At 70.7% G+C, this 55,434-nt stretch carries 51 protein-coding genes, 2 tRNA genes and 1 pseudogene (1 of these 54 only partly in view); 21 read left to right on the top strand and 33 right to left on the bottom strand.

Going from position 1 to position 55,434, the window contains the following annotated elements; translation table 11 throughout:
- On the bottom strand, positions 1-2,041 hold the 5' portion of the coding sequence (locus tag IM725_RS03520; RefSeq protein ID WP_193779190.1) for a heavy metal translocating P-type ATPase. 248 nt of this gene lie to the left of the window's left edge; only the first 2,041 of its 2,289 coding nucleotides appear in the window; it begins with the start codon at positions 2,039-2,041; its stop codon lies beyond the left edge, outside the window.
- Positions 2,042-2,143: 102 nt separating this feature from the next.
- Here IM725_RS03520 and IM725_RS03515 point away from each other — a divergent pair, with 102 nt between their 5' ends.
- The 3 genes from IM725_RS03515 to IM725_RS03505 are packed head-to-tail and all read left to right on the top strand — an operon-like array spanning position 2,144 to position 4,039.
- Entirely contained in the window at positions 2,144-2,587 is a 444-nt protein-coding gene (locus IM725_RS03515) for a universal stress protein (protein ID WP_193779189.1), read from the top strand.
- 16 nt (positions 2,588-2,603) lie between these two features.
- Positions 2,604-3,026 carry a universal stress protein gene (locus IM725_RS03510; protein WP_193779188.1) on the top strand — a complete coding sequence of 141 codons (423 nt, stop codon included), beginning with the start codon at positions 2,604-2,606 and terminating at the stop codon, positions 3,024-3,026.
- A gap of 11 nt (positions 3,027-3,037) precedes the next feature.
- The gene (locus IM725_RS03505; protein WP_193779187.1) at positions 3,038-4,039 is read left to right on the top strand and encodes a zinc-dependent alcohol dehydrogenase family protein; all 1,002 of its coding nucleotides are present in this window, start codon (positions 3,038-3,040) and stop codon (positions 4,037-4,039) included.
- 6 nt (positions 4,040-4,045) lie between these two features.
- On the opposite strand, the gene dnaB is transcribed toward IM725_RS03505, so the two are convergent.
- The 10 genes from dnaB to ppsA form a co-directional block, all read right to left on the bottom strand.
- A complete protein-coding gene (gene dnaB, locus IM725_RS03500) occupies positions 4,046-5,449 on the bottom strand; it encodes a replicative DNA helicase (RefSeq protein WP_193779186.1) in 1,404 nt (467 codons plus the stop codon).
- A 163-nt stretch (positions 5,450-5,612) separates the two neighbouring features.
- Positions 5,613-6,065 (bottom strand): 50S ribosomal protein L9, encoded by a 453-nt coding sequence (gene rplI, locus IM725_RS03495; RefSeq protein WP_193779185.1) that lies wholly within the window; start codon positions 6,063-6,065, stop codon positions 5,613-5,615.
- A 10-nt stretch (positions 6,066-6,075) separates the two neighbouring features.
- Positions 6,076-6,357, bottom strand: coding sequence for a 30S ribosomal protein S18 (gene rpsR, locus IM725_RS03490; protein ID WP_193779184.1), 282 nt, complete (start codon positions 6,355-6,357; stop codon positions 6,076-6,078).
- 9 nt (positions 6,358-6,366) lie between these two features.
- On the bottom strand, positions 6,367-6,660 hold the full coding sequence (priB, locus tag IM725_RS03485) for a primosomal replication protein N (protein WP_193779183.1): 294 nt from the start codon (positions 6,658-6,660) through the stop codon (positions 6,367-6,369).
- A 24-nt stretch (positions 6,661-6,684) separates the two neighbouring features.
- Entirely contained in the window at positions 6,685-7,053 is a 369-nt protein-coding gene (gene rpsF, locus IM725_RS03480; RefSeq protein ID WP_193779182.1) for a 30S ribosomal protein S6, read from the bottom strand.
- A gap of 158 nt (positions 7,054-7,211) precedes the next feature.
- Positions 7,212-7,709 (bottom strand): hypothetical protein, encoded by a 498-nt coding sequence (locus IM725_RS03475; RefSeq protein WP_193779181.1) that lies wholly within the window; start codon positions 7,707-7,709, stop codon positions 7,212-7,214.
- Between the two features lie 128 nt (positions 7,710-7,837).
- Positions 7,838-9,541, bottom strand: coding sequence for an MFS transporter (locus tag IM725_RS03470; RefSeq protein ID WP_193779180.1), 1,704 nt, complete (start codon positions 9,539-9,541; stop codon positions 7,838-7,840).
- Positions 9,542-9,665: 124 nt separating this feature from the next.
- Entirely contained in the window at positions 9,666-11,759 is a 2,094-nt protein-coding gene (locus tag IM725_RS03465) for a VC_2705 family sodium/solute symporter (RefSeq protein ID WP_193779179.1), read from the bottom strand.
- Complete coding sequence (locus tag IM725_RS03460) at positions 11,752-12,009, bottom strand: DUF4212 domain-containing protein (protein WP_193779178.1); 258 nt, start codon at positions 12,007-12,009, stop codon at positions 11,752-11,754. The genes IM725_RS03465 and IM725_RS03460 overlap by 8 nt, the downstream gene beginning before the upstream one ends.
- Positions 12,010-12,063: 54 nt before the next feature.
- Positions 12,064-14,457, bottom strand: a complete 2,394-nt coding sequence (gene ppsA / locus IM725_RS03455) for a phosphoenolpyruvate synthase (RefSeq protein WP_193779177.1) — start codon at positions 14,455-14,457, stop codon at positions 12,064-12,066.
- Between the two features lie 156 nt (positions 14,458-14,613).
- Here ppsA and ppsR point away from each other — a divergent pair, with 156 nt between their 5' ends.
- The 3 genes from ppsR to ahpF all read left to right on the top strand — a co-directional run bounded on the left by ppsR (position 14,614) and on the right by ahpF (position 17,700).
- Positions 14,614-15,435: a posphoenolpyruvate synthetase regulatory kinase/phosphorylase PpsR gene (ppsR, locus tag IM725_RS03450; protein WP_193779176.1), complete on the top strand. Its 822-nt coding sequence runs from the start codon at positions 14,614-14,616 to the stop codon at positions 15,433-15,435.
- A 114-nt stretch (positions 15,436-15,549) separates the two neighbouring features.
- Positions 15,550-16,122 carry an alkyl hydroperoxide reductase subunit C gene (gene ahpC, locus IM725_RS03445; protein ID WP_193779175.1) on the top strand — a complete coding sequence of 191 codons (573 nt, stop codon included), beginning with the start codon at positions 15,550-15,552 and terminating at the stop codon, positions 16,120-16,122.
- A gap of 30 nt (positions 16,123-16,152) precedes the next feature.
- Positions 16,153-17,700 carry an alkyl hydroperoxide reductase subunit F gene (gene ahpF, locus IM725_RS03440; RefSeq protein ID WP_193779174.1) on the top strand — a complete coding sequence of 516 codons (1,548 nt, stop codon included), beginning with the start codon at positions 16,153-16,155 and terminating at the stop codon, positions 17,698-17,700.
- A gap of 106 nt (positions 17,701-17,806) precedes the next feature.
- On the opposite strand, the gene IM725_RS03435 is transcribed toward ahpF, so the two are convergent.
- Positions 17,807-18,214 (bottom strand): GlcG/HbpS family heme-binding protein, encoded by a 408-nt coding sequence (locus tag IM725_RS03435; RefSeq protein WP_193779173.1) that lies wholly within the window; start codon positions 18,212-18,214, stop codon positions 17,807-17,809.
- A gap of 74 nt (positions 18,215-18,288) precedes the next feature.
- On the opposite strand from IM725_RS03435, the gene IM725_RS03430 reads away from it, so the two are divergent.
- Positions 18,289-18,978: a Bax inhibitor-1 family protein gene (locus tag IM725_RS03430; RefSeq protein ID WP_193779172.1), complete on the top strand. Its 690-nt coding sequence runs from the start codon at positions 18,289-18,291 to the stop codon at positions 18,976-18,978.
- A gap of 128 nt (positions 18,979-19,106) precedes the next feature.
- Here IM725_RS03430 and rlmD read toward each other — a convergent pair whose 3' ends face one another.
- The 6 genes from rlmD to surE are packed head-to-tail and all read right to left on the bottom strand — an operon-like array spanning position 19,107 to position 24,751.
- Positions 19,107-20,498, bottom strand: a complete 1,392-nt coding sequence (gene rlmD, locus IM725_RS03425; RefSeq protein WP_193779171.1) for a 23S rRNA (uracil(1939)-C(5))-methyltransferase RlmD — start codon at positions 20,496-20,498, stop codon at positions 19,107-19,109.
- 12 nt (positions 20,499-20,510) lie between these two features.
- Complete coding sequence (locus IM725_RS03420; protein WP_193779170.1) at positions 20,511-21,308, bottom strand: 3'-5' exonuclease; 798 nt, start codon at positions 21,306-21,308, stop codon at positions 20,511-20,513.
- Positions 21,308-22,297 carry a sigma-70 family RNA polymerase sigma factor gene (locus IM725_RS03415; RefSeq protein WP_193779169.1) on the bottom strand — a complete coding sequence of 330 codons (990 nt, stop codon included), beginning with the start codon at positions 22,295-22,297 and terminating at the stop codon, positions 21,308-21,310. The genes IM725_RS03420 and IM725_RS03415 overlap by 1 nt, the downstream gene beginning before the upstream one ends.
- 2 nt (positions 22,298-22,299) lie before the next feature.
- Positions 22,300-23,220, bottom strand: a complete 921-nt coding sequence (locus IM725_RS03410) for a peptidoglycan DD-metalloendopeptidase family protein (RefSeq protein ID WP_193779168.1) — start codon at positions 23,218-23,220, stop codon at positions 22,300-22,302.
- Positions 23,221-23,234: 14 nt separating this feature from the next.
- Positions 23,235-23,996, bottom strand: a complete 762-nt coding sequence (locus tag IM725_RS03405) for a protein-L-isoaspartate(D-aspartate) O-methyltransferase (RefSeq protein ID WP_193779167.1) — start codon at positions 23,994-23,996, stop codon at positions 23,235-23,237.
- Complete coding sequence (surE, locus tag IM725_RS03400) at positions 23,993-24,751, bottom strand: 5'/3'-nucleotidase SurE (protein ID WP_193779166.1); 759 nt, start codon at positions 24,749-24,751, stop codon at positions 23,993-23,995. The genes IM725_RS03405 and surE overlap by 4 nt, the downstream gene beginning before the upstream one ends.
- Before the next feature lie 115 nt (positions 24,752-24,866).
- Here surE and IM725_RS03395 point away from each other — a divergent pair, with 115 nt between their 5' ends.
- Together IM725_RS03395 and IM725_RS03390 are read left to right on the top strand one after the other, a co-directional pair.
- Entirely contained in the window at positions 24,867-25,841 is a 975-nt protein-coding gene (locus tag IM725_RS03395; RefSeq protein WP_193779165.1) for an NADPH:quinone oxidoreductase family protein, read from the top strand.
- A 58-nt stretch (positions 25,842-25,899) separates the two neighbouring features.
- A tRNA-His gene (locus IM725_RS03390) sits at positions 25,900-25,975 on the top strand.
- A 221-nt stretch (positions 25,976-26,196) separates the two neighbouring features.
- Here the strand turns inward: IM725_RS03390 and IM725_RS03385 are convergent.
- From IM725_RS03385 to uvrC, 7 genes are all read right to left on the bottom strand, one after another.
- Entirely contained in the window at positions 26,197-28,113 is a 1,917-nt protein-coding gene (locus tag IM725_RS03385) for a SurA N-terminal domain-containing protein (RefSeq protein WP_193779164.1), read from the bottom strand.
- 62 nt (positions 28,114-28,175) lie between these two features.
- Positions 28,176-28,251, bottom strand: a tRNA-Val gene (locus IM725_RS03380).
- A gap of 16 nt (positions 28,252-28,267) precedes the next feature.
- A complete protein-coding gene (locus IM725_RS03375; protein WP_407692497.1) occupies positions 28,268-28,570 on the bottom strand; it encodes an HU family DNA-binding protein in 303 nt (100 codons plus the stop codon).
- Positions 28,571-28,832: 262 nt separating this feature from the next.
- Positions 28,833-29,918 (bottom strand): tartrate dehydrogenase, encoded by a 1,086-nt coding sequence (locus tag IM725_RS03370; protein WP_193779162.1) that lies wholly within the window; start codon positions 29,916-29,918, stop codon positions 28,833-28,835.
- Positions 29,919-29,949: 31 nt separating this feature from the next.
- A complete protein-coding gene (locus IM725_RS03365) occupies positions 29,950-30,825 on the bottom strand; it encodes a DMT family transporter (protein ID WP_227753539.1) in 876 nt (291 codons plus the stop codon).
- A gap of 8 nt (positions 30,826-30,833) precedes the next feature.
- Positions 30,834-31,400: a CDP-diacylglycerol--glycerol-3-phosphate 3-phosphatidyltransferase gene (gene pgsA, locus IM725_RS03360; RefSeq protein WP_193779161.1), complete on the bottom strand. Its 567-nt coding sequence runs from the start codon at positions 31,398-31,400 to the stop codon at positions 30,834-30,836.
- Between the two features lie 32 nt (positions 31,401-31,432).
- A complete protein-coding gene (gene uvrC / locus IM725_RS03355) occupies positions 31,433-33,394 on the bottom strand; it encodes an excinuclease ABC subunit UvrC (RefSeq protein WP_193779160.1) in 1,962 nt (653 codons plus the stop codon).
- 60 nt (positions 33,395-33,454) lie between these two features.
- On the opposite strand from uvrC, the gene earP reads away from it, so the two are divergent.
- Entirely contained in the window at positions 33,455-34,540 is a 1,086-nt protein-coding gene (earP, locus tag IM725_RS03350) for an elongation factor P maturation arginine rhamnosyltransferase EarP (RefSeq protein WP_193779159.1), read from the top strand.
- 17 nt (positions 34,541-34,557) lie between these two features.
- Here earP and IM725_RS03345 read toward each other — a convergent pair whose 3' ends face one another.
- Positions 34,558-36,195, bottom strand: coding sequence for a phosphoethanolamine transferase (locus IM725_RS03345; protein WP_193779158.1), 1,638 nt, complete (start codon positions 36,193-36,195; stop codon positions 34,558-34,560).
- Positions 36,196-36,298: 103 nt separating this feature from the next.
- Here IM725_RS03345 and efp point away from each other — a divergent pair, with 103 nt between their 5' ends.
- From efp to IM725_RS03315, 6 genes are all read left to right on the top strand, one after another.
- Positions 36,299-36,853: an elongation factor P gene (gene efp, locus IM725_RS03340; protein WP_193779157.1), complete on the top strand. Its 555-nt coding sequence runs from the start codon at positions 36,299-36,301 to the stop codon at positions 36,851-36,853.
- 205 nt (positions 36,854-37,058) lie between these two features.
- A complete protein-coding gene (locus IM725_RS03335; RefSeq protein WP_193779156.1) occupies positions 37,059-37,772 on the top strand; it encodes an ABC transporter ATP-binding protein in 714 nt (237 codons plus the stop codon).
- Positions 37,773-37,779: 7 nt separating this feature from the next.
- Positions 37,780-40,137 (top strand): ABC transporter permease, encoded by a 2,358-nt coding sequence (locus IM725_RS03330; RefSeq protein WP_193779155.1) that lies wholly within the window; start codon positions 37,780-37,782, stop codon positions 40,135-40,137.
- A 2-nt stretch (positions 40,138-40,139) separates the two neighbouring features.
- The gene (locus IM725_RS03325; RefSeq protein ID WP_193779154.1) at positions 40,140-41,351 is read left to right on the top strand and encodes an efflux RND transporter periplasmic adaptor subunit; all 1,212 of its coding nucleotides are present in this window, start codon (positions 40,140-40,142) and stop codon (positions 41,349-41,351) included.
- A gap of 102 nt (positions 41,352-41,453) precedes the next feature.
- Complete coding sequence (locus IM725_RS03320; protein ID WP_193779153.1) at positions 41,454-42,242, top strand: heme-dependent oxidative N-demethylase subunit alpha family protein; 789 nt, start codon at positions 41,454-41,456, stop codon at positions 42,240-42,242.
- A gap of 40 nt (positions 42,243-42,282) precedes the next feature.
- Positions 42,283-43,146 carry an LOG family protein gene (locus tag IM725_RS03315; protein ID WP_193779152.1) on the top strand — a complete coding sequence of 288 codons (864 nt, stop codon included), beginning with the start codon at positions 42,283-42,285 and terminating at the stop codon, positions 43,144-43,146.
- Positions 43,147-43,176: 30 nt separating this feature from the next.
- On the opposite strand, the gene IM725_RS03310 is transcribed toward IM725_RS03315, so the two are convergent.
- The 7 genes from IM725_RS03310 to IM725_RS03280 form a co-directional block, all read right to left on the bottom strand.
- The gene (locus IM725_RS03310; RefSeq protein ID WP_193779151.1) at positions 43,177-44,340 is read right to left on the bottom strand and encodes an MFS transporter; all 1,164 of its coding nucleotides are present in this window, start codon (positions 44,338-44,340) and stop codon (positions 43,177-43,179) included.
- Positions 44,337-45,674, bottom strand: a complete 1,338-nt coding sequence (locus tag IM725_RS03305; protein ID WP_407692496.1) for a DNA recombination protein RmuC — start codon at positions 45,672-45,674, stop codon at positions 44,337-44,339. Before IM725_RS03305 ends, IM725_RS03310 begins: the two co-directional genes overlap by 4 nt.
- A gap of 4 nt (positions 45,675-45,678) precedes the next feature.
- Positions 45,679-46,662, bottom strand: coding sequence for a 2-hydroxyacid dehydrogenase (locus IM725_RS03300; RefSeq protein WP_193779150.1), 984 nt, complete (start codon positions 46,660-46,662; stop codon positions 45,679-45,681).
- Positions 46,663-46,680: 18 nt separating this feature from the next.
- Entirely contained in the window at positions 46,681-48,036 is a 1,356-nt protein-coding gene (locus IM725_RS03295; RefSeq protein WP_193779149.1) for a sodium:proton antiporter, read from the bottom strand.
- Positions 48,037-48,150: 114 nt separating this feature from the next.
- Positions 48,151-48,879 carry a nitroreductase gene (locus IM725_RS03290; protein WP_193779148.1) on the bottom strand — a complete coding sequence of 243 codons (729 nt, stop codon included), beginning with the start codon at positions 48,877-48,879 and terminating at the stop codon, positions 48,151-48,153.
- Positions 48,876-49,325: an acyl-CoA thioesterase gene (locus tag IM725_RS03285; RefSeq protein ID WP_193779147.1), complete on the bottom strand. Its 450-nt coding sequence runs from the start codon at positions 49,323-49,325 to the stop codon at positions 48,876-48,878. Before IM725_RS03285 ends, IM725_RS03290 begins: the two co-directional genes overlap by 4 nt.
- Positions 49,322-50,251, bottom strand: a complete 930-nt coding sequence (locus IM725_RS03280; protein WP_193779146.1) for a histone deacetylase family protein — start codon at positions 50,249-50,251, stop codon at positions 49,322-49,324. Before IM725_RS03280 ends, IM725_RS03285 begins: the two co-directional genes overlap by 4 nt.
- Before the next feature lie 191 nt (positions 50,252-50,442).
- On the opposite strand from IM725_RS03280, the gene IM725_RS03275 reads away from it, so the two are divergent.
- The 5 genes and pseudogenes from IM725_RS03275 to IM725_RS03255 form a co-directional block, all read left to right on the top strand.
- A complete protein-coding gene (locus IM725_RS03275; RefSeq protein WP_193779145.1) occupies positions 50,443-50,991 on the top strand; it encodes a phasin family protein in 549 nt (182 codons plus the stop codon).
- A 254-nt stretch (positions 50,992-51,245) separates the two neighbouring features.
- Positions 51,246-52,004, top strand: a complete 759-nt coding sequence (locus tag IM725_RS03270) for a 3-hydroxyacyl-CoA dehydrogenase (RefSeq protein ID WP_193779144.1) — start codon at positions 51,246-51,248, stop codon at positions 52,002-52,004.
- Between the two features lie 4 nt (positions 52,005-52,008).
- Positions 52,009-53,988, top strand: coding sequence for a gamma-glutamyltransferase family protein (locus tag IM725_RS03265; protein ID WP_193779143.1), 1,980 nt, complete (start codon positions 52,009-52,011; stop codon positions 53,986-53,988).
- A gap of 68 nt (positions 53,989-54,056) precedes the next feature.
- A complete protein-coding gene (locus IM725_RS03260; protein WP_193779142.1) occupies positions 54,057-55,082 on the top strand; it encodes an amino acid ABC transporter substrate-binding protein in 1,026 nt (341 codons plus the stop codon).
- Positions 55,082-55,434: pseudogene (locus IM725_RS03255) on the top strand (amino acid ABC transporter permease); the annotation flags it as partial. The gene IM725_RS03260 and the pseudogene IM725_RS03255, both read left to right, overlap by 1 nt.

Raw genomic sequence — 55,434 nt, 5'->3', positions numbered from 1 at the left:
CCTGCGCCAGCGGCACCGCATGGCCCATGGCGATGGACAGGTCGGCCCGCGCCAGCACGGGGCCGTCGTTCATGCCGTCGCCCACCATGGCGATGCGCCGGCCTTGCTGCTGCAGCTGCGCCACGCGGGCCAGCTTGGCCTCGGGCGTCTGGCCGCCCTCGGCCCGGGCGATGCCGGCGCGCTGCGCCAGGCGCTGCGCGGCCGCCTCGGTGTCGCCCGAGAGCAGTTGCACGCCCAGGCCCTGCGCGGCCAGGGCCGCCACGGCGGCCGGCGCGTCCTCGCGCAAGGCCTCGTCGACCTGGAAGCTGGCCAGCCAGCCCTGGGCATCGGCCAAGTGGACCTGCGTGCTCCCGGCCCCGGCGTCCTGCACGCCACAGAAGGCGGCCGAACCCAGGCGCAGCGCCTGCCAGGCGCCTGCGTGCCAGACCTCGCCGCGGACGCCGCGGCCGGCCTCCTCCCGGGTGCCGCGCACGGGCGGCAGGCCCTCGCCCGCTGCACGGGCCAGGGCGCGCGAGGCCGGGTGCAGCGAGCACGCCGCCAGCGCCCCCGCCAGGGCCAGCGCCTGCGATGCCTGCAGGCCCTCGCGGCAGCGCACGGCACCCAGCGCCAGTTCGGCCTGCGTGAGCGTGCCGGTCTTGTCGAAGATGACGGTGTCGACCGAAGCCCCCGCCTCCAGTGCCTGCAGCCTGCGCACGACGATGCCGCGCCGCGCCAGCGCGCCCGCGGCGGCCAGCGTCGCGGCGGGGGTCGCCAGCGAGAGCGCGCAGGGGCAGGTGACGATGAGCACCGCGATCGCGACCCCGATCGCATGGGCGTGACCGGCCGGCCACCACCAGGCGGCGCCACCGGCACTGGCCAGCACCACCAGGCCCAGGAACCAGCCCGCCACGCGGTCGGCCTGGCGTGCCACCCGGGGCTTCTCGACCGACGCCCGCTCCATCAGGCCGACGATCTCCGCGAAGCGCGTGTCCGGGCCACAGCGCAGCACCTGGATCACCAGGGTGCCGCTGAGGTTGTGGCTGCCGGCGACCACCGGCTGGCCGGCCGTGCGCCGCAGCGGCTGCGATTCGCCGGTGAGGATGGCCTCGTCGACCTGGCCGTCGCCCGCCAGCACCAGGCCATCGGCGGGGATGACCTCGCCCGGCAGCACGCGGATGCAATCGCCCGGCACCAGGGTGCGCACCGGCACGCGCTCGAAGCGGCCATCGCCCGCCAGGCTGCGCCGCTCCACCAGGTCGGGCAGGCGCCGCGCCAGGGCTTCCAGGGCACCGGCCGTGCGGTCGCGCAGGCGCTGCTCCAGCATGCGGCCCGACAGCAAGAAGAAGACGAACATGGTGATCGAGTCGAACCAGACCTCGTCGCCCAGCGGCCCGCGCGGCTGGAAGGTGGCCGCGGTGCTGGCGGCGTACGCGATCAGGATGCCCAGCGCCACCGGCACGTCCATGCCCAGGCGCAGGTGGCGCAGGTCGCGCCAGGCCGAGGCGAAGAAGGGCTTGCAGGAAAAGAGGAGCACCGGCAGCGTGAGCAGCCAGGCCGCCCAGCGCATCAGGCCCAGGGCATCGGCACTCATCTCCCCCGGGGCCGACATGTACACGGGCACCGCGTACATCATCACCTGCATCATGCAGAAGCCGGCCACCAGCCAGCGCCACAGCATCATCCGCCGGGCCCGGCGCCGTGGCTGCGCATCGAGCTGGTCGCCGGCCGGCAGGGCGCCGTAGCCGGCCCGCTGCAGCGCGGCCCACCAGTCGGACGGCCGGCCCGCGCCGGGCTCCCACTCCACGCGTGCGGTGGCGGTGCTGCCGTTGACCTGGGCGCTGCGCACGCCCGGGCAGGCGGTGAGCGCGTCCTCGACCACCAGCGCGCAGCCGGGGCACTCCATCCCCTCGATCGCCAGCCAGGACTCCACGCGGCCGCCCTGCCCCTGCAGTTCACGGCTGAAGGCCCGCCACTCGGCGGGCTGGTCCAGCGCGGTCCAGGCGGCGGCGCGGTCCTGCGGACCGTCCGTCGCAGCGGCCAGGGAGAGGGGGGAATCGGGCATGCCCCAAGGCTAGCCAGCCTGCGGGCGGCCGCTCTTGACATGCATCAAGCGCGAGGGCCCCCCCGCGACCTATGCTGGCCGCGTCATCACCGGAGGCCTTCCATGTACCAACGCATCCTCGTGACCACCGACGGCTCCAAGCTGTCCGCCAAAGCCGTGAAGGCCGCGATCGGGATGGCGGCATCGCTGCGGGCGGAGCTGGTGGCCCTGCACGTGGTGCCGCGCTACCCGGTGAGCTACTTCGAGGGCGCCGTCACCATCACCAACCCGGAGGCCGCGCGCATCGAGAAGCAGTGGGCCGAGCGCGGCCAGGCCCTGGTCGATGCGGTGCGCGTCGCGGCCGAGGCCGCGGGCGTGCAGGCCAAGGGCGTGGTGGCCCGCTCGGACCAGGTGGCAGAATCGATTCTCTCGGCTGCGAAGAAGCACCGGTGCGACCTGGTGGTGATGGCCTCGCACGGCCGCCGCGGCCTCAAGCGGGTGCTCCTGGGCAGCGAGACGCAGCAGGTGCTGACGCACGGCAGCCTGCCCGTGCTGGTGCTGCGCTGACCCCAAGGAGAGCCGCATGAAGATCCTGCTCGCTGCCGACGGCAGCGCGTTCACCAAGAAGGCCCTCGCCTTCCTGGTCACCCACGAGACCCTGTGCGGGCCCGGCGACGAGTTGCTGGTGCTGCACGTCCAGGCGCCCATTCCCCCCGGCGTGAAGACCATGGTGGGCGCCGAGGTGGTGCACGACTGGCACACCCAGGAAGCGCGCAAGGTGCTGGCGCCGGTGGAGCGCTTCCTCGCCCGCCACGAGGTCCCCTTCAAGACGCTCTGGCGCGTCGGCCACGCCGCCGCCGAGATCCCGGCCATTGCCAGGAAGCAGAAGTGCCACCTTGTCGTGATGGGCACCCACGGCCACGGCTTCCTGGGCCGGGCCGTGATGGGCAGCGTGTCGCAGAAGGTGGTGGAGACCAGCGAGGTGCCGGTCCTGCTCGTGAAGTAGGCGGTATCGCCATGCGGGTGATGCGTGCCGACCTCGCCCGGCGCACGCTCTGCCCGGAAGAGCGCCCGCTGCCCGTGCCGGGGCCCGGTGAGCTGCTGCTGCAGGTGCTGGCCTGTGGCGTGTGCCGCACCGACCTGCACGTGATCGACGGCGACCTGCCGCCCCACCGCCAGGGCGTGGTGCCCGGCCACGAGATCGTCGCCCGCGTGGCCGGCCATGGGCCCGGGGCGGGCCGCTTCGCACTGGGCCGGCGCGTGGGCGTGCCCTGGCTGGGCCGTGCCTGCGGCCATTGCGGCTTCTGCGGCCAGGGCCACGAAAACCTCTGCGACGAGCCCGAATTCACGGGCTACGACCGCGACGGCGGCTTCGCCGAATACACCCTCGCCGACGAGCGCTTCTGCTTCGCCCTGCCCGAGGCCTACGACGACCTGCATGCCGCCCCGCTGCTGTGCGCCGGACTGATCGGCCACCGGGCCTGGCGCCTGGCCGGCGCCGCCACGGCGCGCCGGCTCGGCCTGTACGGCTTCGGCGCGGCCGCGCACCTCATCGCCCAGGTGGCCGTCGCGCTCGGCCAGGAGGTGTACGCCTTCACGCGCGCGGGCGACCTGCAGGGCCAGGCCTTCGCCCGTTCGCTGGGCGCGTCCTGGGCGGGCACCTCGGACGACCTGCCGCCCGTGCCGCTGGACGCCGCGCTGCTGTTCGCGCCCGTGGGCGGGCTGGTGCCCCTGGCGCTGCGCGCGGTGCGCAAGGGTGGCACCGTGGTCTGCGCCGGCATCCACATGAGCCCGATCCCCGCCTTCGACTACAGCCTGCTGTGGGGCGAGCGGGTGCTGCGCTCGGTGGCCAACCTGACGCGGGCCGACGGTGAGGCCTTCCTCGCGCAGGTGGCGCGCACCCCGGTGGTGACGCACGTGCAGCCCTTCGCCCTGGCGGACGCGGCGCTCGCGGTGCAGGCCCTGCGCGAGGGCCGGGTGCAAGGGGCGGCGGTGCTGGTGCCGGGCCGCGCGGCCTGAGCCGCCTCAGAAATCGCTGGAGACGGCCAGGTTCTCGAACTTGGTGAAGTTCTTGATGAAGGCCAGCTTCACGGTGCCGGTGGGGCCGTTACGCTGCTTGCTGATGATGATCTCCGAGACGCCGGGCTCCTTGGAGTCCTTGTTGTAGTAGTCGTCGCGGTAGATGAACATGATCACGTCGGCGTCCTGCTCGATGGCGCCGGATTCGCGCAGGTCGCTCATCATGGGACGCTTGTCGGTACGCGACTCCACGCCGCGCGAGAGCTGCGACAGCGCGATCACCGGGCAGCCCAGCTCCTTGGCGAGCATCTTCAGGCCGCGCGAGATTTCGCCCACGGCCGTGGCGCGGTTCTCGTCGCTCATGCTGGAGGACGTGCTCATCAGCTGCAGGTAGTCGACCACGATCAGGCCCAGCTTGCCGCCGCACTGGCGTGCCAGGCGGCGTGCGTTGGCGCGCAACTCGCTCGCGGTGAGGCCGGGCGTCTCGTCGATGTGCAGCGAGATGGTGCGCAGCTTCTCGATCGCCTCGGTCAGGCGCGGCCATTCGTCGTCGGCCAGCTTGCCGGTGCGCAGGTGGCCCTGGTCGATGCGGCCGATCGAGCCCACGATACGCACGGCCAGCTGGCTGGCACCCATTTCCATGGAGAACACCGCCACCGGCAGCTGTTCGTGCAGCGCCACGTGCTCGGCGATGTTGATCGCAAACGAGGTCTTGCCCATGGAGGGCCGCGCCGCCAGGATGATCAGGTCGCCGGCCTGCATGCCCGAGGTCATGCGGTCCAGGTCGTAGAAGCCGGTGGGGACGCCCGTGATGTCGTTCGGGTTGTCCGCCATCTCCTGCACGCGGTCCAGCAGCTCCACGACCAGCCGGTCCATGGACTGGAAGCCCTGCTTCATCCGCGAGCCTTCCTCGCCGATGTTGAAGATCTTCTGCTCGGCCTCGTCCAGGATCTGGTCCACCGCCTTGCCCTGCGGGTTGAAGGCGGCGGTGGAGATCTCGTCGCTGGCGCTCACCAGCTTGCGCAGGATGGAGCGCTCGCGAACGATCTCCGCGTAGCGGCGGATGTTGCCCGCGCTGGGCACGTACTGCGCCAGCGAGTTCAGGTAGGCCAGCCCGCCGGCCTCGTCGGCCTTGCCCAGGTTCTGCAGCGACTCGAACACCGTGATCACGTCCGCCGGCTTGGTGGCGTTGACCAGGCCGCTGATCGCCTGCCAGATCAGCTTGTGCTCGTAGCGGTAGAAGTCGGACTCGGTGAGCAGGTCCGCGACGCGGTCCCAGGCGCCGTTGTCCAGCAGCAGGCCGCCCAGCACGCTGGATTCGCCCTCGATCGAGTGCGGCGGGATGCGCAGCTGCGCGATCTGCGAATCGCGCCGGTAGTCGTCTTCGATGGGGCTGGGGACTGCGGACATGGATCTTGGAATGCTGGTGAATGCTACGGCCCGCCCCCCGCCTCGTCCAGTGGACAAGCCGGTGGGAATCAGGCGTGAAACCTGTGGATATCGCGGGACAACCCGGGCCCCGAAAAACAAAAGGCCGCCCGGGGGCGGCCTTTTGCGCTGCAGGCGTTTCGCCTCAGGCGGTTTCGCCGTACACGGTGACGTTGACGTCCACCACCACGTCGGTGTGCAGGGCCACGCTCACGGTGCTGTCGCCCACGGTCTTGATCGGGCCGTTGGGCATGCGCACCTGCGCCTTGGCGACCTTGTAGCCGATCTTGGCCAGTTCTTCGGCGACGTCGAAGTTGGTGACCGAGCCGAACAGGCGGCCGTCCACGCCGGCCTTCTGGGTCAGCTTGACGGTGGTGCCGGCCAGCTTCTCGCCCTGGGCTTGCGCCTCGGCGAGCTTGGCGGCGGCGGCCTTCTCGAGCTCGACGCGCTTGGCTTCGAATTCGGCCTTGTTGGCTTCGGTGGCGCGGCGGGCGCGGCCGGTCGGGATCAGGAAGTTGCGGGCGTAGCCGTCCTTGACCTTGACGATCTCGCCGAGGTTGCCCAGGTTCACGACCTTGTCGAGCAGAATGACTTGCATCGTGGGCTCCTTAGATGCGGTGCTGGTCCGAATACGGGACCAGGGCCAGGAAGCGCGCGCGCTTGATGGCGGTGTTGAGCTGGCGCTGGTAGATGGCACGGGTGCCAGTCAGGCGCGCGGGAATGATCTTGCCGTTTTCAGAGATGAAATCGCGCAGGGTGTCGACGTCCTTGTAGTCGATTTCCTCGACGCCGGCGACGGTGAAGCGGCAGAAGCGCTTGCGCTTGAACAGCAGCGACTGCGAGTTGCGCTTCGGACGCTTGTCCTTGTTGAATTTCTTGAACGTGGCCATGGGGACCTCTCAATGCGAATCTGGAACGAATGACTGGATGTGGAGCACCGGGTGCTTGCCGTTGCGGGGCGTCGCCAGGAACCCGTCGAAGCGCCACCGGCTTCCGGCATGCTGGCGGGCCAGGGCCTGCGCCACACTGCCGAACGCCACCGCCTTGAGCGCCGCCTTCACCTGCCGGTCCTGCCCTGCTTCCTGTTGCTGCGACTCGTGTTCGAGCCTCAGGTCGAGGGCGGGCACGCCGGCCGGGGTGTACCGCAGGGGCGATGCCTCGGCGATACAGGCGCTCAGTGCGACTTGGTTCACTCCCGGGTTGCTGCGCGGGCCGCTTTAGGCCTGCTGGTACTCCGCCTGGGCGGCCTTGCGGGCTTCCTCGCGCTCGACCGTCTTCATCATGGAAGACGGGCCGGTCTCGGCCTTCTTCTTGACCACGGTGAGGTGGCGCAGGACGGCGTCGTTGAAGCGGAAGGCGTGCTCGAGCTCGCCCATCACGTTCTGGTCGGCCTCGATGTTGACGCACAGGTAGTGCGCCTTGGCGAGCTTGTTGATCTGGTAGGCCAGCTGGCGGCGGCCCCAGTCTTCCACGCGGTGCACCTTGCCACCGCCAGCGGTGATCATGCCCTTGTAGCGCTCCAGCATGGCCGGAACCTGTTCGCTCTGGTCCGGATGGATGAGCAGGACGATTTCGTAATGACGCATAAGACTCCTTCTGGGTCGAAAGCCGCCCGCGGGGCGTCGGGCCGCCCCGCAAGGCGGGGCGTCAGTTGCCCCGGAAAGAATGGCCCGGGGCAGCGGTGCGGCAAGGAAAGCCCACCATTATAGCCCGGCGCGGCCAGGCTGGCCAGCCGGGGGGCGGCTCAGCCGTTCAGGGCCCGGTCCAGGGGGGCGAACTTCTGCTCGCCCACGGCCTCGCGGATGCGCGGTGCGACCTGCAGCAGTTCCTCGTAGCTGCCGGCGCCCTCCACCGCCAGGTTCAGGCGGAAGCCGCGCAGCCCCAGGCCGGCCGTCAGGGCGGTGGCCAGGGGGTAGGCCTCCATGTAGCGCTGCTGCGGGGTGCGGCTGGTGCCCGCGGAGGCGGGCGCTGCAGCAGGCGCAGCGGACGCGACGGGCGCGGCGGCCGGCGCTGCGGCCGGGACCGGGGCCGCGGCCTGCGTGGAGGCCGGCTCCAGCAGGCCCTGCTCCACCAGCAGTTCCAGGTCGGCCGCCACCACGCCCATGGGCGCGGTCGCGTCCAGCACCTCCTGCAGGGTGCGCTTGCCGTCGAACAGGATGAACGCCGAGCGCTGCCGCGGCGACAGGGGAACCGAGCGGTCCTTCATCACCTGCAGGCCCTTGGCCGTCTTCGTCATCAGCATCGCCACCTCACAATCCTTGCCCCTTTTTCGTGCTCAAGGCTGAGTTAATGTAGCCCGAATGTGTCGCCCGCGGACAAGAAAAAGCCCGCCTCGAGGGCGGGCTCGTGGGCTGCTGTCGCAGCGGTGCCTCAGTCGTTGGCGTAGATGTCGCGGTCCTTGGTTTCGCGGATGAACAGCGTGCCGATGACGAAGGTCATGGCCGCGATCGCCACCGGGTACCAGAGGCCGTAGAAGATGTCGCCGGTGGCCGCCACCATGGCGAAGGCCGTGGTCGGCAGCAGGCCGCCGAACCAGCCGTTGCCCACGTGGTAGGGCAGGCTCATCGAGGTGTAGCGGATGCGCGTCGGGAACAGTTCCACCAGCATGGCGGCGATGGGGCCGTACACCATGGTCACCAGGATCACCAGGAAGACCAGCAGCGCGAGCACCATGACGACGTTCATCTTGGCCGGATCGGCCGCGGTGGACAGGCCCGCGCCCTTCGCGGCCTCGGCCACGCCCTTGCGGAACTCGCCGATGGACTTGGCGGAATCCGCCGAGAAGCCATGCCGCTGCTCGTTCAGGGTCGCCGTGGGCGCGGTGAAGGTCTTGTCGCCGATGGTCACCGTGGCGGGCGAGCCGGCCGGGCCGGCCTTGTTCGCGTACGGGATGTAGGACTGCGTCAGCGTGCGCTTGGCGATATCGCAGGAGCTGGTGAAGTCGATGTCACGCGCGATCGGACTGCCCTGGAAGGAGCATTGCGCCGGGTCGGCGGTGACGGTGACCACCGTCTTCTGCTGCGCGGCCGTGAGCGCCGGGTTCGAGTACTCCAGCAGCATCTTGAAGACCGGGAAGTAGGTCAGCGCGGCGATCAGGCAGCCGGCCATGATGATGGGCTTGCGGCCGATCTTGTCCGACAGCTTGCCGAAGATGATGAAGAAGGGCGTGCCGATGGCCAGCGAGCCCGCGATCAGCAGGTTGGCCGTGGTCGCGTCCACCTTCGCCAGCGTGGTCATGAAGAACAGGGCGTAGAACTGGCCCGTGTACCAGACCACGGCCTGGCCGGCGGTCAGGCCGAACAGCGCCAGGATCACGATCTTCATGTTCTTCCACTGGCCGAAGGACTCGGCCAGCGGCGCCTTGGAGGTCTTGCCTTCGGACTTCATCTTCTGGAAGGCCGGCGACTCGTTCAGGCTCAGGCGGATCCAGACGGACACGGCCAGCAGCGCGATCGAGACCAGGAACGGAATGCGCCAGCCCCAGTCGTTGAAGTCCTTCTCGCCGATGGCGTTGCGCACGCCCAGGATCACCAGCAGCGACAGGAACAGGCCCAGGGTCGCGGTGGTCTGGATCCAGGCCGTGTACGCGCCGCGCTTGCCCTGCGGCGCGTGTTCGGCGACGTAGGTGGCGGCACCGCCGTACTCACCGCCCAGCGCCAGGCCCTGCAGCATGCGCAGCGCGATCAGGATCACCGGGGCGGCGATGCCGATCGAGGCGTAGCTGGGCAGCAGGCCGACGATGAAGGTGGACGCACCCATGATCAGGATGGTGACCAGGAAGGTGTACTTGCGGCCGATCATGTCGCCCAGGCGGCCGAACACGATGGCGCCGAAGGGGCGCACCAGGAAGCCGGCGGCGAAGGCCAGCAGCGCGAAGATGTAGGCGGACGTCGGGTCCAGGCCGGAGAAGAACTGCTTGGCGACGATCGCCGCCAGCGAGCCGTAGAGGTAGAAGTCGTACCACTCGAACACGGTGCCCAGGGAGGACGCGAAGATGACCTTCTTCTCCTCGCGGGACATCGGTGCCGCCTGGGCGAGTGCCCTCCCTGCGGCGGTCGATGAAGCTGTCGCCATGAAGTCTCCTTGTGTTGTAGGGGGTGGCGCAGTCTTGGGCGGCGTTCTGACACCAAACTGACTCACCGGCCTGCGATCGCGCTGCGGATGGGCAGGCCCCGGGCAAGCCCTGATAGGAAGAACCCTAGATGCCCAGCGGCGCGCCGGTGGTGACGGCGGCGGGCGGCCGCTGGCGGGCCGGCAGCAGGCTCACCGCGACCACCGTGGCGAAGCCCACGGGCACGCCGAACACGGCCGCCGACATGGGCTGGATGCCGAACCAGAGCGCGGCGCCGGGGGCCAGGCCCAGGGCCGAGCGGAAGGCCGGCGCGTGCGCCAGCATGTAGCCCGCGGTCACCGCGAGCCCCGCCAGCATGCCGGCCACCGCCCCGCCCCGGCTCGCGCGGCGCCAGAAGATGCCCAGCACCATCGCGGGCACGAAGGCCGAGGCGGCGAGCGAGAAGGAGGCCGTGACCAGGGCCAGGATCTCGGCCGGCTTGAAGGAGGCGACGGCGGCCGCCACCAGCGCCACCGCCAGCAGCGCGAACTTGGACAGGATCACGCGCTGGTCGGGCGTGACGCGGGGGTTCAGCTCGTGGCTGTAGATGTCGCGCACCATGGCGTTGCTGATGGTGAGCAAGAGGCCGTCGGCGGTGGACAGCGCCGCCGCCAGGCCCCCGGCCGCGACCAGCCCCGACACCACGTAGGGCAGCCCGCCCAGCTCGGGCGTGGCCAGCATGATCATGTCCGCGCCGATGCGGATCTCGCCCCACTGCAGCAGCCCGTCGCCATTGAGGTCGCTGACCTGGATCAGCGAAGGGTCGACCTTGCCCCACTGCGCGATCCAGGGCGGCAGCGCGTCGAAACTGCTGCCCACCAGGTGGCTCATGACCTCGAACTTCACCAGGGCGGCCAGGGCCGGCGCGCTCAGGTAGACCAGGGCAATGAAGAACAGCGACCAAGCCACCGAGGAACGGGCCTCGGCGACGCTGGGCGTGGTGTAGTAGCGCGTGAGCAGGTGCGGCAGGCCGGCCGTGCCCAGCATCAGGCAGAACACCAGCGCCACGAAGTTGCGCCTGGAGAGCGTGTAGTCCTGCTGCGCCTGGGGCGGGCCGTCCGGGTCGCCCGCGTAGGGATGCGCCAGCGCCGGCACGCCCCCCATGGGCCGCGAGCGCTCCTGGCTTTCCTGCAGGGCCCGGCCCCAGCGCTCGCGCGCCGTGGGCGCATCGTGCGGCAGGGCCGCCAGGTCGCGGCTGGCCTGCACCACGGTCGCCGGGTCGGCGCCGGATTTCTTGAGCTGGCGCAGCCGCTCCTGGGCCGCCGCGCGGTCGGCGCGCAGCGCGGCGTCCACGTCCTGTAGCTTGGCCTGGTACTCGCGGGCGCGCTGGGCGTACAGGCCCGCCACCTCGCGCTCGGCCGGGTCGTTGGAGAGTTCGCGCTCGACGGCGGCGATGGTGCGCAGCTGGCGGCCGTAGACCGCCGGCGCGAGCGGGTTGTCCAGCTGCTTCCAGGCCAGCCAGGACACCGGGATCATGAAGGCCAGCAGCAGCATGATGTACTGCGCGACCTGGGTCCAGGTGATGGCGCGCATGCCGCCGAGGAAGGAGCACAGCAGCACCCCGCCCAGCCCCAGCAGGATGCCGATCTCGAACTGCACGCCGGTCAGGCGCGAGGCGATGAGGCCGATGCCGTAGATCTGCGCGATGACGTAGATGAAGGACACCAGCATGGCCGCCAGCGCTGCGATGACGCGCGGCCAGCGGCCGCCGAAGCGCACGCCGAAATAGTCGGGCACGGTGTACAGCCGCATCTTGCGCAGGTGCGGCGCCACCAGCAGCGCCACCAGGCAGAAGCCGCCCGTCCAGCCCAGGATGTAGGCCAGCCCGCCGGCCTGCGTCGCGGTGCCGCCGAAGCCCTGCAGGTAGAGGCCGCCGGCCAGGCTGATGAACGAGGCCGCGCTCATCCAGTCGGCGGCCGCGGCCATGCCGTTGTAGAGCGCCGGGATGCGGCGCCCCGCCACGTAGTACTCCTCCGGGTCGGTGGTGCGGCCCCAGATGCCGATGCCGGCGTACATCATGACCGAGGCGAACATGAAGATCGGCCCGATCCAGAAGCGCGACAGGCCGTTGCGCTCGGCCCAGGCCATGAAGGCGACGAAACCCACCAGCCCCAGCACGTACAGGCCGACGATGCGGTGCAGGCGCCTGCGGTAGCCGCCCTGCCCCCCGGCTTCAGCCATCGTCTTCCTCGCTGTCCTCGGGCGCCAGGCGGCGCATCAGCACCGCGTAGACGACGACGATGGCGATGAAGACCAGCACCGCGCCCTGCGCCGCCATCCAGTAGCCGAAGGGCCAGGGCCCGACCGTGAAGGCCAGGTCGCGCGCGAACCAGGGCACGACGAAGCCCGCCAGCGCCCAGACCGCGAGCAGTGCGGCCTTGAGCGCAAGCACGCGCGGCGGGTGCTGGACCACGGGCCCGGGTTCGACCATGGCCGCATCTTCCCACCGCGTCCGCGGACGGACACTAGTGGTTTCCGGCAAGGCTCAGCCGGCGGCCAGGCGCTGCCAGGTGTCGATCACGCTGTCCGGGTTGAGCGAGATGGAGGCGATGCCCTCCTTCGCCAGCCAGAGCGCGAAATCCGGGTGGTCGCTGGGGCCCTGGCCGCAGATGCCCACGTACTTGCCCTGCGCCAGGCAGGCCGCGATGGCCCGCGAGAGCAGCGCCTTCACCGCCGGGTCGCGCTCGTCGAAGTCCACCGCCAGCAGCTCCAGGCCCGAGTCGCGGTCCAGGCCCAGGGTCAGCTGGGTCAGGTCGTTGGAGCCGATGGAGAAGCCGTCGAAGTACTTCAGGAACTCGTCGGCCAGGATGGCGTTGCTGGGCACCTCGCACATCATGATGACCTTGAGGCCGTCCTCGCCGCGCTTCAGGCCATGGGTGGCCAGCAGGCCGGTGACGCGCTCGGCCTGGCCCAGGGTGCGCACGAAGGGCACCATGACCTGCACGTTGGTCAGGCCCATCTCGCCGCGCACCCGCACCAGGGCTTCGCACTCCATGGCAAAGGCCTCGGCGAAGTCCTCGCTGATGTAGCGCGCCGCGCCGCGGAAGCCCAGCATGGGGTTCTCTTCCTCGGGCTCGTAGCGGCTGCCGCCGATCAGCTTGCGGTACTCGTTGGACTTGAAGTCCGACAGGCGCACGATCACCGGCTTGGGCCAGAAGGCCGCGGCGATGGTCGCCACGCCCTCGGCCACCTTGTCGACGTAGAAGGCGCGCGGCGAGGCATGGCCGCGGGCCACCGACTCCACCGCCTTCTTCAGGTCCGCGTCCACCGCCGGGTAGTCCAGGATGGCCTTGGGGTGCACGCCGATGTTGTTGTTGATGATGAACTCCAGCCGCGCCAGGCCCACGCCCTCGTTGGGCAGCTGGGCGAAGTCGAAGGCGAGCTGGGGGTTGCCCACGTTCATCATGATCTTGGTGGCGACCGCCGGCATGGCGCCGCGCTTGACCTCGGTCACCTCGGTGTCCAGCAGGCCGTCGTAGATGAAGCCGGTGTCGCCCTCGGCGCAGCTCACCGTGACCAGCGTGCCGTCCTTGAGGGTCTCGGTCGCGTCACCGCAGCCCACCACGGCGGGAATGCCCAGCTCGCGCGCGATGATGGCCGCGTGGCAGGTGCGGCCGCCCCGGTTGGTGACGATGGCGCTGGCCCGCTTCATCACCGGCTCCCAGTTGGGGTCGGTCATGTCGGCCACCAGCACGTCGCCGGGCTGGACCTTGTCCATCTCGCTGATGTTGTGCACCAGGCGCACGGGGCCCGTGCCCACCTTCTGCCCGATGGCACGGCCCTCGGCCAGCACCGGGCCCTTGCCCTTGAGCTTGTAGCGCAGCTCGGCCTTGCCGCCGGCCTGGCTCTTCACCGTCTCGGGCCGCGCCTGCAGGATGTAGATCTGGCCGTCGGTGCCGTCCTTGCCCCACTCGATGTCCATGGGACGGCCGTAGTGCTTCTCGATCACCACGGCATAGCGCGCCAGCTGCTCCACCTCGGCATCGCTGAGGCAGTAGCGGTTGCGCTGCTCCAGCGGCACGTCCACAGTCTTGATCAGCTTGCCCGAGCTGGCCTTCTCCTCGGGGGAGGCGAACACCATCTGGATCAGCTTGGAGCCGAGGTTGCGGCGGATCACGGCGCGCTTGCCCGCCGCCAGCATGGGCTTGTGGGCGTAGAACTCGTCGGGGTTCACGGCGCCCTGCACCACCGTTTCGCCCAGGCCGTAGCTGGCCGTGATGAAGACCACGTCCTGGAAGCCGGACTCGGTGTCGATGGTGAACATGACGCCCGAGGCGCCCAGGTCGGAACGCACCATGCGCTGCACGCCGGCGGACAGCGCCACCTCGGCATGGGCGAAGCCCTTGTGCACGCGGTAGCTGATGGCGCGGTCGTTGTAGAGCGAGGCGAAGACCTCCTTCATCTTGGCCAGCACGGCCTCGATGCCCACCACGTTCAGGAAGGTCTCCTGCTGGCCGGCGAAGGACGCGTCGGGCAGGTCCTCGGCGGTGGCAGAGGAGCGCACCGCGAAGCTGGCCTGCGGGTTGCCCGCCGACAGGGTCTCGAATTCGGCCCGGATGGCCTGCTCCAGGTCGGCCGGGTACGGCTGCTTCTCGACCCACTCGCGGATCTCGGCGCCGGCCGTGGCCAGCGCGCGCACGTCTTCCGTGTCCAGCGCATCCAGGCGGGCGTTGATGCGGTCGGCCAGGCCGCCGAAGGCCAGGAACTGGCGGAAGGCGTGGGCGGTGGTGGCGAAGCCGGTGGGCACGCGCACCCCCTGGGGGAGCTGGGAAATCATTTCGCCGAGGCTGGCGTTCTTGCCGCCGACCACCTCGACATCCGTCATCCTCAGGTTCTCAAACGGTACGACCAGGGCGGTCGCCGCAAAACGCTCAGACATGGGAAAGCTCCGTAAGTTGGTAAACGGTGGGCGCCGCCCTCGTGGGGGCTGGCACGCAGGGCATGTCCGGCAGCAAGGCTTTGTGCTTGTTCGAATGGGCCGGGGCGGGACATGCGCTGGGAATCGGATAAATTGCAGCCATTCTAGGGTTTTCCCATGCATACGCGTACGGTCTTCTACATCTCCGATGGCACCGGCATCACGGCCGAGACCTTCGGCAACGCCATCCTCGCGCAGTTCGAACTCAAGCCCCGGCACGTGCGGCTGCCCTTCGTGGACACCGTGGACAAGGCCCACCAGGTGGTGCGCCAGGTCAACCACGTGGCCGAGGTGGAGGGCCGCCGCCCCATCGTCTTCACCACCCTGGTGAACGCCGAGATCCTGGAAGTCATCCAGGCCGGCTGCAAGGGGATGATGCTGGACATGTTCGGCACCTTCGTGCGGCCGCTGGAAATCGAGCTCGAGCTCAAGTCCAACCATCGCATCGGCCGCTTCTCCGACGTCAGCAAGAGCCAGGAGTACCACGACCGTATCGAGGCGATCAACTTCAGCCTGGCCCACGACGACGGCCAGTCCAACCGCGACCTGCAGGGCGCGGACGTGATCCTGGTCGGGGTGAGCCGCAGCGGCAAGACGCCGACCTCGCTCTACCTGGCCATGCAGTACGGTCTGAAGGCGGCCAACTACCCGCTGATCCCGGAAGACTTCGAGCGCCAGCAGCTGCCGACGGCGCTCATGCCCTTCCGCAAGAAGATCTTCGGGCTCTCCATCCAGCCCGAGCGGCTGTCGGAGATCCGCAACGAGCGGCGGCCCAACTCGCGCTACGCCTCGCTGGACAACTGCCGCATGGAGGTGTCCGAGGCCGAGGCCATGATGCGCCGCGCCGGCATCCGCTGGCTGAGCACCACCACCAAGTCGATCGAGGAGATCGCCACCACCATCCTGCAGGAGATCCGGCCCGAGCGGCTGGAGTACTGAGGATAGCCAGTCCCTAACGACCCGATTGGCCGATTCGATTGGACCGGCCTCGTGCGGCACCGCACAATTCATAGGCGTTATCAATCACAACCACTAACTCAACAGAGGAAAACTATGTCTCTCATCAACCAGCAAGTTCCCGCGTTCCAGGCCACGGCCTACCACAACGGCAAGTTCGTGCCGGTGACCGAGCAGAATTTCCGCGGCAAGTGGTCCGTCGTGGTCTTCTACCCGGCTGACTTCACCTTCGTGTGCCCGACCGAGCTGGGCGACCTGGCCGACAACTACGCCGAGTTCCAGAAGCTGGGCGTGGAGATCTACGGCGTGTCCACCGACACCCACTTCACCCACAAGGCCTGGCACGACACCTCCGACACCATCAAGAAGGTGCAGTACCCGCTGGTCGGCGACCCCTTCCACAAGCTGGCCTCCTTCTTCCAGGTGCTGATCACCGAGGGCGAGGACGCCGGCCTGGCCCTGCGCGGCACCTTCGTGATCGACCCCGAAGGCCGCATCAAGACCATCGAAGTGCACGACAACGGCATCGGCCGCGACGCCCAGGAAACCCTGCGCCGCGTGAAGGCCGCCCAGTACATCGCCGCCCACCCGGGTGAAGTCTGCCCGGCCAAGTGGCAGGAAGGCGCCGAGACCCTGGCGCCCTCGCTGGACCTCGTCGGCAAGATCTAAGGCACACGCAAGACAGGAAAGGGACACACGATGCTCGACGCCAACCTCAAGGGGCAGCTGGCCGGCTACCTGCAGCGGATCTCGCAGCCGGTGGAACTGGTCGCGACCCTGGACGACAGCCCGGGGTCGGCCCGGCTGAAGGAGCTGCTGGCCGACATCGCCTCGACCTCGACCCTCGTGAAGGTGGTGGAGACGACCGGGGGCCCGTACCGGGCGCCGTCGTTCTCCGTCGGCACGCCCGGCCAGCCCGGCCGGGTGCGCTTCGCCGGCCTGCCCATGGGCCATGAGTTCACCTCGCTGGTGCTGGCGCTGCTGCAGGCCGGGGGCTATCCGCCCAAGGTCGAGCAGGCCGTGCTGGAGCAGGTGCGCGCCCTGGACCAGGACCTGGACTTCGAGATCTACGTGTCCCTGACCTGCCACAACTGCCCGGACGTGGTGCAGGCGCTCAACCTGATGGCGATCCAGAACCCGCGGGTGCGCGCCACCATGGTGGACGGCTCGCTGTTCCAGGATGAAGTCGTGCAGCGCCAGATCATGGCCGTGCCCACGGTGTTCCTCAACGGCACGCACTTCGGCCAGGGCCGCATGAGCCTGGAGGAGATCCTGGCCAAGGTGGACACCGGTGGCGCCAAGCGCGAGGCCGAGAAGATCGCCGCCAAGGACCCCTTCGACGTGCTGATCGTGGGCGGTGGCCCGGCCGGCGCAGCGGCCGCGGTGTACGCGGCCCGCAAGGGCATACGCACCGGCATCGCGTCCGAACGCTTCGGTGGCCAGACCCTGGACACCCTGGGCATCGAGAACTTCGTGTCGGTCAAGGAAACCGAGGGCCCGAAGTTCGCCCTGGCCCTGGAGGAGCACGTGCGCCACTACGACGTGGACGTGATGAACCTGCAGCGCGCCAAGGCCCTGAAGGCCGGCAGCGAGCTGATCGAGGTGGAGCTGGAGAACGGCGCCACGCTGAAGTCCAGGACAGTGATCCTCTCCACCGGTGCGCGCTGGCGCAAGCTGGGCGTGCCCGGCGAGGAGGAGTACCGCAACAAGGGCGTGGCCTACTGCCCGCACTGCGACGGTCCCCTCTTCAAGGGCAAGCGCGTGGCGGTCATCGGCGGCGGCAACTCCGGCGTGGAAGCGGCCATCGACCTCGCGGGCCTGGTGGCCCACGTGACCCTGATCGAGTTCGGCACTGCGCTGCGCGCCGACCAGGTGCTGCAGGACAAGCTGGCCTCGCTGCCCAACGTGCGCACCATCCTGAATGCGCAGACCACGGAGATGACCGGGGACGGCCAGAAGATCAACGGCCTCAGCTACACCGACCGTGCCAGCGGCGCGAGCGAGCACATCGAGCTGGAAGGCGTGTTCGTGCAGATCGGCCTGGTGCCCAACACCGAGTGGCTCAAGGGCGCGCTGGAGCTCTCCCGGCACGGCGAGATCATCGTCGACGCCCGGGGCCAGACCTCGCTGCCCGGCGTGTTCGCCGCGGGCGACGCCACCACGGTGCCGTTCAAGCAGATCATCATCGCCGCAGGCGACGGTGCCAAGGCGGCGCTGGGCGCCTTCGACCACCTGATGCGCCACTGAGCGGCCGCAGGCGGGCGCCACGAGGCGCCGCTGAAATGAAAAATCCCGGGCCTGGCCCGGGATTTTTTTTGGCGAGTCGCCGGGCCGCTGCCCGGGCGGCCCGGATTTACAGGCCGATGGCCGACATGCCGGCGCGGGCGATCTGAGCGTCTTCCGAGGACTTCACGCCGCTCACGCCCACGGCGCCTATGCACTGGCCGTCCTTGATGATGGGCAGGCCGCCTTCCAGCATGCCCTCGATGGCGGGGGCCGACAGGAAGGAGTAGCGGCCGCCGTTGATGACGTCCTCGTAGACCTTGCTCTCGCGGCGGCCCAGGGCGGCGGTGTGGGCCTTGGCCGGGGCGATGTGGGCCGAGATCGGGGGCGCGCCATCCAGGCGCTGCAGCCACAGCAGGTGGCCGCCGTCGTCGGTGATGGCGATGGTGACGGCCCAGTTGTTCTTCAGGGCTTCGGCTTCGGCGGCCTGCGCGATGGCGCGGACGTCGGCGATTTCGAGGACGTGCTTGGTTTTCATGGACCGGGAGCATACTTGAACCAACCTAGAATCGCCCCATCTAACCGCTGTCACCCTCCACGGAGACTCCTCTCATGAACGAACCGATCCAGAACTACGGCTACGGCTATGTCCCGTCCGCGGCGCAGCGCAACCGGGTGCTGCGCAACACCTACTGGCTGCTCGCCCTGAGCATGCTGCCTACCGTGCTGGGCGCCTGGATAGGCGTGCAGACCGGCCTGGCCACGCACTTCACCGGCGGCATGAGCATGATCGTGTTCCTGGGCGGCGCCTTCGCCTTCATGTTCGCCATCGAGCGCACCAAGAACTCGGCCGCCGGCGTGCCCGTGCTGCTGGGCTTCACCTTCTTCATGGGCCTGATGCTGTCGCGGCTCATCGCCATGATCCTGGGCTTCAGGAACGGCCCCGAACTCATCATGACGGCCTTCGGCGGCACTGCCGGCGTGTTCTTCGTCATGGCCTCGGTGGCCACCGTGATCAAGCGCGACCTGTCCGGCCTGGGCAAGTGGCTCTTCGTCGGCGCGCTGGCGCTGATGATCGGCAGCATCATCAACGTGTTCGTCGGCTCCGGCCCGGGCATGCTGGTGATCAGCGTGCTGGCCATCATGATCTTCAGCGGCTACATGCTGTTCGACCTGAAGCAGGTGATCGACGGCGGCGAGACCAACTACATCAGCGCCACCCTGGCCCTGTACCTGGACGCCTTCAACGTGTTCCAGAGCCTGCTGGTGCTGCTGGGCGTGCTGGGCGGCGACCGCGAGTAAGCCGCCCGCCCCCGGGGTCCCTCCGGCCCGAACGAAAAGGCCCGCATGCGCGGGCCTTTTTTCTTGGGGTCGGGAGCGCTGTTCGCGCAGGCAGGCGGTCCCCCCCGGGCGCCGCGTTCCGGGCGGCCTCAGGCGAGGTCGAACACCGCGATGGATTCCACGTGCGCGGTGTGCGGGAACATGTTGACCACCCCGGCCGCGCTCAGCCGGTAGCCGGCCTGGTGCACCAGCAGGCCGGCGTCGCGCGCCAGCGTGGCCGGGTTGCAGCTCACGTAGACGATGCGCGCCGGGGGCACCCAGCCCTGGCGAAGCGACGGGTCCTGGTGCAGGTCGGCGAGTGCCTTGGCGAGCGCGAAGGCGCCTTCGCGCGGCGGGTCGACCAGCCAGCGCTGAGCCTTGCCGTCGGCCACCAGCTGCTGCGGCGTCATCTCGAACAGGTTGCGGGCGGCGAACTGAGTGGGCGCCAGCCGCGTGCCCGCCTCGCGGTTGCGGGCCAGGTTCTCGCGCGAGCGCGCCACCAGGGCCTCGCTGCCCTCGATGCCCAGCACCTCGCCGGCGCGCGTGGCCAGCGGCAGCGTGAAGTTGCCCAGCCCGCAGAACCAGTCGATCACGCGGTCGCCCGCCTGCACGTCCAGCAGGCGCAGCGCACGCCCCACCAGCACCCGGTTGATGTGCGGGTTGACCTGGGTGAAATCGGTGGGCCGGAAGGGCATGTGGATGCCGAACTCGGGCAGCGCGTAGGCGAGTTGCGGGCCGCCCTCGTCCAGCAGGCGCACGGTGTCCGGGCCCTTGGGCTGCAGCCACCACTGCACGCCGGGGTGGGCGGCGGCGAAGGCCCGAAGCTTCTCCAGGTCACCCGCCGACAGCGGCTCCAGGTGGCGCAGCACCAGCGCCGTCACCTCGTCCCCGCAGGCCAGCTCGATCTGCGGGCAGGTCTCGATCGCGTCCATGGAGGCGATGAGCGCGCGCAGCGGCATGAGCAGGTCGCTCACATGGGGCGGCACCACATGGCATTCGCGGATGTCGGCCACGTAGCGGCTCTTGCGCTCGTGGAAGCCCACCAGCACGGCGCCCTTCTTGTGCACGTGCCGCACCGAGAAACGGGCCCGCCAGCGGTAGCCCCAGGCCGGGCCCTCGATGGGCCGCAGCACCGACTCGGCGCGCGCCTTGCCCAGGTGCCAGAGGTTGTCCTCCAGCACCCGCTGCTTGATGGCCACCTGGGCGGACGGGTGCAGGTGCTGCATCTTGCAGCCGCCGCAGGCGCCGTCGTGCAGCCCGAAATGCGGGCAGGCCGGGCGCACGCGCTGCGACGATTCGCGGTGGATCGCCGTCAGCGTCGCCTGCTCCCAGTTGTTCTTGCGCCGGCGCACCTCGGCCGACACGGTCTCGAAGGGCAGCGCGCCCTCGATGAACACCACCTTGCCGTCTTCGCGGCGCGCCACGCCCTGGGCGTCGATGTCCAGCGCATCCACGGCCAGCCAGCCCTCGGGCAGCGCCGGCTTCTCACTTCCTGTCGTCATGGCCCGATTGTCTCAGGCCCAGGCGGCGAGGTACTCCTGCCAGTGCGGCTCGTTGGGCGCCAGCTCGCCCAGGGTGGACCGGACGAAGCCGACCTCCTGCTCGTATTCGGCCTCGGTGAAGCCGCCGCGCATCTTCTGGAACCGGCAGTACACCAGGTAGGTGTTCATCACGTCCGTCTCGCAGTAGCGGCGGATCTCCTCGGTCTGCCCGGCCAGAAAAGCCTCGTAGACCTTGGAGCCGTCCATGCCCAGCTTGCCGGGGAAGCCGCACAGCTTGGCCATGGCGTCCAGCGGCGCGTTGTTCTTGGGCTGGTACATCGCCAGCAGGTCCATCAGGTCCAGGTGCCGCATGTGGTAGCGGCTGATGTAGTTGTTGTACTTGAACTCGCGGTCGCCGCTGCCGCCCTCCTCGCCCAGGCACCAGTAGCGGTCGGCCACCACCCCGTGCACCAGGCCGCGGTAGTGCAGCACCGGCAGGTCGAAGCCGCCGCCGTTCCAGCTCACCAGCTGCGGCACGTGCTTCTCGATGGCGTTGAAGAAGGTCTGCACCACCTTGCCCTCGCTCTTGCCGTCGCGGTCCACGAAGGAGTGCACGCGCAGCCCCTCGGCGTTGCGGAACACGCAACTGATGACCAGGATGCGCTGCAGGTGCAGGGGCATGAAGTCGCTGCGGCCTTCAGCCTCGCGCTCGGCCTTCCAGGCGGCGTAGACCTGGTCGTCCGGCAGGTCGGACGGCGCGCCGCGCAAGGCCCGCAGGCCGGCGATGTCGGGGATGGATTCGATGTCGAAGACGAGAACCGGCCAGGGCATCAGAACAGCGCTCCCTTGTCGATTCCGTTGCGGGTCATGTGGCGTCGCAGTTTCAAGAGGGCCTCGTTCTGGATCTGGCGCACCCGTTCGCGGGTGAGGCCGAGCCGCTCGCTCAGCACCTCCAGCGTCTCGGGCTCGCGGTCGTGCAGGCCGAAGCGGCCCTCCAGGATCTCCTTCTCGCGCGCGGACAGCGCGGCGATCCAGTTCTCCAGCAGGCGTTCGACCTCGTGGGTGTGGGTGACCCCGGTGGGGTCCACGGCCAGTTCGTCCGGCATGCTGTCGGACAGCTTCTGGTCGTCGTCGCCGCGGTCGCCGGTGGCGTCCAGCGAGCGCGGGGTTTCGGCCATGGCGAGCAGTTCGGCGACCTCGTGCACTTCGCGCCCGAGCAGGGCCGCGACGTCCTCGACGCGCACGCCCTCGCCCTGGAAGCCGCCGCGCCGGGCGATGAAGGCGGGATCGTTCTCCAGCGTGCGGCGGGCGCGCAGCACCTGCTGCAGCTCGCGCACCACGTGCACCGGCAGGCGGATCACCCGGCCCTGGTTCATCACCGCGCGCTCCACGGCCTGACGGATCCACCAGGTCGCGTAGGTGGAGAAGCGGAAGCCCCGCTCGGGCTCGAACTTCTCGATCGCGTGCATCAGGCCCAGGTTGCCCTCCTCGATCAGGTCGGAGAGCGGCACGCCGCGGCCCAGGTAGCCCTTGGCGATGCTGACCACCAGCCGCAGGTTGTGCTCGATCATGGACTGGCGGGCCAGGAAGTCGCCGGCCCGCGCGCGGGTGGCCGTCTCGAACTCCTCCTGCGCGGTGAACAGCTCGGTGCGCCGGATCTCGCGCAGGTACAGGGTCAGCGTGTCGCTGGACTCGCCGGCCACGTCGGCCGGGATGTCGCGCAGCGCGGGTTCAGGCGCCGCGTCCGTGGGCGCGCCCGCCCCCTCGCCTTCGGTTGCGCCCGGGGACGGTGGCCGTCCTTGCCCGTTGCGCCTGGGCATGCCTACCTCGCGGGCAGGTAACGCGCCGGATCCACGGGCTTGCCCTGGCGGCGGATCTCGAAGTGCAGCTTGACGCGGTCGGCGTCGCTGTTGCCCATCTCGGCGATCTTCTGGCCCTTGCGCACGGTCTGGTCCTCCTTGACCAGCAACACCTGGTTGTGGGCGTAGGCCGACAGGTAGGTGTTGTTGTGCTTGAGGATGATCAGGTTGCCGTAGCCGCGCAGGCCGGCGCCGGCATAGACCACGCGGCCGTCGGCGGCGGCGAGCACCGGCTCGCCGGCTTTGCCGGAGATGTCCAGGCCCTTGTTGCGCTGTTCGTCGAAGCCGGCGATGACGCTGCCCCCGGTGGGCACCGGCCAGGACCAGCCGATCTCGTCCTCGGCCGGCACGGCGGGCTGGGGCGCGGGGGCGCTGGCGCTCGCCGGCGGCACCACGGCGCTGGCCGGGGCGGAGGCAGCAGGCGCGGCCGGTGCGGGTGCAGCGGCGGGCGCGGAGGCCGCGCTGGCCGCAGGTGCCGGCGCGGGAACCGGCACGGCAGTCCCGGTGGCCGGCCCCACAGGACGCGGAATCTGGGCCACGGCGGCCACCGGCGGGACCACGCGCAGCACCTGGCCGACTTCGATCACGTTGGGGTTGTCGAGGTTGTTCCAGCGCGCGATGTCACGCCAGTTCTGGCCGGCGTCCAGCGCGATGCGGATCAGCGTATCGCCGGGCCGCACGGTGTAGTAGCCGGGGCGCCCGGCGTTCTCGGCCCCGGGCAGGCTGCGTGCCGGCTCGCCGGGCATGGCCGCCGATGAGGGGGTGCGGCCTGCGCTGCGGTCCTCGACCGGGGCGGGCGTGCGGCTGTGGGTTGCGCAACCTGCGAGCACCGCGGCCGCGCACACGACCGACAACTTCCATCCCTGGGTCCGCGTAACGCGCATCTGTTGGTGTTCCTTCAAGCAATTCCGGATTTTAGGGGGACAAAGTGAACCGCCTCAAGCACAGTTTGTTTCACTTCGCGAGGCGTTCTTTCGAGCACCACCAGGGCCTGCTGGCCGGTGGCGGTGAGCATGGGCGCGACGATGCGGCCGCCGACGGCGAGTTGCTCCACCCAGGTGGCGGGGATCGCCTCGCCCCCTGCCGCCGCGATGATGCCCGCATACGGTGCACCCTTGGGGTAGCCCAGCATGCCGTCGCCGAACAGCAGGTGCACGTTGGACAGGCGGAAGTGGCGCAGGTTCTCGCGCGCCTTCTCGTGCAGGCCGCGCAGGCGCTCGATGCTGTACACCTCGCGTGCGACGCGCGCCAGCACTGCGGCCTGGTAGCCGCAGCCGGTGCCGATCTCGAGCACGCGCCCCAGGCGGCCGTCGGCCTCGGCCTGGCCGCCCAGCAGCAGTTCCACCATGCGCGCGACCACGTTCGGCTTGGAGATGGTCTGACCCAGTCCGATCGGCAGGCTGGTGTCCTCGTAGGCCTGGTTGACGAGCGCGCTGTCGACGAAGCGGTGGCGCTCCACCTGGCCCATGGCCTCCAGCACGCGCGCATCGGCCACGCCCTGGGCGGCCAGCTTGTGCACCATGCGCTGGCGCACGGCCTGCGAATCCAGGCCGTGCCCGCGCGGGGCCTGGGGCTGCGGCGCGGGCTGCGGCGGCCGCGTCGCGACGGGCGCCGCGGCGCTGCCCGGCATGCGGGCTGGAAAACCGGGCCGGCGGCTCATGGCTGGGCCGGCGGCACGCGCGGTGCCCAGGAGGCCAGCGCCTCGTGGTCCGTGAGGTCGATCTGCAACGGCGTCACGGCCACGTGGCCACGCGCGGTGGCATGGAAGTCGGTGCCGGGGGCGTCGTCCTTGGCCGCGCCCGCGCCACCGATCCAGTACATGGTCTCGCCATGCGGGCTGGTCTGAGGGATCACGCGCTCTGCGGCATGGCGGCGGCCCAGGCGGCAGACCTCGAAGGGTCCGATCTCGGCATGGGGGCGGTTGGGGATGTTCACGTTCAGCAGCCAGGGCGCCGCTCCCAGCGCGCGCTGCGCGACCAGGTGCTGCACCAGCTCGCGCGCCTTGCGGGCCGCGTCGTCCAGGTGGGCCCAGCCCTTGTGCACCAGCGAGAAGGCGATCGCGGGCACGCCGAAGAGGTATCCCTCCATCGCGGCACCCACGGTGCCGGAGTAGATGGTGTCGTCGCCCATGTTGGCGCCGTTGTTGATGCCGCTGACCACCAGGTCGGGCATCTCGCCGAGCAGGCCGGTGAGCGCGACGTGCACGCAGTCGGCCGGCGTGCCGTTCACGTAGCGGAAGCCGTTGGCCGCGCGGTGCACGTACAGCGGCGAATGCAGCGTGAGCGCGTTCGATTTCGCACTGTTGTTGTGCTCGGGCGCCACCACCTCGACCTCACCCAGGTCGCGCAGGGCCTCGTACAGCGCCAGCAGGCCGGGAGCCTGGAAGCCGTCGTCGTTGGATAGGAGTATCTTCATCGGGGATGCGGCCATTGTACGGACGGGGTGCCCGTCCCCGCTGGGACATCGCCGCCCGCGGGCGCCCCCTATGATGCGCGCCAACCCGGACACCCCGAACCTAGGAGACACGAACATGCATGCCTGGCTGTGCGAGAACCCCGTGGGCGTCGACGCCCTGCAATGGAAAGAGCTGCCCACCCCCGTGCCGGGGCCGGGCGAGGTGCTGCTGGAAATCAAGGCGGCGAGCCTGAACTTCCCCGACCTGCTCATCGTGCAAAACAAGTACCAGTTCAAGCCGCCGCTGCCCTTCGTGCCCGGCTCGGAGTACGCGGGCGTGGTCGCGGCCGTGGGTGAAGGCGTGACCCAGCTCAAGGTGGGCCAGGCGGCGGCCTGCCTCTCGGGCACCGGCGGCTTCGGCACCCACACCCTGGCCAAGGCCGACCTGTGCATGCCGCTGCCGGCGGGCTTCCCCTTCGTGGACGCGGCGGCCTTCATCATGATCTACGCCACCTCGCACCATGCGCTCATCGACCGGGCGCAGCTCAAGGCCGGCGAGACCGTGCTGGTGCTGGGCGCCGCGGGCGGCGTGGGCACCTCCGCGATCCAGATCGCCAAGGCGGTGGGCGCGCGCGTGATCGCCGCCGCCTCCACCGACGAGAAGTGCGCGTTGTGCAAGTCCATAGGCGCCGACGAGACCATCAACTACAGCCAGGGCGACCTGCGCGAGGCCATCAAGGCCGCCACCGGCGGCAAGGGCCCGGACGTGATCTACGACCCGGTGGGCGGCAGCTTCGCCGAGCCGGCCTTCCGCTCCATCGCCTGGCGCGGCCGCTACCTGGTGGTGGGCTTCGCCTCCGGCCCCATCCCCGCGCTGCCGCTGAACCTGGCGCTGCTCAAGGGCGCGTCCATCGTCGGCGTGTTCTGGGGCGACTTCGCCCGCCGCGAGCCCAAGGCCAACGCCGCGATGATGCAGGAGCTGGCCGGCTGGTACGGCCAGGGCAAGGTCAAGCCGGTCATCGACCGCACCATGCCCATGGCCGAGCTCAAGGCCGCCTACGCCCGCATGGGCTCGCGCGAGGTCAAGGGCAAGCTGGTGATGGTCAACTGAGGATTCGGGCCGCGGCTGAAAACCGCGTCCGCAAGCCGCTATAATCGCGGTCTCTGCGGTGGCTGTAGCTCAGTTGGTAGAGTCCCAGGTTGTGATCCTGGTTGTCGTGGGTTCGAGTCCCATCAGCCACCCCAAGCATTCCTCTGAACGGGCCCTGTCGGGCCCGTTTCAATTTCAGCACGGGCCCTGCGGGGCCCGTTTCAGTTTCAGGACCGGCGTTGCCGGGCCCCTTGTGTTCGGGTCGGGGCCGCCAGCGGCCTGGGCGGCCCCCCAATGAACAAAGCCCGGCGTCTCACGACACCGGGCTTCATGCGGCTTCACGCGGCGGCAAGGCGGCTGTCGCCCTGCCCTCGCCTCAAAACTTGTAGCCGTCCGGCTTGGGCGCCAGGATCTTCGCCTTGAAGCGTTCCTTCAGCAGGTCGTAGTAGGCGAGGTTCTCGGCCGTGCCCCACCAGCGGCTGTACTGGTCGCGCTCTTCCTGCGCCATCGCCGGGGCCGGCGGGTCGCGCGGCACCACCTTGGTGACGCGCAGCACCGCGAAGCCCTGGGCGCCCAGGTCCACGCCGCTGAAGGCGGGCAGCTTGGCGGGGTCGGCACGCAGGGCGGCCTCCAGCACGGGCTGCGGCTGCTTCTGGCTGTCCTGGCGCGACAGCGTCACCGCGGCCGGCAGGCTCGCCGAGGCCGGGTTGGCCGTCCAGGCCGCCAGCTTCTCCTGGCCGTCCTTGCGCGCCATCTCAGCGGCGCGCAGGGCCACCAGCTTCTCGCGCGCCTGGGCCTTGACCTCCTCCAGCGGGCGGGTGTGGGCCGGCACGTACTTGACGATGCGGCCCGACGCCAGCGTGTTGGGCGCAACCTCGACGGCCTCGGTGTTGCGCTTGTTGTTCACGCTGTCGGGTGCGAACAGGGCCGCCAGGAACTTCGGGTTGGCCAGGGCGCCGGTGGCGCCCGGGGCCGGGTTGCGGCCCACGCCGTTGGCGCTGCGAACGTCCAGCTTGAGCTTGTCCGCGGCGGGCTTGAGGCTGTCCGCCTGCTCGTAGACCGTGTTGCTGAAGGTCTCCGCGCTCTCGGCGAACTTCTTCTGCGCGAGCTGCTTGCGCATCTGCGCCTCCAGTTCGGGGCGCATCTCCTCGAAGGTCTTGGGCTTGGGCGACTTGACGTCGGTGAGCTTGATGACGTGATAGCCGAAATCGGTCTCGACCACGCCGCTCACCTCGCCCTTCTTCATGGCGAAGACCGCGTCCTCGAAGGGCTTGGTCATCGCGCCGCGGGTGAACCAGTCGAGGTCGCCGCCGTTGGCCGCGTTCGACTTGTCGTCGGAGTTCTTCTTGGCCAGTTCGGCGAAGCGCTCGGGGTTCTTCTTCGCCTCGGCGTCGATCTGCTCGGCGCGCGCCTTGGCCTTCTCGCGTTCGGCGGCGGGCGCATTCTTGGCCACGGCCACCAGGATGTGGCTGGCGCGTCGCTCCTCCTGCGGGGCCGCCGTCTTGGCCACGTTCTGGTCGTAGTAGGTCTTCAGGTCCTGCTCGTTGACGGCGATGCCCTTGGCCTGCGAGTCCAGGTCCAGCACCAGGTACTCGATGTCGGCCTGGTCGGGGGCCTGGAACTGGTTCGGGTTGGCCTTGTAGTAGGCCTCGATGTCGGCGTCGCTCACGTTGACCCGCGCCACGTAGGCGGCCGGGTCGAACTGCGCCACCTGCACCTCGCGGCGCTCGAAGTAGGCGTTGAGCGTGGGCGCGGCCTGGGCCGCGGTGGTGAAGCTGGTGCCGCCGACGCCGGCCAGCACCTGCCGCGAGGAGATGTCGGCCCGCACACTTTCCTCGAACATCTGCGGCGACATGCCCTGCGCCCCCACCAGCTGGCGGTAGCGGGCCACGTCCAGCTTGCCGTCCGGGCCGCGCAGCGCGGCGATGGTCGGGTTCTGCTGCAGCTCGCGCGCCAGGCGGGCGTCGCTGGCCGTGAGGTGGTCCTTGCTGGCCGCCGCCATGACCACGCGGTCGCGCACCATGCGCTCCAGCGTGGCGTACTTGGCGGCCGGCGAATCCAGCAGCTTGGGATCGATGGTGGGCATGCGCTGGCGCATGGAATCGATCTCGCGCTTGTGCGTCGCGTCCCAGTCACCCTGCAGGATGTCCTGGCCGTCGACGGTGGCGACGGCGTCGCCCTTCTCGCGGAAGCGGTTGTAGCCGTTGATGCCGACCAGCACGAACGAAGGGAAGATCAGCAGAAACAGCAGAATCTGCATGACCTTGGTGTGCTTGCGGACGAAATCGAACATGGCGGCAGTGTCGCGTTGGGTGTCGAAAGAACAAAGGCGAACAACGTTCGCCTTCGTGGGGTTGGTGGGTGCTGACGGGATCGAACCGCCGACCTACGCCTTGTAAGGGCGCCGCTCTACCGGCTGAGCTAAGCACCCCACGGCAGCGGGTTCTTCAGTTCAGTGCGTCCTTGAGCGCCTTGCCCGGACGGAACTTGGGAACCTTCGCAGCCTTGATTTTAATCGCCGCGCCGGTGCGGGGATTGCGGCCGCTGCGCGCGGCCCGCTTGCCCACTGCGAAAGTGCCGAAACCGACCAGCGAAACCGAGCCGCCTTTCTTCAGCGTCGTCTTGACGGCGCCGATCATGGATTCCAGCGCGCGCGTGGCGACTGCCTTGGAAATATCGGCGTGCTTGGCAATGTGCTCGATCAGTTCGGTTTTGTTCACAGAGAACCCCTCGTGGAGAGAATGAGTTATGGAAAGACGTCTCTTCTTCGCTGGTGCGCCGTTCCGCGCCTTGCGCAGCGGTCGGGCGGGCCTCCCGGGCCACCGGCAGATTAGAGCGATGCCCCCTGGGCGTGTCAATAACGCGAAACCTGGGGAGACAGCCGCCGCGGCGCGCGTCGCAACGCGATGCCGGCGGCAGGCCGGGGGCGGATTCTAGACGCTTTGCACGCGGTTCCCACGCGGATGAGCAGGCACCGCGCGCCGCAGCGAAGAACCCTCACAACCGCCAGCCTCACAGGGCCGCTGCGATGGCTTTGCCCAGGTCGCGGGTGCTCGCGGTGCCGCCGATGTCGGGCGTGCGCGGGCCGCCGTTGGCGGGGTCCAGCACCTGCTCGATGGCCCGCAGCACGGCGTCGTGCGCGTCCTTGCGGCCCAGGAACTCCAGCATCATCGCGCCGCACCAGATCTGCCCGATCGGGTTGGCGATGTTGCGGCCCGCGATGTCCGGCGCCGAGCCGTGCACGGGCTCGAACAGCGAGGGGAACTTGCGGTCCGGGTTGAGGTTGGCACTGGGCGCGATGCCGATGGTGCCGGTGCAGGCGGGCCCCAGGTCGCTGAGGATGTCGCCGAAGAGGTTGCTGGCCACCACCACGTCGAAGAAGTCCGGCCGCTGCACGAAGTGCGCGGTGAGGATGTCGATGTGGAACTTGTCCAGCCGCACGTCGGCGTAGCCCTTGGCCATCTCGGCCACGCGCTCGTCCCAGTAGGGCATGGTGATCGCGATGCCGTTCGACTTGGTGGCGCTGGTGAGGTGCTTCCTGGGCCGCGAACGCGCCAGGTCGAATGCGAATTTCAGCACGCGGTCGACGCCCACGCGCGACATCACCGTCTCCTGCATGACGATCTCGCGCTCGGTCCCGGGGTACATGCGGCCGCCGATGCTGGAGTACTCGCCCTCGGTGTTCTCGCGCACGATGTACATGTCGATCTCGCCGGGCTGGCGCGGGCTGCCGTCGCGCCGCACCACGGGGGCGACGATGCCGGGCATCAGGCGCGCCGGGCGCAGGTTCACGTACTGGTCGAACTCACGCCGGAACAGCAGCAGCGAGCCCCACAGCGAAACGTGGTCGGGGATCTTCTCGGGCCAGCCCACGGCGCCGAAGTAGATCGCGTCGTGCCCGCCCACCTGGTCCTTCCAGTCGTCCGGCATCATCTTGCCGTGCTTCTCGAAGTACTCCCAGCTGGAGAAATCGAAGGTGTCGAACTCGAGGTCGATGCCGAACTTCGTGGCCGCCGCCTCCATCACGCGGACGCCCTCGGGCATCACTTCCTGGCCGATGCCGTCGCCGGCGATGACGGCAATGCGCTTCTTGCTCATGTCTTGTCTCCTTGGATCGCTTCTCGCGTTGTCATTTGGCACGCACCACCAGGCTGACGCCGAACGCGGCCAGGGCCATGCCGCCGATGGTGAGCGCAGTGATCGGCTCGCCGAACAGCGCCCAGGCCATGAGCGCGGTGGTCGGCGGCACCAGGTACATGTAGCTGGCCACGGCCGTGGCCGCACCCTTCTGGATGAGCAGGTACAGCAGCGAGCTCGCACCCACCGTGAGCGCCAGCACCGACCAGGCCAGCGCCCCCGTCATGGCGCCCGTCCAGCGCACCGGCTCGCTCTCGAGCAAGGCCAGGGGCAGCGTCACGACCAGCGCCGCGCACAGTTGCACCAGGCTGGCCGTGCGCACGTCGCAGGGCTTCACGAAGCGCTTCTGGTAGAGCGTGCCGGCGGTGATGCACAGCAGGGCCAGGATGGCCAGCGCCAGGTTGGCGGCATGGATCTCGCCCAGCCCCAGCTTCTGCCAGACGACCAGCGACAACCCGCCGAAACCCAGCGCCAGGCCCAGCCACTGCCGCAGGGCCACGGCGTGGCCGCGGGCGGACACCCACAGCGCCGTCAGCACCGGCTGCAGGCCCACCAGCAGCGCCGCCACGCCCGCGCCCATCCCCAGCTTCACCGCCGCCCACACACCGCCCAGGTAGCCCGCGTGCATCAGCACGCCGGTGACGGCCAGGTGGCCGGCCTGGGCCCGGCTGGCCGGCAGCCGCACACGCGCCAGCCAGGCCCAGAGGCCGAAGCAGGTCACCGAGCTGGCATAGCGCAGGGCGAGGAACTTCATGGGCGGCGCATAGGGCATGCCGAAGCGCGCAACGACGAAGCCGGTGCTCCAGATGAGCACGAACACGAAGGGCATGGCCCGGGCCAGGCTGGCCTGGCAGGAAGCGGAAGGCATGAACGGCGTTACTTCACCCGGCTGCGGATCTCGGGCAGGGCTTTGCGAAGGTAATAGACCATGGACCACACGGTCAGGATGGCCGCGGCCCACAGCAGCCAGGCGCCCCACACGCGCGTGTCGATCGCACCGAACAGCGGCCCGTCGAACAGCAGGAAGGGAATGGCGACCATCTGCACCGTGGTCTTGAGCTTGCCCAGCATGTGAACCGCCACGCTGCGGGCGGCGCCGATCTGCGCCATCCATTCGCGCAGCGCGGAGATCGCGATCTCGCGGCCGATGATGATCAGGGCCACGAACACGTTGCAGCGCCCCAGGTGCACCAGCACCAGCAGCGAGGCGCAGACCAGGAACTTGTCGGCCACCGGGTCCAGGAAGGCGCCGAAGGCCGAGCTCTGGTTGAGCTTGCGGGCCAGGAAGCCGTCCAGCCAGTCGGTGAGCGCGAACAGCACGAACATCACCGTGGCGATGAAGTTCTGCGTGCCGGCTGGCAGCCCCAGGTAGAAGACCCCCACGATCAGCGGGATCGCGACGATGCGCGTCCAGGTGAGGAGCGTGGGGATCGTGAAGAACATCCGTCCGATTCTAGGGGCGTTGCGCGCCCTGCTCAGTGCAGGGCCCGGTAGATTTCCTCGGCCAGCTCGCGCGAGATGCCTTCCACGCTCGCGATGTCCTCCACGCCGGCCGCCGCCACGCCGCGCACGCCGCCGAAGCGTTGCAGCAGCCGGGCGCGCTTCTTGGCGCCCACGCCGGGAATCTCTTCCAAGCTGCTGCCGCCCACGCGCACCTTGTCGCGGCGCGCCCGCATGCCGGTGATGGCGAAGCGGTGCGCCTCGTCGCGGATCTGCGCCACCAGCATGAGCGCGGCCGAATCGCGGCCCAGGTAGACCTTCTCGCGCCCGTCGGCGAAGACCAGCTCCTCCAGGCCCACCTTGCGGCCCTCGCCCTTCTCCACGCCCACGATGACGGACAGGTCCAGGCCCAGTTCGGCGAAGACCTCGCGCGCCATGCTGACCTGGCCCTTGCCGCCGTCCACCAGCACCAGGTCGGGCAGCCGGCCGGCGCCGCCGCCGCGCGCGGGCGTCGCGTCCGGCGGATCGCGGCCGGCCTCGGCCAGCTTGCCGTAGCGGCGCAGCAGCACCTGGCGCATGGCCGCGTAGTCGTCGCCGGGCGTGATGCCGTCGATGTTGTAGCGCCGGTACTCGGCGTTCTGCATGCGGTGGTGGTGGAACACCACGCAGGAGGCCTGGGTGGCTTCGCCTGCGGTGTGCGAGATGTCGAAGCACTCGACGCGGAAGGTGTCCAGCTGGTCAGGCGCCAGGTCCAGCGCCTCCACCAGGGCCCGCGTGCGGGCCTGCTGCGAGCCTTCCTCGGCCAGCAGCCGGGCGAGCTGGATGCCGGCGTTCTTCTGCGCCATCTCCAGCCAGATGCGACGCTGCTCGCGCGGGTTGTGCACCGCGCCCACCTTGACCCCGGCCTGTTCCGACAGCGCGGCCACCAGCGCGCGCGAGACCGGGTGGCTGGTGATCAGCGACGGCGGCACGGGCACCCCGATGTAGTGCTGGGCGATGAAGGCCTCCAGCACCTGCACCTCGACCGGCTCGGGCGCGGCCGCGCCCTCCTCGCCGGCGTCCAGGTCGTGCATCGCGGCCGCGTCGTCCACGTGGGTGGGGAAGTAGGGCCGGTCGCCCAGGTGGCGGCCGCCCCGGACCATGGCCAGGTTCACGCACGCACGCCCGCCCTGCAGCTTGACCGCCAGGATGTCCACGTCCTTGTCGGACGCGGTTTCCACGGACTGCTGGTGCAGCACGCGCGAGAGCGCCGACATCTGGTTGCGCAGCTCGGCCGCCTGCTCGAACTCGAGCCGCTCGGCGTGGGCCATCATGCGCGTCTCCAGCTGCGAGAGCACCGCCTGCGTCTCGCCGCGCAGGAAGGCCTCGGCGTTGTGCACGTCCTGCTGGTAGTCGGCCGGCGACACCAGGTTCACGCAGGGGCCCGAGCAGCGCTTGATCTGGTAGAGCAGGCAGGGCCGGGTGCGGTTGGAGAACACGGTGTCCTCGCAGGTGCGCAGCCGGAAGACCTTCTGCAGCAGCTGGATGGACTCCTTCACGGCCCAGGCGCTGGGATAGGGGCCGAAGTAGCGGTGCCGCTTGTCGACCGCGCCGCGGTAGTAGGCCACGCGCGGGAAGGTGGTGGCCGAGGGCGCGCCGGCGCCGGCGCCGCCCTTCTCCGTCGTGCCGGTGATCTTCAGGTAGGGGTAGCTCTTGTCATCGCGGAACAGGATGTTGTAGCGCGGGTTGAGCGTCTTGATGAGGTTGTTCTCGAGCAGCAGCGCCTCGGCCTCGGAGCGCACCACCGTGGTCTCCAGGCGGACGATCTTGCCGATCATGTGGCCGATGCGCGTGCCGCCGTGGTTCTTCTGGAAGTAGCTGGAGACCCGCTTCTTCAGGTTGCGCGCCTTGCCCACGTAGAGCACGCCGCCGTCGGCGTCGAAGTAGCGGTAGACGCCCGGCATGGCGGGCAGCGCGGCCACCTGGGCCAGCAGTTCCTCGGAATGGCTGTCGGACATGAAGCCGGTATTGTGCCGCCCGTGCGCGGGCCGCCGCGCGGGCCGGGCGAGAATCGCCCCATGCGCTGGGACATCTTCTGCAGGGTGATCGACAACCACGGCGACGCCGGCGTGTGCTGGCGGCTGGCGGCCCAGCTCGCGCGGCGGGGGGAGGCGGTGCGCCTGTTCATCGACGACGCCAGCCCCATCGCCTGGATGGCACCGCAGGGGGAGCCTGGCGTGCAGGTGCTGCCCTGGAACGCGGCCGAAGCGGCCGAGCTGCCGGGCGGTGCGGGCGATGTCGTGGTGGAAGCCTTCGGCTGCGAGCTGCCGGTGAGGGTCCAGGCCGCCATCGCCAGGGCTGCCCACGAGCGCGGGCACGCGCCGGCCTGGCTGAACCTGGAATACCTCAGCGCCGAGCCCTGGGTGGCGCGCACGCACGGCCTGCCCTCGCCCGTGACCCACGGCCCGGCGCAGGGCCTGCGAAAGCACTTCTTCTACCCCGGCTTCACCCCCGGCACAGGCGGGCTGCTGCGCGAGCCCGGCGCCGGGCGCGAGGGCCCCGCGCCCGATGCGGCGCAGTGGCTGGCCGACCACGGGATTCCCCACGCCGACGGCGAGCGCCGGGTGAGCCTGTTCTGCTATGAGCCCACGGCGCTGGGCGCGCTGCTTCAGGGGCTGGCCGGCGGCCCGACCACGCGGCTGCTGGTGACGGCCGGGCGCGCCACGGCGGCGACGCGGGCGGCCACGGACCGGCTGGACGTGCAGGCCCCCGGCTGGAACGCGGCCGGCCGGCTGCGGCTGTCCTTCTTGCCGCTGGTGCCGCAGGACGACTTCGACCGCCTGCTCGGCGTCTGCGACTTCAACTTCGTGCGCGGCGAGGACTCCCTGGTCCGTGCCCTGTGGGCCGGCGTGCCTTTCTGCTGGCAGCTCTATCCCCAGGACGACGGTGCGCACGAGGCCAAGCTCGCCGCCTTCCTGGACTGGCTGCAGCCGACGGCGGACTGGCGGGCGCTGTTCGAGGCGTGGAACGGCCTGCCCGCCGCCCTGCCCGCCCTGGCGCCCCAGGCCTGGCAGCCCGCCATGCAGGCGGCGCGCGCCCGGCTGCTGGCGCAGGACGACCTGGTCACGCAGCTGCTGCGCTTCGTGCAGGCCCTGCGCGCCTGAGGGGGCGCCGAGCGCGCTCAGCCCCGGCGGCAGCCACCGAAGATGTCCAGGCCGGGCTCGTAGGCGCGCGTCTTCACGTCGAAGAGGCCCAGCAGCGAATGGAAGAGGTTGTCGTGCGACACCGGCTGCCGGGCGCGCGCCCGCAGGCAGTCCATGTCCAGCCGGCGGCCGGCCGCGAAGTGCTGCGAAGCCCAGAAGATGAAGGGCACGTGCGTCTGCGTGTCGGGGGCGATGGCCCAGGGCAGCCCGTGCAGGTACAGGCCGTTCTCACCCAGCGACTCGCCGTGGTCGGAGACGTAGAGCATCGCGCTGTCGTGCGTGGCCGAAGCCGCCTGCAGCAGGTCCACCAGGCGCCCCAGCACGCTGTCGGTGTAGAGGATCGCGTTGTCGTACGCGTTCAGGATCTGCGCCGGGTCGCAGCGCCGCAGGTCCTCGGTCTCGCAGGCCGGGGTGAAGCGGCGGAAGGCCGGTGGGTAGCGCTTGAAGTAGGCCGGCCCGTGGTTGCCCAGCATGTGCAGCACCACCAGGGTGTTGCCGCTCGCATCGCGGGCCATGGCGTCCAGGCCGTGCAGCAGCGCCTCGTCCAGGCACTGGCCGTCGCGGCAGACGCCGGGCAGGTCCAGGCGGGACGTCGCCTCCTGCGGCAGGCCCTCGCACACGCCCTTGCAGCCGGACTGGTTGTCGCGCCAGAGCACGTGCACGCCGGTGCGGGCCAGCACGTTGAGCACCGACTCGTGCGAGAGGATCGCGTCCTCGTCGTAGTGGCGGCGGCCCCAGGGCGAGAACATGCAGGGCAGCGACACCTCGGTGGAGGTGCCGCAGGCCGTGGCCTGGGGGAAGTCGACCACGCCGCGCCGCGCCAGCTCGGGGTTGGTGTCGCGGGGGTAGCCGTTGAGCGAGAAGTTCTGCGCCCGCGCGGTCTCCCCCACCACCATCACCACGAACAGCGGCCGCGCCGGGGCCGGGCCCGGCTTCGCGTCCGGGGCCACTGCCAGGCGCGGCTGGCCGGCCCGGGGCGCGCGGCTGCCGAAATGGCCGACCAGGGACACCACCACGTTGCCGGGCGTGATCAGCCAGCGCATTTCGCGGTGGTTGCGCATGGTGGCGGCGAAGTCGGCGAACACCAGCAGCAGGCTGGCCGTCCCCAGCACCAGCGCGCCCAGGATCCAGCCGGTGCGCACGGCGGCGGCGCGCAGCACCGGGCGGTGCCGCAGCGTAGGCCACCACAGCAGGGCGGCCGGCAGCCCACCCAGCAGCAGCAGGTGCCCGGCCAGCGCCCAGCTCAGCAGTTCCCCCGCCTCCCGCGGGTCGGTCGCCAGGATGTTGCGCAGCATGGCGCGATCCAGGTAGACCGCGTAGCGCTCCATGAAGTAGTGCGAGGCGGCCGTGACCAGCAGGAGCACGGCCAGCACCGGGCGCACCGTCCAGCGGTTGACGAAGAACGCGGCCAGCGCGAAATAGATGCAGGACAGCGAGAGGAACACGGCCGCCGCGAACAGCCAGGTGCCCGGCTCGGCGGGGCGGCCCGCCAGCAGCGCGTGCCAGAAGGGTCCGTTGCCGGCGGCCAGCATGAACAGCGCCGTGCAGGCCAGCAGGGTTTCCACGTGCACCGCGGGGCGCTTGCGGCGCAGTCGGGCAAGGATGCGGGAGGCCATGAACCCGCGAGTGTATGCCGCGCCATGGCCGGGATTCGCCGGGACGGCTCGGAAAAAGGTTAGAATAAGAGGCTTTGCTTTCCCGAGCCTTCCGAGTCGCACCATGAAAATCGCCCAAGAGATCCGCGCCGGCAACGTCATCATGCAGAACAACCAGCCCTGGGTTGTCCTGAAGACCGAGTATTCCCGCGGGGGCCGCAACGCGGCGACCGTGCGCATGAAGCTCAAGTCCCTGCTGAACAACCAGGGCACCGAAGTCGTCTACAAGGCCGACGACAAGATGGACCAGATCGTGCTGGAGAAGAAGGACTGCACCTACTCCTACTTCGCCGACCCGATGTACGTCTGGATGGACCCCGAGTACAACCAGTACGAGGTCGAGGCCGAGAACATGGGCGACGCCCTGAACTACCTCGAGGACGGCATGACCGCCGAGGTCGTGTTCTACGAAGGCAAGGCCATCTCGGTCGAACTGCCCACCAGCATCGAGCGCGAAATCACCTGGACCGAGCCCGCCGTCAAGGGTGACACCTCCGGCAAGGTGCTCAAGCCCGCCAAGATCTCCACCGGTTTCGAAATCGGCGTGCCGATCTTCGTGAACCAGGGCGACCGCGTCGAAATCGACACCCGCACCGCCGAATACCGCCGCCGCGTCTGAGGCTGCACGCCTGAGGCCGGCCACCGCCCCTGGGCGGCGTCCGCCCTCTGCCATGGGGCGGCGCCTGACCTGATCGCCGCCCGCCTGTCCAGGGCCCCGCAAGGGGCCCTTGCCATTGGTGGCGCGGCTTTTCCCGCGACGCTGCGGGCCCGTCCCGATTGAGGCAGGTCAAGCCCCACCGGGCCTGCCGGTGCAAGATGCCGGGATGGAGCCTGCCGCAGCCGTCCTCCACCTGCATGGCGTCAGCAAGGTCTACGGGTCTGGCGACGGCGCGGTGCGGGCCCTGCGCGAGGTCGACCTGGACGTGGCGCCTGGCGAGTTCGTGGTGCTGCTGGGCGCGTCCGGCAGCGGCAAGTCCACCCTGCTGAACATCGTGGGCGGGCTGGACCGGCCGACCGCCGGCGAAGTCCGCTTCCGCGACCACCGGCTGGACGGCGCCTCGGACGCCGACCTGACGCGCTACCGGCGCGAGCACGTCGGCTTCGTCTTCCAGTTCTACAACCTCATTCCCAGCCTCACGGTGCGCGAGAACGTGGCCCTGGTCACGGACATCGCCGCCGACCCCATGCCCGTGGACGAGGCCCTGGGCCTGGTCGCGCTGGGCCACCGGGCCGACCATTTCCCCTCGCAGCTCTCGGGCGGCGAACAGCAGCGGGTGGCCATCGCCCGGGCGATCGTCAAGCGGCCCGAGGTGCTGCTGTGCGACGAGCCGACCGGCGCCCTGGACTACGGCACGGGCAAGCTGGTGCTGGAGGTCATCGCGCGCATCAACCGCGAGCTGCACACCACCGCGGTCGTGATCACGCACAACGCGGCCATCGGGCAGATGGCCGACCGCATCGTGCGGCTGGCCGACGGGCGCATCGCCAGCGTGGAGCGGCCGGCACGGCGGCTCACGCCGTCGGAGCTGTCCTGGTGAGGCGGTCATGAAGGCCCTGGACCGCAAGGTGCTGCGCGACCTGCGCCTGCTGTGGAGCCAGGCCATCACCATCGGGCTGGTGGTCGCCAGCGGCATCGCCGGCTTCGTGGCCTGCCTCTCGGCCGTGGATTCGCTGCAGGCCGCGAGGGAAAGCTTCTACGCCCAGGCCCGCTTCGCCGACCTGTTCGCCAGCGTGAAGCGCGCGCCCGACAGCTTGGTGCAGCGGCTGGCCGCGCTGCCGGGCGTGGCCGCGGTCCAGCCCACGGTGGAGGCGGCGGCGCGGGTCACCCTGGCGGACTCGCCCGACCCCGTGATCGGCCAGCTGATCGGCCGCGACGCCCGCCAGGCCCAGGCCCTGAACCGCGTCTCGCTGCGCTCGGGCCGCTGGCCCGAGCCCGGCGCGCGCGAGCTGGAGGCGGCGGTCTCCGAGGGCTTTGCCATCGCGCACGGGCTGCGCGCCGGCGACCTGGCCCAGGCCCTGGTCAACGGACGGCAGCGGCCGGTGCGCATCACCGGCATCGCCCTGTCGCCCGAGTACATCTTCGGCGGCCTGTGGGGCATGCCGGACCTGCGCGCCTTCGGCGTCTTCTGGGTCGACCGGGATGCGCTGGCGGCCGTGCTGGACATGCGTGGCGCCTTCAACCACGTGGCGCTGCGGCTGGCGCCCGGCGCCTCGCCCGCCGCCGTGGCGGACGCGGCCGGCCGCCTGCTCGCGCCACTGGGCGGCACCCCCGTGCACGGGCGCGACGAACAGGTCTCGCACGCCATGCTGGACAACGAGATCCACGAGCAGCAGGTGCTGGGCACCGTGCTGCCGGCCATCTTCCTGGCCGTCGCCGGCTTCCTGCTGCACGTGGTCACGGCGCGGCTGGTGGCCACGCAGCGCGAGCAGGTGGCCGCGCTCAAGGCCCTGGGCTACGGCAACCGGGCGATCGCCCTGCACTACCTCAAGCTGGTGCTGCCCATGGTGCTGGGCGGCTTCGCGCTGGGGCTGCTGGCCGGCGACCAGCTCGGGGCCGGGCTGATGGGCCTGTACGCAGAGGCCTTCCGCTTCCCGCTGCTGCAGCACCGGCTGGCGCCGTGGCTGGCGGCGACCGGGCTGGCCATCGTCGCCCTGACCGCCGTGGCCGGGACCCTCACGGCCATCGCGGCCACGGTGCGCCTGTCGCCGGCCGAGGCCATGCGCCCGCCGGCCCCAGGACGCTACCGCCGCGCCCTGCTGGAGCGCCTGCCGGGCCTGCGGGCGGGAACGGGCCTGCGCATGATCCTGCGCAACGTGGAACGCCGCCCGCTGCGCAGCGGCCTCACCGTGGCCGGCATCGCGCTGGCGGTCGCGATCGTGGTCATGGGCAACTTCTTCCGCGACGCGATCGAGCTCATCATCCACGCCAACTTCGACCTCGCCATGCGCGGCGACCTGGCCGTGTGGACCACCGAAACCGTGGACGCCTCGGCCCGGCGCGAGCTGCTGCGCGTGCCGGGCGTGCTGCAGGTCGAGGCCGGCCGCAGCGTGCCGGTGCGCCTGGTCCATGGGGCGCGCTCGCAGAAGGCCCAGGTGGAGGGCTTCGCCGACCCGGCCCTGCTGCGCCGCATCGTGGACGTGGACCTCCAGCCCGCGACGCCCGGGCGCGACGGCCTGGTGCTGACGGACCGGCTGGCGGAAAAGCTCGGCCTGCGGGTGGGCGACACGGTCACGCTGGAGGTGCGCGAGGGCCGGCGTGAAGTGCGCCAGGTGGTGCTGGAGGGCACGGTGCGCGACATGATGGGCCTGAACGCCTTCATGGAGCGCGAAGCGCTCAACCGTCTCCTGGGCGACCCGGACGTGGCCAACGCCTTCACGCTGTTCGTCGAGCGCGGCCGGGTGCGCGAGGTCGTGCAGGCCACGCAGGGCATGCCGGGCGTGGCCGGGGTCTTCAGCAAGGCCACGCTGCTGCGCAACATGCGCAGCATCACCGCCCGCAACATCCTGGTCATGAGCGCGATCCTGACCGGCTTCGCGGTCGTCATCGCCGTGGGCGTGGTCTACAACAACGCCCGCATCGCCCTGGCCGAGCGCAGCTGGGAACTGGCCAGCCTGCGCGTGCTGGGCTTCACGCGCGGCGAGGTGTCGGTGCTGCTGCTGGGCGAACTGGCGCTCTCGATCGCGGTGGCAGTGCCGCTGGGCATGGGGCTGGGATGGCTGCTCACGCACGGTCTGGTGGACCTGATGCGCAACGACCAGTTCCTGTTCCCGGTCGACATCCAGCCGCGCACCTACGCCTGGGCGGCGCTCGCGGTCGCCTGCGCGGGGGTGGCCAGCGCCCTGGTGGTGCGGCGGCGCATCGACCGGCTGGACATGGTGGCGTCCTTGAAGACGAGGGAGTAGAGATGGACGAAGACAGCAAGCCCCGCCCGGCACGGCGATGGGCCTGGGCCGCGGCCGCCGCGCTGGCGGCCGCGCTGGCACTGGCCTGGGCCTTTGCGCCCAGCCCGGTCGCGGTCGAGGCCGCCGCCGTGACGACCGGGCGCTTCGAGCGCAGCGTGGAAGAGGACGGGCGCACCCGGCTGAAGGAGCGCTTCACCGTGTCGGCGCCGGTGGCGGCGCGCCTGCAACGCATCACGCTGCGCGAGGGGGACCGGGTCCGGCGCGGCGACGTGGTCGCGGTGCTGCTGCCGGTGATGCCCTCGCTGGTGGACGAGCGCAGCCGCGCCGAACTCGAGGCGCGCCTGGAGGCCGCCCGCGCCAACCTCGACGGCGCCCGGGCCCGGCTGGCCCGCGCCCGGGTCGCCCAGCGCGAGGCGCAGCTCGAGCTGGAGCGCAGCGAGAAACTGGCCCGCGACGGCTTTGTCGCGCCCTCGCGGCTGGCGTCGGTGCGCCTGGCCCTGGACGCCGCGCGCCGCGAGATCGAAGCCGCCGAGGCCGCGCAGGACCTGGCGGGCCACGAGCGCGACCAGGCCCAGGTGGCGCTGCGCCCGGCCGACGCCGGCATCGTGGCCGGCAAGCCGCTGGCCCTGCGCGCACCGGTGGACGGCCTGGTGATCAGGCTGGCGGTGCAGAGCGAGGCCACCGTCCCGGCCGGCGCGCCGCTGATGGACCTGGGCGACACCGCCCGCATGGAGGTGGTCTCGGAGCTGCTGACCACCGAGGCCGTGCAGGCCGCCCCCGGCACGCGCGCCGTCATCGAGCGCTGGGGCGGGCCGCCCGTGGAGGGGCGGCTGGTCCGCGTGGACCCGGGCGCCTTCACCAAGGTCTCGGCCCTGGGCATCGAGGAGCAGCGCGTCAACGCCGTCATCGACCTGGTCGACCCGCCGCCGGCCTGGCGCAACGTGGGCGACGGCTTCCGCGTCGCCGTCCGGCTGGTCACGCAGGCCGTGGACGGGGCGACGCTGGTGCCGGTGGGCGCCCTGTTTCCGCAGGGCGAGGGCCTGGCCGCCTACCGCATCGAGGGGGGCCGCGCCCACGTCCAGGCGCTGCAGGTCGGCGGCCGCAACGGCAGCGTCGCCTGGGTGAAGCAGGGGCTGGCCCCGGGCCAGCAGGTCGTCGTCTACCCGCCGCCCGGGGTGCGCGACGGCGGCCGGGTCAGCGTCACGCCGCCCTGAGGGGCCCGGCGGGCCGCCCCGCATCGCGGCGGCCCTGCACGCCCGCTGCATCGCGGGCTCCTGGGACCACGGCACACGGCACACGGCAGAATGGCCTGCGTCATGACCGGCCTGGACCTGCTCACCCTCCCCGTCCCCTTCCGCATGCAGCCCGGCCTGCGGCGGCTGCCCGCCGGCGACCCGCAGCTGGTGCCCCTGCAAGCGGGCAGCCGGCTGTGGGCCGAGAAGCAGGCCGTGTTCGAGGCCGGGCGCTCGCGCTTCATGCGACCCGGCTTCGACCCCGGTCCCGCGCTGGAGGCCATCGCCGGCCGCCTGCCCGGCCACGGCGCGGGCCTCGCGCCCGAGCTCGCCTTCGAGCAGGACTTCGCCGTGCTGGACGGCGCCGACGGCACGCTGCCCTGGCTGGCGGTGTGCGTGCCTTCGCACTGGGCGCCCGAGGAGAAGATCGGCCTGGACTTCGCCACCCTGCACGGCCCGGTGGCCGACAACGCCGCGCTGGTCGCCGCCACGCGCGGCCTGGTGCAGCTGGCCACGGGCGGCGAGTGCTGGGAGCGCTGGGTCTGGACGGTGAGCCCGTCCCCGCGCTATGACCAGCACCCCGGGCGCCACCCGCGCGAACCCTGGCCCGAGGCTGCCGAGCCGGCGGAATTCGCGGCGCGCTGCTGGTGGCGCACCGAACGGCAGAGCTTCTTTCCCGTGGGGCGGGGCACGCGGCAGGCGGTGTTCGCGATCCACGTGCAGCTGGCCCCGCTCACGCAGGCGGTGGCCGACCCGCTGCGCGCCCGGCGCCTGCACGACAGCCTGGCCAGCATGTCGCCGGCCGTGCTGGCCTACAAGGGGCTGGCGGCGGCGCAGCCGCGGCTGCTGCAGTGGCTCGCCCGGATCAGCTGAGCCGGCCCACGGCCCGGCGTGCAGGGCCCAGAATGCAGCCATGCCTTCGACAAGAAACATTCACGACCCTCGCCTGGCGGACGCCTGGGCCACGCTGCAGGCGCACTCCACGCGCGGCCTGCCGCTGGACCCCGACGCCAGCCGGCTCGCCTTCGCCGACCCGGAATTCCTGCTGCGCCGCGAGACGCGCGGCATCCGCTTCCAGCTCGAACTGCTGAAACCCGACCTGGAGCAGCAGGCGCACGGCATCGAGAACACCATCGTGGTCTTCGGCAGCGCCCGCTTCCGCAGCGAGGAAGAGGCTGCTGCCCTGGTGGTGGCGGCCGAGCAGGCCGGCGACGAGGCGCAGCTGCGCCGGGCCCGCGCGCTGGCCCGCAACTCGCACTACTACGAGAAGGCGCGCGCCTTCGGCCGCATCGTCACCGAGTACAGCGCCAGCCGCCAGCCCGACGACCAGCTCTTCATCTGCACCGGCGGCGGCCCCGGCATCATGGAGGCCGCCAACCGCGGCGCGCACGAGGCCGACGGCATCAGCGTGGGCCTGTCCATCGCGCTGCCCATGGAAGAGAGCGCCAACCGCTACATCACCCCGGCGCTGTCCTTCCGCTTCCACTACTTCGCGCTGCGCAAGATGCACTTCATGATGCGCGCCAAGGCCCTGGTCGCCTTCCCGGGCGGCTTCGGCACCCTGGACGAGCTGTTCGAGGTGATCACCCTCGTGCAGACGCGCAAGGCCAAGCAGGTGCCCATCGTGCTCTTCGGCAGCGAATACTGGAAGAAGCTGGTGGACTTCGAGTTCCTGGTCGACGAGGGCGTGGTCTCGCCCACCGACCTGGACCTGGTCCAGCATGCGGACACGCCGGAACAGGCCTGGGCCATCATCCGCGACTTCTACCAGCTCTGAAGCCTCCGCCGGGCGCCCCGCCCGCCTCGCTCAGTGCGCGCGGGCGCCGCGGCCCAGGCCCAGGGCCAGGCGCGTGCCCAGGCCGACCACGCCGCCCACGATCCAGAACACGCCAGCGATGCCGATCACGCTGCCGGCCGCCCCGAACAGCATGGGCATGGCCACGCTGGACGCGTTGATCGCCATGATGCGCATGGCCACGGCCTCGCCGTGCCGGTGCTCGGGGGTGATCTGGTGCAGCGTGCTCATGATCATCGGCTGCACGCAGCCCAGGGCCGCGCCCAGCAGCACGGAGCACAGGCCCATGCTGAGCGCCACGTTCATGAGCGGGTAGATGGCGAACAGCGCCGCCGTGGCCGCCATCGCCGCGGTGACCACCACGGCCTCGCGCACGCGGGCCGCCACCACCGGCAGCGCCACCCGCACCAGAGTCGCCGCGACCGCGAAGGCGCCCAGGATGGAGCCGATGACAGAGGCCGACAGCCCGCGCTCGTGGCCCAGCACCGGCACCACCAGGGTGTGCACGTCCCAGCACGAGGCCAGGATCCAGTTCACGAACAGCAGGCGGCGGAAACCCGGCTCGGCGAGCAGGTCCCAGGCCCGGGCCCGGCCCTGGCCGGGCGGCACGGCCACGGGCGGCAGGTCGGTCGCGCGGCGCACGAAGAACCAGCACAGGAGCGGCAGCAGCGCCATCAGGCCGAAGGCGAGACGGAAGCCGCCGTGGTCGATCGCGAGGCCGGCCGCCAGCGGCCCGATGAAGTTGGAAATGGCCGGCCCGATCGCCAGCCAGGAGAACACCTGCTTGAGCTCGGTGGGCGAACTGGCGGCCCGGCCCACGTGCCGCTGCAGCGAGATCACCGCCCCGCCCGCCGCCCCGCCGGTGAGCAGCGCGGCCAGGCACAGCACCGGGAACACCGGGAAGGCCGCCGCCAGACCGGCGCCCAGCACCGCGGCCGTGACGCAGATCGCCATCGGCCGTCGCAGGCCGTGCCGGTCGGCGTAGCGGCCCGCCGGCAGGGCCAGGAACACCTGGGTGAGCGCGAACAGCGCCAGCAGCGCGCCCACCGCCGCCTCGCCGTAGCCGTCGCGCAGCGCCAGCAGCGGCACCGCCATGCGGGTGCCCGCCATGCAGGCATGCAGGAAGACCTGGCCGGCGATCAGGCGGGGCAGCTCGGCGCCGCGCGGGCCGCTCATGCCAGGCCTTCGTCCCCGTCGGCCAGCGGCGGCAGCAGCGCCTGCGCCTGGGCCTCGGGCAGGGCTTCCACCACCTTGAGCGCGCGCTGCATCTGGCGCGTGCGGGTGTCGGCGGTCTCCAGCGTCTTGGCGGCGCGGTCCACCTGGTCGCGGATCTGCCCCACCCACTTGCCGTAGCGCTCGAACTCGGTCTTCACCGCGCCCAGCACCTTCCACACCTCGGAGGCCTGCTTCTCCAGCGCCAGGGTGCGGAAGCCCATGTGCAGGCTGTTGAGCATGGCCAGCAGGGTCGTGGGCCCGGCCAGCGTGACGCGGTAGTCGCGCTGCAGGCCATCCATCAGCCCGGGACGGCGCAGCACCTCGGCATACAGGCTCTCGATCGGCAGGAACAGGATCGCGAAATCGGTGGTGTGCGGCGGACAGAGGTAGCTGTCGCTGATGGACTTGGCCTCGCGCTTGACGGCCTGCTCCAGCGCCCGGGCGGCGATGTCGGCGGCCGCCGGGTCGGCCCGGTCGTGCGCGTCCAGCAGGCGTTCATAGTCCTCGCGCGGGAACTTGGCGTCGATCGGCAGCCACACCGGCGCGCCGTCCTCGCTGCGGCCGGGGAAGCGGATCGCAAAGTCCACCCGCTGGTTGCTGTTGGGCTTGGTCTCGACCTGGCGCTCGAACTGCTCGGGCGTCAGCACCTGCTCCAGCAGGGCCTCCAGCTGGACCTCGCCGAAGATGCCGCGCGTCTTCACGTTGGTCAGCACGCGCTGCAGGTCGCCCACGCCCTGGGCCAGGCTCTGCATCTCGCCCAGGCCCTTGTGCACCTGCTCCAGCCGGTCGGCGACCTGCTTGAAGCTCTCGCCCAGGCGCGTCTCCAGCGTGGCCTGCAGCTTCTCGTCCACCGTCTGGCGCATCTCGTCGAGCTTGGCGGCGTTGGTCTGCTGCAGCTGCGCGAGCTGCGCGTCCAGCGTCTCGCGCACCTCGGCCAGGCGCCGGGCGTTGGACTCGCCCAGCGACTGCAGCTGCATCGCCAGCGTGTCCGACAGCGTCTTCTGCAGCAGCGTGAGCTGCTGCGCGAAGGCGTCGATCTGGCTGTTCTGGGTGCGCGTGGCCTCGGCCGCCTGCTTGACGATGGCCTCCTGGAAGGTGGCCAGGGCCTGCAGGGTCTCGGTGCGCGCCCCGCGGGAGGATTCGCTGATCTCGCGCCGCAGCTCGCGCTCGATGCGCTCGTTGGCCGCCAGCAGCTCCTGCCGCCCGGCCTCGTTCGAGGGCGGCTTGCGCAGCAGCAGCATCACCGCGACGGCCAGCGTGGCGAGCGCCAGCGCGATGAGGATCCAGGTCTCCAAGGCTTCAGGCCCCCAGCACTTCGGGGTTGAGCGGGTTCACCGGCTTGCCGTGCACCAGGAAGCCGATCAGGTTGTCGGCGGCCAGCTCGGCCATGGCGCGGCGCGTGGGCACCGTGGCGCTGGCGATGTGCGGCGTGAGCACCACGTTGGGCACGGTGAGCAGGTCCGGGTGGACCTTGGGCTCGCCCTCGAACACGTCCAGGCCCGCGCCGGCGATGCGGCGCTCGCGCAGCGCCTTCGCCAGCGCGGCGTCGTCAACGATGCCGCCGCGCGCCACGTTCACCAGCGTGGCCGTGGGCTTCATCTGCGCGAGCTCCTTCTCGCCGATGGCGTGGTGCGATTCGGGCGAATAGGGCAGCACCAGCACCAGGTGGTCGGCGTCGCGCAGCAGCTCTTCCTTGCTGACGTAGCGGGCCTTGCACTCGGCTTCCTTGTCGGCGGAGAGCCGCGAGCGGTTGTGGTAGATCACGTTCATGCCGAAGCCGTGCGCGCCGCGGCGGGCGATGCCCTGCCCGATGCGCCCCATGCCCAGGATGCCCAGCGTGGCGCCGTGGATGTCCGAGCCGGAGAACATGTCGAAGCTCCAGCGGTCCCACTGGCCTGCGCGCAGGTAATGCTCGCTCTCGGTCACGCGGCGGGCGATGGCCATCACCAGCGCGAAGCCGAAGTCGGCGGTGGTCTCGGTCAGCACGTCAGGGGTGTTGGTGCCCAGCACCCGGCGGGCAGTCATCGCCGCCACGTCGAAGTTGTTGTAGCCCACCGCCATGTTGGCGCAGATGCGCAGCTGCGGCGCGGCGGCCAGCACGTCGGCGTCGATGCGGTCACCGCCGGTGGTGAAGGCGCCGACCTTGCCGGCGATGCGGCGGCACAGCTCGGCCTTGTCCCAGCGCGCGTCGGCCTGGTTGTGCTCGACCTCGAAATGCTGCTCGAGCCGGGCGATGGTTTCCGGGAACACGGCCCGGGTGACGAGGATGGAGGGCTTGCTCATGGGCACTGCACTTTCGGTTCAGATGAAGAAGTAGGTCATGACGAGGAACAGCGGCACCAGGATGGCGCCGGACCAGGCCATGTAGCCGAAGAAACTGGGCATGGGGACGCCGCGCTCCTGCGCGATGGCCTTGACCATCATGTTGGGCGCGTTGCCGATGTAGGTGTTGGCGCCCATGAACACCGCGCCGGCCGAGATCGCGGCCAGCGTGGGCGCGTGGGCGCTCATGAGCTGCTGCGCCTGCCCCCCTGCGGTGTTGAAGAACACCAGGTAGGTGGGCGCGTTGTCCAGGAAGGAGCTGAGCACGCCGGTGGCCCAGAAGTAGGCGGCCGGGCTGGGTGAGCCGTCGGCATTCGTCACGGCCGCGACCACGGGCGCGAACGGGCCCTGCAGGCCGGCGCGCAGCATGGCGATCACGGGCGCGATGGTCAGGAAGATGGCGGCGAACAGCTTGGCGACCTCGGCCATGGGGCCCCAGCCGAACTGGTTGTCGGCGTGCACGCCGGCGGGGGTGATCCACAGCGACAGCAGCAGCACCGCCAGCAGCCCGAGGTCGCGCACCAGGCCGGGCAGGTCCAGGTGCACGCCCGCCAGGTCCAGCCCGGCGTCGGTCTTCCACAGGCCGCTCATGAGCACCAGGCCCACGATGGCGGCCAGCAGCCAGAAATTGCGCGCACCGTCGAAGCCGATGCGCGGGGTGTCGGGCGTGGGGTCGCGGGGCAGCAGATCCTCGTGGCTGTACCAGTGGCGGTCGATGAGCCAGAACAGGATAAGCAGCGAGCCGACCAGGAACAGGGTGTCCGGCAGCAGGTGGGACACCGTCCAGAAGAAGGTCACGCCCTGCAGGAAGCCCAGGAACAACGGCGGGTCGCCCAGCGGGGTCAGGGAGCCCCCGGCGTTGGAGACGATGAAGATGAAGAACACGAAGACGTGGGCCTTGTGGCGCCGGTTGTCGTTGGCGCGCACCAGCGGGCGCACCAGCAGCATGGACGCCCCCGTGGTGCCCATGAAGCTCGCCAGCACCGCCCCCACCGCCAGCACCGCGGTGTTCAGGCCCGGGCTGCCGTGCAGGTTGCCCCGGACGTGGATGCCGCCCGAGACCGCGTACAGCGCGGCCAGCAGGATGACGAAGGGAAGGTACTCCTCCAGCAGGGCGTGCAGGAAGGCATGCGAGGCGGCACCGTTGCCGAAGCGGGCGGCGAAAGGGAGCAGGAAGGCCAGCGCCCAGCCGGCGGCGATCTTGCCGTAGTGGTGGTGCCACAGGCGCGGGGCCAGCAGCGGCAGCAGCGCGATGGACAGCAGCAGCCCCGCGAAGGGGATCCCCCAGGCGACCCCGAGACGGGTGCCATCGAGGGTCAGGGGGTCTGGAGCCATCAACCCTCGAGCATACCTCGCAGGCTGGCGAATCCCGCTGCGGGGATGCCCTCGGGCGCCGGAATTTTTAGGCCCGTGCCGACCGGGCACCGGCCCGGCGCCAGCAATGCCGCTTCAGTCGTGGAAGCGGGTGAAGTTCGCCACCGGCTCGCGGGGGGTGTGGAAGCGGTTCACCAGCGCGGACTCGTCCGCGAAGCCCAGCGCCATGCCGCAGACCAGCATCTCGCCCTCCCCCGCGCCGATGTGCTGCATCACGAGCTTCCAGTAGTTGTTCCAGGCCGCCTGCGGGCAGGTGTGCAGGCCGCGCGCACGGGCCGCGACCATGATGTTCTGCATGAAGGCGCCGCAATCGAGCAAGGCGCCCCGTCCCATCACCCGGTCCACGGTGAACATCAGGCCCACCGGCGCGTCGAAGAAGCGGAAGTTGCGCTGGTGCTGCGCATGCATCTTCTCCTTGTCGCCCTTGGTGATGCCCAGCAGGCCGTACAGGCCCCAGCCGTTCTCGCGCCGGCGGTCGATGTAGGGCGAGACCCACTGGCTGGGGTAGTAGTCGTATTCCTCCTGGTACTCGGCGGCCAGGGCCGGGTTGTCGCGCACCGCATCGTGCGCGGCGCAGACCTTCGCGACCAGCCCGTCGCGGCTGGCGCCGGTGAGCACGTGGACCTTCCAGGGCTGGGTGTTGGTGCCCGAGGGGGCGCGGCTGGCGACCCGCAGGATGTCCTCGATGGTGGCGCGCGGCACCGGCGTGGGCAGGAAGGCGCGGGTGGAGAAGCGGCTCTCGATCGCCGCGTCCACGCTGGCGGGGTCTTCGATGCGGGTGCTGACCTGGGAGGCTGTGCTCATTGGAGTTCTTCAAGGACGGTTTGCAGGGCGGCGGGCAGCGGCACCGGGCGGCGGCTGTCGCGGGCGACGTACACATGGACGAAATGCCCGCAGGCCGCCGCAAGCGGCTCGCCCCGGGCGAACAGGCCGACCTCGTAGCGCACGCTGGAGCGCCCCAGGTGCGCCACGCGGATGCCGGCCTCGATGTCCTGCGGGAAGGCCAGCGAGGCGAAGTAGTTGCACTGCGTTTCCACCACCAGGCCGATGGTGTCGCCGCCGTGGATGTCCAGGGCGCCGCGTTCGATCAGGTGCGCGTTCACCGCGGTGTCGAACCAGCTGTAGTAGACGACGTTGTTGACGTGGCCGTACACGTCGTTGTCCATCCAGCGCGTGGTGATGGTTCGGAAGGCCTTGTAGTGGCTGCGCGGTCGGGGTTGCGGCTTGGGGGTGGGGCTCGGCTCGCTCATCGCGCCCGATTCTGCCAGCGCCGCGCGTACTGCAGCGCCACGCGGAAGGTGTTGACCTGGGCCTGCACCGTGTCCTCGATGCGGTGGCCGTAGCCGCCCGCCATGGCGAAGGCCAGCGGCAGGCCGCGCGACCAGGCCCAGTCGAAGACCCGCCGGTCGCGCGCCTCCAGCCCGTCCCAGCTGAGCTTGAGCCGGCCCAGGCGGTCGCCCTCGTGCGGGTCGGCGCCGGCCAGGTAGATCACCAGGCCCGGGTCGAAGCGGGCCGCCAGTTCGTCCAGCGCCCGCTCCAGCGCCTGCTGGTAGGGCTCGTCGGTGCAGCCGTCGGGCAGTTCCACGTCCAGGTCCGAGGCCTCCTTGCGGAAGGGGAAGTTCTTCTCCCCGTGCAGGGACAGTGTGAACACGCTGGGGTCGCCCTGGAAGATGCGCGCCGTGCCGTTGCCCTGGTGCACGTCCAGGTCGACGATGGCCACCTGCAGGGGCCGCCGCCGGGTGCGCGCCCATTCGGCCTGCATCAGCCGCGCCGCCACCGCGGCGTCGTTGAAGACGCAGAAGCCGCCGCCCTTGTCGGGGTAGGAATGGTGGGTGCCGCCGGCGATGTTGGCGGCGATGCCGTCGCGCAAGGCCGCGCGGCAGGCGCTGATCGTGGCCCCCACCGAGCGTCGCGCCCGGTCGGCCATGGCCGGGCTCCAGGGGAAGCCGATCTCGCGCAGGATGCGCGGGTCCACGCTGCCGTCCTGGATGCCGGCCACATAGGCGGGGCTGTGCACCAGCGCCAGTTCCCCGTCCGTGGCCGGCTCGGCCTGTCCGAGCTCGACCTCCGGCAGCTCAGCCGCGAGCCGGTCGCGCAGCAGCCGGTACTTCTCCATGGGAAAGCGATGGCCCTGCGGCAGGGACAGAACGTACTGGGTGGCATAGAAAACCCGCATGCCCGCATTGTCGGGGCCGGGCGCCGGCCCCCGTTTCTAGGCAGGAATTCCTAGAATGTTGCATCGCAACAAAAAGGGCTTGCAATCTCCGGCCGGCTCCGTACAATCCGAACCATGCTGCACTGCAACATGGGCTGAAGAGCCCGGGCGGAGCGGCTCTATCCCAACCCTCAATGATTGGAGAAACCGCAATGCTGACCCCCGAACAACTGATCGCTTCCCAGAAGGCTTCCGTCGAAACCCTGTTCGGCCTGACCGCCAAGGCTTTCGAAGGCGTGGAAAAGCTGGTCGAGCTGAACATGACCGCTTCCAAGGCCGCCCTGGCCGAAGCCGCCGGCACCAGCCAGGCCCTGCTGTCCGTCAAGGACGCGCAAGAGCTGCTGGCCCTGCAAGCCTCGCTGTTCCAGCCCCTGGCCGAGAAGAGCGCCGCCTACAGCCGCCACCTGTATGACATCGCCTCCGGCACCGGTGCCGAGTTCACCAAGGCCATCGAAGCCCAGGCGACCGACATGCAGAAGAAGGTACTGTCCGTGGTGGACAACGCCGCCAAGAACGCCCCGGCCGGCAGCGAAACCGCCGTCGCCGTGTTCAAGAGCGCCATTGCCGCCGGCAACAACGCCCTGGAATCCGTGCAAAAGGCCGTGAAGCAGGCGACCGAAGTGGCCGAAGCCAACTTCAACGCCGTCGCCAACCAGGCCGTGACCGCCACCAAGGCGACCACCGCCCGCGCCAAGCGCTGAGCCCCGGCGGGTGCGGCACCCTTCGCGGGTGCCGCCCCTTGAATTCCGGACGCCCGGGCCGATATCCCAGGTATCGGGACGGACGTCCCCCAAGTTGTCTCCTCGGGTCCTTCGCAACCCTCACGGGTTCGGGATCCATTCAGCCCCGGTGCATGCACCGGGGCTTTTTTCTTGGGCGCGCCGGCCCGCGGGGCACCCTGCGGCCGGGGTGATAATGACGTTTACGTCAACGTCAATCACCATCAGGAGAACGCATGGACATCCAGGGCAAGGTTTTCATCGTCACGGGCGGGGCCTCGGGCCTCGGCGAGGGCACGGCTGACATGCTGGCCGCCGCCGGCGCCAAGGTCGTCATCGCCGACATGCAGGTCGAAAAGGGCGAGGAAGTCGCCCGCCGCCTCGGTGGCGCCTTCGTCAAGTGCGACGTGAGCAACGAGGCCGATGGCCAGGCCGTGGTGGCCAAGGCCCAGTCCATGGGCAAGCTCATGGGCCTGGTGAACTGCGCCGGCATCGCCCCGGCCGAGAAGACCGTGGGCAAGACCGGGCCGCACAGCCTGGCCGTCTACACCAAGGTCATCATGGTCAACCTGGTGGGCACCTTCAACATGACCCGCCTGGCGGCCGACGCCATGAGCAAGAACGAGCCCGAAGCCACCGGCGAGCGCGGCTGCATCATCTCCACCGCCTCGGTCGCGGCCTACGACGGCCAGATCGGCCAGGCCGCGTACAGCGCCTCCAAGGGCGGCGTGGTCGGCATGACGCTGCCCATCGCCCGCGACCTGGCGCGCAACGGCATCCGCAACATGACCATCGCCCCCGGCATCTTCGGCACGCCCATGATGTTCGGCATGCCCAAGGAAGTGCAGGACTCGCTGGCCGCTGCCGTGCCCTTCCCCTCCCGCCTGGGCACGCCGCAGGACTACGCCAAGCTGGCCAAGCACATCTTCGAGAACGACATGCTCAACGGCGAGGTGATTCGCCTCGACGGCGCGATCCGCCTGGCGCCGCGCTGAACGCATGAGGCGCAGGGCCCCGCCGCGCTGGCTGGCGGCCGCGGCCTGCGCGGCCCTTCTGGCCGCCTGCACATCGGCGCCCCGGGCGCCGGCCGGGGCGGAAGGCCGCCTGCCGGCCCCGGCCGGCGCCGCGCTGTCGCCCGCCGCGCCGGTCACCGCCCCCGCGGTGGGCCCGGCGAGCGCCCCCCGCGCCGAGCAACCCGAAGTCGCCTCCGGCTGGACCCCGCAGCCGCTGCAGCACTTCCGCCACTTCGCCATCGCCAGCGCCCATCCGCTCGCCTCACAGGCGGGCGCGCAGGTCCTGCGCGAGGGCGGCAACGCCGTCGATGCCGCGATCGCCGCGCAGATGGTGCTGGCCCTGGTCGAGCCGCAGTCCAGCGGCCTGGGCGGCGGCGCCTTCCTGCTGCTGCACATGGACGGCCGCACGCTGGCCTACGACGGGCGCGAGACGGCGCCCGCCGCCGCCGACGAGCGCCTGTTCCTGGACGCCGCCGGCCGGCCCCTGCCCTTCCACGAGGCCCTGGTCGGCGGGCGCGCCGTAGGCGTGCCCGGGGCGGTGGCCATGCTGGCCCAGGTGCACCGTGAACACGGCAGGCTGCCCTGGGCCCGGCTGCTGGCGCCCGCGATCCGGCTGGCCGACGAGGGCTTCGCGCTGAGTCCGCGCCTGCACGCGTCCCTGCTCGCCGACGGCGACCTGCGGCGCGACCCGGTGGCCGCGGCCTATTTCCTGGCGCCGGACGGCAGCCCCTGGCCGGTGGGCCACAGGCTGCGCAACCCCGAGCTGGCCGCGGCCCTGCGGGCAATCGCCCGCGAGGGCGCCGCCGGCCTCATGAGGGGCGAGTTCGCCCAGGCCATCGTGCACGCGGTGCGCAGCCATCCCACCAACCCCGGCCGGATGACGCTGCAGGACCTGCGCGATTACCGCCCCCAACGCCGCGCGCCGCTGTGCTTCGACCACCGGGCCCTGCAGCGCGTGCTGCGCCTGTGCGGCATGGGGCCGCCCTCCTCGGGCGCGATCACGGTGGGGCAGATGCTGGGGCTGCTGGCTGCGGCCGAGGCCGAGGCGGGCACCGCGCCACGCATCCCGCTGGCCGATGCCGAGACGACTCCCAGGCCTGGAAGCGGCGCGCCGCCCGCGGGCGCGACGGCCCCCGCCAGCACGGTGGCCGCCCTGCACCGCTACGCCGAGGCCTCGCGGCTGGCCTTCGCCGACCGGGCCCAGTACATCGCCGACCCGGCCTTCACCGAGCCGCCGCCGGGCGGCTGGGACGCGCTGCTCGCGCCCGCCTACCTCGCCACGCGCGCCGCGCGCATCGGCACGGCGCGCATGCCCTCGCCGGTGCCCGCCGGCGAGCCCGGCGCGCAGCGCTCGGCCTACGCGCCCATGGCGGCCCAGCCCGAGCACGGGACCTCCCACCTGTCCGTGATCGATGGCCAGGGCAACGCGGTCGCCATGACCACCAGCGTGGAGGCCGCCTTCGGCGCCCGCATCATGGCCAACCGCGGACGCGGCCTGGCGGGCGGCTTCCTGCTCAACAACCAGCTCACCGACTTCAGCTTCGCGCCGCGGGGGGACGACGGCCGCCCGGTCGCCAACCGCGTGCAGCCGGGCAAGCGGCCGCGCTCGTCCATGGCCCCCACGCTGGTGCTGGACCCCGCCACCGGCGACGTGCTGGCCGCCACGGGCAGCGCGGGCGGTCCCTTCATCCTGCACTTCGTCACCACGGCCTTGCGCGGCGTGCTCGACCAGGGGCTGGCCCCGGACCAGGCCCTGGCGCGCCCCTGGCTGGGCACCATCGGCGGCGACGAGCTCTACGTGGAACGCGGCCGCTGGCCCGCGCCCACCCTGGATGCGCTGCGGGCCCTGGGCCATCCGGTGCGCGAGATCGGGCTGCCCAGCGGCACCCAGATGCTGCTGCGCGAGCCGGGCGGCATCGCCGCGGCCAGCGACCCGCGGCGCGAGGGCGCGGCCGCGGGCGAGTGAAGCACGACGCCGCGCAAGCCTTTAAAGTCGGCACCTTGGCAACCTGGACGAGCCGGAGAACACCGACAATGAAACTGAAGAACTTTGCAACGGCCGCCGCCCTGCTGGCTTCGGCCTTCGTGCTGCCCGCCCATGCGGGCAAGACCCTGGACGCGATCAAGCAGCGCGGCCAGCTGGTGTGCGGCGTGAGCAGCGGCGTGGCCGGCTTCTCGCAGGCCGACAGCAAGGGCGAATGGGCCGGCCTGGACGTGGACTACTGCCGCGCCGTCGCCGCCGCCGTGCTGGGCGACGCCAGCAAGGTGAAGTGGGTGCCGCTGGTGTCGCAGCAGCGCTTCGCGGCGATCCAGTCGGGCGAGGTGGACATCCTGTCGCGCAACACCACCTGGACGCTGACGCGCGACGCCTCGCTGGGCCTGGAGTTCGTGGGCATCACCTACTTCGACGGCCAGGCCTTCATGGTTCCGGCCAAGTCCAAGCTCAAGAGCGCCAAGCAGCTGAAGAACGCCACCGTCTGCGTGCAGTCCGGCACCACCACCGAGAAGAACCTGAGCGATTTTTCGCGCGCCAACGGCCTGAACCTCAAGCCCGTGGTGTTCGAGAAGTTCGAGGCCGCCAACGCGGCCTACTTCTCCGGCCGCTGCCAGGCCTACACCACCGACGCCTCGGGCCTGGCCTCGGTCCGCGCCAAGGAGGCCAAGAACCCCGCCGACCACGTCATCCTGCCCGAGCTGATCAGCAAGGAGCCGCTGGGCCCGGCCGTGCGGCGCGGCGACGACGAGTTCTTCACCATCGCCAAGTGGGTGCTGTTCGGCCTGGTGGAGGCCGAGGAATACGGCATCACCCAGGCCAACGTGGACAAGCTGGCCCAGGACACCAAGGACCCGGCGATCGGGCGACTGCTGGGCACCACCGAGGACACCGGCAAGCTGCTGGGCCTGGACAAGGCCTGGCTGGCGCGCGCCGTCAAGGCCACCGGCAACTACGGCGAGATCTTCGAGCGCAACGTGGGCCCCAAGAGCCCGGTCGGCCTGCCGCGCGGCAGCAACAACCTCTGGTCCAAGGGCGGCCTGCAGTACGCGCCGCCGGTGCGCTGATGGCGATCCCGCCGCGCCCGGCGCCGCGCGGCGCGGGCACGGCGCAGCGGCGCGCCCGCCTGCGCGCCTGGGCCTGGCAGGCGTTGGTGCTGGCACTGGTGGCCGCTGGCGTGGGCGCGCTCGCGATGCTCACGCTGCACAACATGCGCCTGCGCGGCATCCAGGGCGGCTTCGGCTTCCTGGCCGATCCGGCCGGCTTCGACATCGGCGAGGGCTGGGTGCCCTTCGACGCCTCGCAGCCCTACTGGAAGGCCTTCCTCGCCGGCGTCGCCAACACGCTGCGCGCGGCCGTCGCCGGCATCGTGCTGTGCACCGTCTTCGGCGTGGCGCTGGGGCTGGGGCGGGTGGGCCG

Source organism: Ramlibacter aquaticus (assembly GCF_015159745.1).
GTDB lineage: Bacteria > Pseudomonadota > Gammaproteobacteria > Burkholderiales > Burkholderiaceae_C > Ramlibacter > Ramlibacter aquaticus.
This window is presented reverse-complemented; position numbering and strand designations above follow the sequence as displayed.

Bases quoted from the DNA above. Each gene is read 5' to 3' on its own strand.
- IM725_RS03515 (WP_193779189.1), top strand. From the start codon at position 2,144: ATGTACCAACGCATCCTCGTGACCACCGACGGCTCCAAGCTGTCCGCC.
- IM725_RS03510 (WP_193779188.1), top strand. From the start codon at position 2,604: ATGAAGATCCTGCTCGCTGCCGACGGCAGCGCGTTCACCAAGAAGGCC.
- IM725_RS03505 (WP_193779187.1), top strand. From the start codon at position 3,038: ATGCGGGTGATGCGTGCCGACCTCGCCCGGCGCACGCTCTGCCCGGAA.
- dnaB (WP_193779186.1), bottom strand. From the start codon at position 5,449: ATGTCCGCAGTCCCCAGCCCCATCGAAGACGACTACCGGCGCGATTCG.
- rplI (WP_193779185.1), bottom strand. From the start codon at position 6,065: ATGCAAGTCATTCTGCTCGACAAGGTCGTGAACCTGGGCAACCTCGGC.
- rpsR (WP_193779184.1), bottom strand. From the start codon at position 6,357: ATGGCCACGTTCAAGAAATTCAACAAGGACAAGCGTCCGAAGCGCAAC.
- rpsF (WP_193779182.1), bottom strand. From the start codon at position 7,053: ATGCGTCATTACGAAATCGTCCTGCTCATCCATCCGGACCAGAGCGAA.
- IM725_RS03475 (WP_193779181.1), bottom strand. From the start codon at position 7,709: ATGCTGATGACGAAGACGGCCAAGGGCCTGCAGGTGATGAAGGACCGC.
- IM725_RS03470 (WP_193779180.1), bottom strand. From the start codon at position 9,541: ATGGCGACAGCTTCATCGACCGCCGCAGGGAGGGCACTCGCCCAGGCG.
- IM725_RS03465 (WP_193779179.1), bottom strand. From the start codon at position 11,759: ATGGCTGAAGCCGGGGGGCAGGGCGGCTACCGCAGGCGCCTGCACCGC.
- IM725_RS03460 (WP_193779178.1), bottom strand. From the start codon at position 12,009: ATGGTCGAACCCGGGCCCGTGGTCCAGCACCCGCCGCGCGTGCTTGCG.
- ppsA (WP_193779177.1), bottom strand. From the start codon at position 14,457: ATGTCTGAGCGTTTTGCGGCGACCGCCCTGGTCGTACCGTTTGAGAAC.
- ppsR (WP_193779176.1), top strand. From the start codon at position 14,614: ATGCATACGCGTACGGTCTTCTACATCTCCGATGGCACCGGCATCACG.
- ahpC (WP_193779175.1), top strand. From the start codon at position 15,550: ATGTCTCTCATCAACCAGCAAGTTCCCGCGTTCCAGGCCACGGCCTAC.
- ahpF (WP_193779174.1), top strand. From the start codon at position 16,153: ATGCTCGACGCCAACCTCAAGGGGCAGCTGGCCGGCTACCTGCAGCGG.
- IM725_RS03435 (WP_193779173.1), bottom strand. From the start codon at position 18,214: ATGAAAACCAAGCACGTCCTCGAAATCGCCGACGTCCGCGCCATCGCG.
- IM725_RS03430 (WP_193779172.1), top strand. From the start codon at position 18,289: ATGAACGAACCGATCCAGAACTACGGCTACGGCTATGTCCCGTCCGCG.
- rlmD (WP_193779171.1), bottom strand. From the start codon at position 20,498: ATGACGACAGGAAGTGAGAAGCCGGCGCTGCCCGAGGGCTGGCTGGCC.
- IM725_RS03420 (WP_193779170.1), bottom strand. From the start codon at position 21,308: ATGCCCTGGCCGGTTCTCGTCTTCGACATCGAATCCATCCCCGACATC.
- IM725_RS03415 (WP_193779169.1), bottom strand. From the start codon at position 22,297: ATGCCCAGGCGCAACGGGCAAGGACGGCCACCGTCCCCGGGCGCAACC.
- IM725_RS03410 (WP_193779168.1), bottom strand. From the start codon at position 23,220: ATGCGCGTTACGCGGACCCAGGGATGGAAGTTGTCGGTCGTGTGCGCG.
- IM725_RS03405 (WP_193779167.1), bottom strand. From the start codon at position 23,996: ATGAGCCGCCGGCCCGGTTTTCCAGCCCGCATGCCGGGCAGCGCCGCG.
- surE (WP_193779166.1), bottom strand. From the start codon at position 24,751: ATGAAGATACTCCTATCCAACGACGACGGCTTCCAGGCTCCCGGCCTG.
- IM725_RS03395 (WP_193779165.1), top strand. From the start codon at position 24,867: ATGCATGCCTGGCTGTGCGAGAACCCCGTGGGCGTCGACGCCCTGCAA.
- IM725_RS03385 (WP_193779164.1), bottom strand. From the start codon at position 28,113: ATGTTCGATTTCGTCCGCAAGCACACCAAGGTCATGCAGATTCTGCTG.
- IM725_RS03370 (WP_193779162.1), bottom strand. From the start codon at position 29,918: ATGAGCAAGAAGCGCATTGCCGTCATCGCCGGCGACGGCATCGGCCAG.
- IM725_RS03365 (WP_227753539.1), bottom strand. From the start codon at position 30,825: ATGCCTTCCGCTTCCTGCCAGGCCAGCCTGGCCCGGGCCATGCCCTTC.
- pgsA (WP_193779161.1), bottom strand. From the start codon at position 31,400: ATGTTCTTCACGATCCCCACGCTCCTCACCTGGACGCGCATCGTCGCG.
- uvrC (WP_193779160.1), bottom strand. From the start codon at position 33,394: ATGTCCGACAGCCATTCCGAGGAACTGCTGGCCCAGGTGGCCGCGCTG.
- earP (WP_193779159.1), top strand. From the start codon at position 33,455: ATGCGCTGGGACATCTTCTGCAGGGTGATCGACAACCACGGCGACGCC.
- IM725_RS03345 (WP_193779158.1), bottom strand. From the start codon at position 36,195: ATGGCCTCCCGCATCCTTGCCCGACTGCGCCGCAAGCGCCCCGCGGTG.
- efp (WP_193779157.1), top strand. From the start codon at position 36,299: ATGAAAATCGCCCAAGAGATCCGCGCCGGCAACGTCATCATGCAGAAC.
- IM725_RS03335 (WP_193779156.1), top strand. From the start codon at position 37,059: ATGGAGCCTGCCGCAGCCGTCCTCCACCTGCATGGCGTCAGCAAGGTC.
- IM725_RS03330 (WP_193779155.1), top strand. From the start codon at position 37,780: ATGAAGGCCCTGGACCGCAAGGTGCTGCGCGACCTGCGCCTGCTGTGG.
- IM725_RS03325 (WP_193779154.1), top strand. From the start codon at position 40,140: ATGGACGAAGACAGCAAGCCCCGCCCGGCACGGCGATGGGCCTGGGCC.
- IM725_RS03320 (WP_193779153.1), top strand. From the start codon at position 41,454: ATGACCGGCCTGGACCTGCTCACCCTCCCCGTCCCCTTCCGCATGCAG.
- IM725_RS03315 (WP_193779152.1), top strand. From the start codon at position 42,283: ATGCCTTCGACAAGAAACATTCACGACCCTCGCCTGGCGGACGCCTGG.
- IM725_RS03310 (WP_193779151.1), bottom strand. From the start codon at position 44,340: ATGAGCGGCCCGCGCGGCGCCGAGCTGCCCCGCCTGATCGCCGGCCAG.
- IM725_RS03300 (WP_193779150.1), bottom strand. From the start codon at position 46,662: ATGAGCAAGCCCTCCATCCTCGTCACCCGGGCCGTGTTCCCGGAAACC.
- IM725_RS03295 (WP_193779149.1), bottom strand. From the start codon at position 48,036: ATGGCTCCAGACCCCCTGACCCTCGATGGCACCCGTCTCGGGGTCGCC.
- IM725_RS03290 (WP_193779148.1), bottom strand. From the start codon at position 48,879: ATGAGCACAGCCTCCCAGGTCAGCACCCGCATCGAAGACCCCGCCAGC.
- IM725_RS03285 (WP_193779147.1), bottom strand. From the start codon at position 49,325: ATGAGCGAGCCGAGCCCCACCCCCAAGCCGCAACCCCGACCGCGCAGC.
- IM725_RS03280 (WP_193779146.1), bottom strand. From the start codon at position 50,251: ATGCGGGTTTTCTATGCCACCCAGTACGTTCTGTCCCTGCCGCAGGGC.
- IM725_RS03275 (WP_193779145.1), top strand. From the start codon at position 50,443: ATGCTGACCCCCGAACAACTGATCGCTTCCCAGAAGGCTTCCGTCGAA.
- IM725_RS03270 (WP_193779144.1), top strand. From the start codon at position 51,246: ATGGACATCCAGGGCAAGGTTTTCATCGTCACGGGCGGGGCCTCGGGC.
- IM725_RS03265 (WP_193779143.1), top strand. From the start codon at position 52,009: ATGAGGCGCAGGGCCCCGCCGCGCTGGCTGGCGGCCGCGGCCTGCGCG.
- IM725_RS03260 (WP_193779142.1), top strand. From the start codon at position 54,057: ATGAAACTGAAGAACTTTGCAACGGCCGCCGCCCTGCTGGCTTCGGCC.